This window comes from Candidatus Neomarinimicrobiota bacterium, assembly GCA_036476315.1.
In the GTDB taxonomy this organism is placed as follows: Bacteria; Fidelibacterota; Marinisomatia; order Marinisomatales; family S15-B10; genus JAZGBI01.
Genome location: JAZGBI010000002.1, coordinates 1 through 54,926, shown reverse-complemented (window position 1 = coordinate 54,926; position 54,926 = coordinate 1). Strand labels below are relative to the sequence as shown.

Annotated in this window: 48 protein-coding genes and 1 tRNA gene; 35 read left to right on the top strand and 14 right to left on the bottom strand. The window is 51.0% G+C overall.

Annotated features, from left to right (window positions below):
* Positions 1–196: 196 nt before the first annotated feature.
* The 4 genes from V3U24_00270 to V3U24_00255 form a co-directional block, all read right to left on the bottom strand.
* Positions 197–1,303, bottom strand: a complete 1,107-nt coding sequence (locus V3U24_00270; GenBank protein MEE9165886.1) for a CDP-glycerol glycerophosphotransferase family protein — start codon at positions 1,301–1,303, stop codon at positions 197–199.
* Between the two features lie 19 nt (positions 1,304–1,322).
* Positions 1,323–2,099: a CDP-glycerol glycerophosphotransferase family protein gene (locus V3U24_00265; protein MEE9165885.1), complete on the bottom strand. Its 777-nt coding sequence runs from the start codon at positions 2,097–2,099 to the stop codon at positions 1,323–1,325.
* A gap of 318 nt (positions 2,100–2,417) precedes the next feature.
* Entirely contained in the window at positions 2,418–3,167 is a 750-nt protein-coding gene (locus tag V3U24_00260; GenBank protein ID MEE9165884.1) for a sugar phosphate nucleotidyltransferase, read from the bottom strand.
* On the bottom strand, positions 3,160–4,488 hold the full coding sequence (locus V3U24_00255; GenBank protein MEE9165883.1) for an inositol-3-phosphate synthase: 1,329 nt from the start codon (positions 4,486–4,488) through the stop codon (positions 3,160–3,162). Before V3U24_00255 ends, V3U24_00260 begins: the two co-directional genes overlap by 8 nt.
* A gap of 219 nt (positions 4,489–4,707) precedes the next feature.
* On the opposite strand from V3U24_00255, the gene waaF reads away from it, so the two are divergent.
* A complete protein-coding gene (gene waaF, locus V3U24_00250) occupies positions 4,708–5,703 on the top strand; it encodes a lipopolysaccharide heptosyltransferase II (GenBank protein ID MEE9165882.1) in 996 nt (331 codons plus the stop codon).
* Positions 5,704–5,980: 277 nt separating this feature from the next.
* On the opposite strand, the gene V3U24_00245 is transcribed toward waaF, so the two are convergent.
* Together V3U24_00245 and V3U24_00240 are read right to left on the bottom strand one after the other, a co-directional pair.
* Positions 5,981–7,012 (bottom strand): porin, encoded by a 1,032-nt coding sequence (locus V3U24_00245; protein ID MEE9165881.1) that lies wholly within the window; start codon positions 7,010–7,012, stop codon positions 5,981–5,983.
* 61 nt (positions 7,013–7,073) lie between these two features.
* On the bottom strand, positions 7,074–7,544 hold the full coding sequence (locus V3U24_00240) for a universal stress protein (GenBank protein ID MEE9165880.1): 471 nt from the start codon (positions 7,542–7,544) through the stop codon (positions 7,074–7,076).
* Between the two features lie 924 nt (positions 7,545–8,468).
* On the opposite strand from V3U24_00240, the gene V3U24_00235 reads away from it, so the two are divergent.
* Positions 8,469–9,767: a citrate (Si)-synthase gene (locus tag V3U24_00235; protein MEE9165879.1), complete on the top strand. Its 1,299-nt coding sequence runs from the start codon at positions 8,469–8,471 to the stop codon at positions 9,765–9,767.
* Between the two features lie 62 nt (positions 9,768–9,829).
* Here V3U24_00235 and V3U24_00230 read toward each other — a convergent pair whose 3' ends face one another.
* From V3U24_00230 to V3U24_00220, 3 genes are all read right to left on the bottom strand, one after another.
* The gene (locus V3U24_00230; protein ID MEE9165878.1) at positions 9,830–10,435 is read right to left on the bottom strand and encodes a SagB/ThcOx family dehydrogenase; all 606 of its coding nucleotides are present in this window, start codon (positions 10,433–10,435) and stop codon (positions 9,830–9,832) included.
* 328 nt (positions 10,436–10,763) lie between these two features.
* Positions 10,764–11,081, bottom strand: coding sequence for a hydrogenase iron-sulfur subunit (locus tag V3U24_00225; GenBank protein MEE9165877.1), 318 nt, complete (start codon positions 11,079–11,081; stop codon positions 10,764–10,766).
* A 36-nt stretch (positions 11,082–11,117) separates the two neighbouring features.
* Positions 11,118–11,387, bottom strand: a complete 270-nt coding sequence (locus V3U24_00220) for a hypothetical protein (protein MEE9165876.1) — start codon at positions 11,385–11,387, stop codon at positions 11,118–11,120.
* A 471-nt stretch (positions 11,388–11,858) separates the two neighbouring features.
* Here V3U24_00220 and V3U24_00215 point away from each other — a divergent pair, with 471 nt between their 5' ends.
* Both V3U24_00215 and V3U24_00210 read left to right on the top strand, forming a co-directional pair.
* Entirely contained in the window at positions 11,859–13,064 is a 1,206-nt protein-coding gene (locus tag V3U24_00215; protein ID MEE9165875.1) for a pyrophosphate--fructose-6-phosphate 1-phosphotransferase, read from the top strand.
* 36 nt (positions 13,065–13,100) lie between these two features.
* The gene (locus V3U24_00210; GenBank protein ID MEE9165874.1) at positions 13,101–14,141 is read left to right on the top strand and encodes a class I fructose-bisphosphate aldolase; all 1,041 of its coding nucleotides are present in this window, start codon (positions 13,101–13,103) and stop codon (positions 14,139–14,141) included.
* On the opposite strand, the gene V3U24_00205 is transcribed toward V3U24_00210, so the two are convergent.
* Genes V3U24_00205 through V3U24_00195 form a run of 3 tightly spaced genes read right to left on the bottom strand, consistent with a single transcriptional unit; the run spans position 14,125 to position 17,033 of the window.
* Entirely contained in the window at positions 14,125–15,507 is a 1,383-nt protein-coding gene (locus tag V3U24_00205) for a sodium:solute symporter family protein (protein ID MEE9165873.1), read from the bottom strand. The genes V3U24_00210 and V3U24_00205 overlap by 17 nt on opposite strands.
* The gene (locus tag V3U24_00200) at positions 15,504–16,154 is read right to left on the bottom strand and encodes a thiamine diphosphokinase (GenBank protein MEE9165872.1); all 651 of its coding nucleotides are present in this window, start codon (positions 16,152–16,154) and stop codon (positions 15,504–15,506) included. Before V3U24_00200 ends, V3U24_00205 begins: the two co-directional genes overlap by 4 nt.
* A 60-nt stretch (positions 16,155–16,214) precedes the next feature.
* Complete coding sequence (locus tag V3U24_00195) at positions 16,215–17,033, bottom strand: hypothetical protein (GenBank protein MEE9165871.1); 819 nt, start codon at positions 17,031–17,033, stop codon at positions 16,215–16,217.
* A 432-nt stretch (positions 17,034–17,465) separates the two neighbouring features.
* Here V3U24_00195 and V3U24_00190 point away from each other — a divergent pair, with 432 nt between their 5' ends.
* From V3U24_00190 to V3U24_00175, 4 genes are read left to right on the top strand one after another with little or no spacing between them, the layout of a single operon-like run.
* A complete protein-coding gene (locus V3U24_00190; protein ID MEE9165870.1) occupies positions 17,466–19,772 on the top strand; it encodes an MMPL family transporter in 2,307 nt (768 codons plus the stop codon).
* The gene (locus V3U24_00185; GenBank protein ID MEE9165869.1) at positions 19,762–20,097 is read left to right on the top strand and encodes a hypothetical protein; all 336 of its coding nucleotides are present in this window, start codon (positions 19,762–19,764) and stop codon (positions 20,095–20,097) included. The genes V3U24_00190 and V3U24_00185 overlap by 11 nt, the downstream gene beginning before the upstream one ends.
* 27 nt (positions 20,098–20,124) lie before the next feature.
* On the top strand, positions 20,125–20,901 hold the full coding sequence (locus tag V3U24_00180) for an outer membrane lipoprotein-sorting protein (protein MEE9165868.1): 777 nt from the start codon (positions 20,125–20,127) through the stop codon (positions 20,899–20,901).
* 33 nt (positions 20,902–20,934) lie between these two features.
* Positions 20,935–22,176: a DUF1302 family protein gene (locus tag V3U24_00175; GenBank protein ID MEE9165867.1), complete on the top strand. Its 1,242-nt coding sequence runs from the start codon at positions 20,935–20,937 to the stop codon at positions 22,174–22,176.
* On the opposite strand, the gene V3U24_00170 is transcribed toward V3U24_00175, so the two are convergent.
* Together V3U24_00170 and V3U24_00165 are read right to left on the bottom strand one after the other, a co-directional pair.
* Complete coding sequence (locus V3U24_00170; GenBank protein MEE9165866.1) at positions 22,173–22,556, bottom strand: spore germination protein GerW family protein; 384 nt, start codon at positions 22,554–22,556, stop codon at positions 22,173–22,175. The genes V3U24_00175 and V3U24_00170 overlap by 4 nt on opposite strands.
* 197 nt (positions 22,557–22,753) lie before the next feature.
* A complete protein-coding gene (locus tag V3U24_00165) occupies positions 22,754–23,347 on the bottom strand; it encodes a DUF2953 domain-containing protein (GenBank protein MEE9165865.1) in 594 nt (197 codons plus the stop codon).
* A gap of 218 nt (positions 23,348–23,565) precedes the next feature.
* On the opposite strand from V3U24_00165, the gene V3U24_00160 reads away from it, so the two are divergent.
* From V3U24_00160 to V3U24_00030, 27 genes are all read left to right on the top strand, one after another.
* Entirely contained in the window at positions 23,566–24,525 is a 960-nt protein-coding gene (locus V3U24_00160) for a PhoH family protein (GenBank protein MEE9165864.1), read from the top strand.
* Positions 24,518–25,705, top strand: coding sequence for a thiolase family protein (locus V3U24_00155; GenBank protein ID MEE9165863.1), 1,188 nt, complete (start codon positions 24,518–24,520; stop codon positions 25,703–25,705). The genes V3U24_00160 and V3U24_00155 overlap by 8 nt, the downstream gene beginning before the upstream one ends.
* A 2-nt stretch (positions 25,706–25,707) precedes the next feature.
* A complete protein-coding gene (locus V3U24_00150) occupies positions 25,708–26,850 on the top strand; it encodes an acyl-CoA dehydrogenase (protein MEE9165862.1) in 1,143 nt (380 codons plus the stop codon).
* Positions 26,851–26,856: 6 nt separating this feature from the next.
* The gene (locus V3U24_00145; protein MEE9165861.1) at positions 26,857–27,897 is read left to right on the top strand and encodes a branched-chain amino acid aminotransferase; all 1,041 of its coding nucleotides are present in this window, start codon (positions 26,857–26,859) and stop codon (positions 27,895–27,897) included.
* A gap of 3 nt (positions 27,898–27,900) precedes the next feature.
* Positions 27,901–28,335, top strand: a complete 435-nt coding sequence (gene nusB / locus V3U24_00140) for a transcription antitermination factor NusB (protein ID MEE9165860.1) — start codon at positions 27,901–27,903, stop codon at positions 28,333–28,335.
* Position 28,336: 1 nt separating this feature from the next.
* Complete coding sequence (locus V3U24_00135) at positions 28,337–29,059, top strand: metallophosphoesterase family protein (GenBank protein ID MEE9165859.1); 723 nt, start codon at positions 28,337–28,339, stop codon at positions 29,057–29,059.
* Between the two features lies 1 nt (position 29,060).
* Entirely contained in the window at positions 29,061–32,072 is a 3,012-nt protein-coding gene (gene secA, locus V3U24_00130) for a preprotein translocase subunit SecA (protein ID MEE9165858.1), read from the top strand.
* Between the two features lie 39 nt (positions 32,073–32,111).
* A tRNA-Leu gene (locus V3U24_00125) sits at positions 32,112–32,195 on the top strand.
* A gap of 72 nt (positions 32,196–32,267) precedes the next feature.
* Positions 32,268–32,465 (top strand): hypothetical protein, encoded by a 198-nt coding sequence (locus V3U24_00120; GenBank protein ID MEE9165857.1) that lies wholly within the window; start codon positions 32,268–32,270, stop codon positions 32,463–32,465.
* 560 nt (positions 32,466–33,025) lie between these two features.
* Entirely contained in the window at positions 33,026–33,871 is an 846-nt protein-coding gene (locus V3U24_00115; GenBank protein ID MEE9165856.1) for a HEAT repeat domain-containing protein, read from the top strand.
* Between the two features lie 13 nt (positions 33,872–33,884).
* Positions 33,885–34,451: a ubiquinol-cytochrome c reductase iron-sulfur subunit gene (locus V3U24_00110; GenBank protein ID MEE9165855.1), complete on the top strand. Its 567-nt coding sequence runs from the start codon at positions 33,885–33,887 to the stop codon at positions 34,449–34,451.
* A gap of 28 nt (positions 34,452–34,479) precedes the next feature.
* Positions 34,480–35,283, top strand: coding sequence for a cytochrome b N-terminal domain-containing protein (locus V3U24_00105; protein MEE9165854.1), 804 nt, complete (start codon positions 34,480–34,482; stop codon positions 35,281–35,283).
* Positions 35,284–35,286: 3 nt separating this feature from the next.
* A complete protein-coding gene (locus V3U24_00100; GenBank protein ID MEE9165853.1) occupies positions 35,287–36,402 on the top strand; it encodes a cytochrome C in 1,116 nt (371 codons plus the stop codon).
* 180 nt (positions 36,403–36,582) lie between these two features.
* Positions 36,583–39,600 (top strand): c-type cytochrome, encoded by a 3,018-nt coding sequence (locus V3U24_00095; protein ID MEE9165852.1) that lies wholly within the window; start codon positions 36,583–36,585, stop codon positions 39,598–39,600.
* A gap of 33 nt (positions 39,601–39,633) precedes the next feature.
* Positions 39,634–40,359 carry a carboxypeptidase regulatory-like domain-containing protein gene (locus V3U24_00090; protein ID MEE9165851.1) on the top strand — a complete coding sequence of 242 codons (726 nt, stop codon included), beginning with the start codon at positions 39,634–39,636 and terminating at the stop codon, positions 40,357–40,359.
* A gap of 135 nt (positions 40,360–40,494) precedes the next feature.
* Complete coding sequence (locus V3U24_00085) at positions 40,495–40,944, top strand: Rrf2 family transcriptional regulator (GenBank protein MEE9165850.1); 450 nt, start codon at positions 40,495–40,497, stop codon at positions 40,942–40,944.
* Positions 40,945–40,968: 24 nt separating this feature from the next.
* On the top strand, positions 40,969–42,699 hold the full coding sequence (locus tag V3U24_00080) for a cbb3-type cytochrome c oxidase subunit I (GenBank protein ID MEE9165849.1): 1,731 nt from the start codon (positions 40,969–40,971) through the stop codon (positions 42,697–42,699).
* A 6-nt stretch (positions 42,700–42,705) separates the two neighbouring features.
* Positions 42,706–43,299, top strand: coding sequence for a cytochrome c oxidase subunit 3 (locus tag V3U24_00075; protein MEE9165848.1), 594 nt, complete (start codon positions 42,706–42,708; stop codon positions 43,297–43,299).
* Between the two features lie 9 nt (positions 43,300–43,308).
* Positions 43,309–43,623: a cytochrome C oxidase subunit IV family protein gene (locus V3U24_00070; GenBank protein ID MEE9165847.1), complete on the top strand. Its 315-nt coding sequence runs from the start codon at positions 43,309–43,311 to the stop codon at positions 43,621–43,623.
* Entirely contained in the window at positions 43,613–43,813 is a 201-nt protein-coding gene (locus tag V3U24_00065; GenBank protein MEE9165846.1) for a hypothetical protein, read from the top strand. Before V3U24_00070 ends, V3U24_00065 begins: the two co-directional genes overlap by 11 nt.
* A gap of 7 nt (positions 43,814–43,820) precedes the next feature.
* Entirely contained in the window at positions 43,821–44,099 is a 279-nt protein-coding gene (locus V3U24_00060) for a hypothetical protein (protein ID MEE9165845.1), read from the top strand.
* Positions 44,096–45,037, top strand: a complete 942-nt coding sequence (locus V3U24_00055) for a hypothetical protein (protein ID MEE9165844.1) — start codon at positions 44,096–44,098, stop codon at positions 45,035–45,037. The genes V3U24_00060 and V3U24_00055 overlap by 4 nt, the downstream gene beginning before the upstream one ends.
* Entirely contained in the window at positions 45,022–46,920 is a 1,899-nt protein-coding gene (gene cyoE, locus V3U24_00050) for a heme o synthase (GenBank protein ID MEE9165843.1), read from the top strand. The genes V3U24_00055 and cyoE overlap by 16 nt, the downstream gene beginning before the upstream one ends.
* 153 nt (positions 46,921–47,073) lie before the next feature.
* Positions 47,074–50,673, top strand: coding sequence for a pyruvate:ferredoxin (flavodoxin) oxidoreductase (nifJ, locus tag V3U24_00045; GenBank protein ID MEE9165842.1), 3,600 nt, complete (start codon positions 47,074–47,076; stop codon positions 50,671–50,673).
* A 175-nt stretch (positions 50,674–50,848) separates the two neighbouring features.
* Positions 50,849–51,364, top strand: a complete 516-nt coding sequence (locus tag V3U24_00040) for a DUF420 domain-containing protein (protein ID MEE9165841.1) — start codon at positions 50,849–50,851, stop codon at positions 51,362–51,364.
* A 466-nt stretch (positions 51,365–51,830) separates the two neighbouring features.
* Entirely contained in the window at positions 51,831–54,113 is a 2,283-nt protein-coding gene (locus tag V3U24_00035; protein ID MEE9165840.1) for a M14 family zinc carboxypeptidase, read from the top strand.
* A 1-nt stretch (position 54,114) separates the two neighbouring features.
* The coding region (locus tag V3U24_00030) for a hypothetical protein (protein ID MEE9165839.1) at positions 54,115–54,926 on the top strand (812 nt) is incomplete at its 3' end.

Here is a 54,926-nt window from a genome sequence, read left to right as displayed (position 1 = left end):
CCCACTGAGCTTTATTACTTTGGTCTATAACAACCACCTCGTAGTTATCGTAGTCCTGGCTCAAACACTTTTCGATGAGTTCAAGAATATACTCTAATCGATTGTATGACCGGATAATAACGGACACGAATGGACTAATGAGAGACTGGCTCATTTCACCAACCAACGGCCGTGATTCTGTGGGAAAGAGGGGTAGCTACGGTTCGTTGACATGTGTCCCTTCCGATAGTAGCCTTTCGATTGTTTCTTTGAGCCTCACTGATGCTCTGCCGTCCAATTTGTAGAAGTAATAGTCACGGTATCGGTTGGCTTTTTCCACCATCTCCTCGGTCGGATTCAATGCTCGTTTTACCGCGTGTTCTATCATATCAGGACTATTGATATGGACGAATGCTCCCCTGAGAAACTCCCGGTTGTCGGTAGCAAGAATATGTTCTCCGTTGGAGTGCTTCAATCTATCATGATCTAAATCGTAGATTATTCCAAATTTGCTCAGGCCCAAAAAGTCGAATACCGTACTTGAAGCCTCACTTATCAATGTATCTGCTGCTGCCATCAGCGGCAAGATATTGTGATCATGCATGGGCACAAGGACAGCATGAGAATATCTATCAATCCGTCGCTCGAAAACACGATGCTGCCTGTGAGAAACATATTTCCCCATCCAACTGTAATGATGAAGCTTGATAATCAGGTTGTGATCTGTAGTCTGAGCAAAAATATGGTCCTTTACGTCGTAAATACAGGTTGGCTTATAGGTTGGTGCAAACAGAATTGTCCTTTTTCCAGGATCAAGTCCATATTTCATAAGGATTTCTTCACGATTGAAAACGTCAGGATCGAAATAGGGGTCAAGCTTCGGTAATCCGATTTTGAAAACTTCACTTTCGCCCAACACTCCGGACTCGACAAGTTTTTCCACCCGATAATCACCTTCAACGAATATCATATATCTTGTACCACTATCCCGCCTCAGGTTGCGATAAAGAACATTCTTAATGCCAGTGCCGTGGTTGACAAAGCAGAGCAGAGTTTTTCCGAGTTTGCTTGCATCGCGGATTGTGTCGCCAACAATAACGATGTCAAATACCTCATTCTCATCTGCTAATCTCAGCTCACCAGTATTGAGATGATCTATGAAATTCTGTTTCTTCGACACAGTGAACAGTCCCCACTTCCTGGATGGTTCCTCCCCAAGTGACATAGCAATGTCATATTTCTCATCTGCAGAAAAAGCAGCAATGATGGGATCCATGGCTGCTTTGTGGTAAATGAATTCGATTTTGAAGAGTAGTCTAGTCAAATGATAGAGATATTTAAGCTTAAAGCAGAGTGTTCAAGAAATCCACAGCTCGTTGAGTTGACTTGCCATCATTATATTCAAAACAGTTGAAAAGTAACTTCCGCAATTCATTTGCATATTTATTTGTTTCAGTATTCTCTTTGACCAAGGGTTCGATTTGACCTTTACCATTCCAATGGTCCACCACTTGTCTCAGGTCCAATTCCGGTGGCATTGGAGTAAGCTCCTGTTCCACATCTATTACTATTATCGGCTTCTGCATTATTAAGAACTCATACATTATTGAAGATGTATCCGAGATTAGAAGATCAGCAATCGACAAGTTTTCCGTAGTACCCGTTAGACCCATATTATTAGAATCTATCATATATACATTCTTGTATTTATGGTGGGAGATGAATTCCTTGATTGGAGGAAGGTACCTCCAGTCATAATAGTGTGGGCGGATAATCAGGTTATAGTTTTTGTCAAACTCCTCAATAAACTGATAACTATGATCAAGCAGAGTACCGCCACCCCAGTCTTTCCAGGTGGGAGCGTACACAATAATCGGGCGGGCACGGTCGCGAATTCCAATTTGATCAAGGACTTCTCCCCTGTCTATCCTACCATTAATAAAATCATCAAAGTGCAAATTGCCAATCTTAACGAGTTGGTCTTCACTAATGTTTGGCGTGACTGATTCTCTGATCTTTTGGAGGTGTTTATTTCCGGAAATGAAATAATAATCGAAAGGATTTACCTCCCCCTTTCTGTAGGGCTTATCTCCGGTCCCATGCCCGACAAAAACAGTCACCAATTTCGCAGGATTTCTTTTCATACCATGCATTATGGTGGAAACTAACACTCCTTCAAGAGAACTATAGTCAAAATATTTTGTTATTATTGTTTTGGGTTGCAGTCGAAACAACCCGTATGATGGGTTCTTACTCTGGAATCGCCAAAAACTCCGCTTCAGATGAAACAGAGCTCGTGGTTTATGGACAACAAATTGTCCACCGATCTCTCGGTAAAGTAGTTTGATATGGGAATATTGGTATACATCACTTGCCAGATAGTAAAGCTTCAGCATGAGCCAACTGCCTTGCCCCTGCACTCTAAAGATCGAGTAATGTTACTGAGAGAGTCTATCCTTCTTCCAGGATTCCCTGGCAACCTGCAGTGCGGAAGTGGTGTCAATATCAATCCAGAAATCGCCTGTAATGTCACAACCTAAGAGCTTATTCATCTTGATTAGTTCTTCACAACCGTTGGATAAGGAACAGCGTCCTTTTTTATTTGCGATTTTAAGAGCAGTAAACATCTCCGGTGTTCCTTTAAAAAGTCCACAATCTACACTATCATAGCGTTTTAACTTCTTGTCCATTGCTTTAATTAAATAATGTTGACCTGTTTGTTCTGTTTTCAATTTCATTGCGTCATCGATATCGTATATCTGCCGAATTGCCCGGTCAATAGCCACTACCGCTCCGCCGTTGCTGAGCGGGAAAGACTTCAATTTAGACACCGTTTTCGCTTTGAAGAGATGATCGCTCATAACCAGAATGAACTCCCGGTTACCTACCGCTTGCGAGGCTGCCAGAACTGAAATACCGTTTGGCTCCTTCCATCCAGGATTTGTTATATAACAGACGGTAACATTGTGACTCTTTCCATTCCCCAATTCCTTTCTTAAAAGCGATCCTTTGTATCCAGTAACTATTATTATTTCTGTGATGTCTGCCTGCCGGAGCGATTGTATGATTAGATCAATTATCCGATTTTCAGAGTCGACGGGAAGCAACGTCTTAGGAACCTGATTATGTCGTGTTTCAATCCGACTTCCGCTACCGGCAGCAATTATTACCGCTGGAATATTACTCATCGTAATATTCTCTGCCCAAATGAGTAACTAATTCCTCACCGATCATCCAGCGTAAAGTGTTTTTCAGCTTCTTCAGCTGAATGAAGAGATCATGTTCCGGGTAGAGTTCCTCAGGTACCATTGGACTTTTAAAATAGAACGAAAGCCACTCCTGGATCCCTTCCAGCATTGCGCGTTTAGACAAATCCAGAAAAAGGGCTAAATCCAATACAATAGGGGCCGCCAGGATGCTGTCCCTGCAAAGAAAGTCGACTTTGATCTGCATGGGGTACCCGAGCCACCCGAAAATATCGATATTGTCCCACCCTTCTTTGTTGTCTCCTGATGGAGGGTAGTAGTTGATACGAACTTTATGATACAGATTATCATATAGATCAGGATAGAGTTGAGGTTGTAAAATATGATCCAGAACTCCCAATTTACTTATTTCCTTGGTTTTTGAGGATTCTGGATCATCCAGCACTTCTCCATCACGGTTGCCCAATATGTTTGTGGAAAACCAGCCTTTCACGCCAAGGAGACGAGCTTTGAGTCCCGGTGAAATAATGGTCTTCATCAGAGTTTGACCCGTCTTGAAATCCTTTCCTGCAACCGGGACATGATTCATTTTCGCTAATTCCAACATGGCAGGAAAGTCAATTGTCAGATTTGGAGCGCCGTTGGCAAACGGGATTCCCTTCTTGAGCGCCGCATACGCATAAATCATGCTGGGAGCAATGGCAGGATGATTTGTTCTCAATCCTTTTTCAAAGGATTCTAAGGACTTATGCACAGACTCCTCTTCAATGTAAATCTCTGTTGATCCACACCATATCATGACGAGACTATTCAATTTATGTATTGAGGTAAAACTATCAATATCATCCATGAGCATTTGAGCAAGGTCATATTTCGTGCGACCTTTTTTGATATGATTGCCACTGAGTTTTCTTACGTAGTTGGGATCAAAAACGGCTTTCATCGGAGTAATTTCGGACAAATAATCCTTCACCGAATCTCTGTCTTCTTTTGAAAGTACATTAGCTTTTGTCGCTGCCTCGTAAGCCGAGTCTTCATAAATATCCCATCCTCCGCAGACAATATCTTTGAGTTCTACCAGAGGCACGAAATCTCTTATCAGAGGAATTCTCTTTTCCGGCCGTTTCCCCAAACGAATTGTCCCCATTTGGGTCAAGCTGCCAATAGGTTTAGAGAATCCCTGTCTGACAAGCTCCACACCAGCGATGAATGTTGTTCCAACAGCACCTAAGCCCGGAATAAGTACACCTAGCTTATCATCCGGATCATTAATTTGAATTGCCACGCTTGCTAAACCTCCCATGTGTAAAGTTGATTCAGTATGGATATTGTCGCTTAGTTTAGAGAGTTGGTATATGGAAAACAAGCGTAATGACAGGGGAGGTAGTCGTGGTTCCAGGTCTCTTGGCATTGTCCTGCCCTGTTGTTACTTTGTAATTGCGTTAGGCTTATGATCCCCGTTCATTTCGGACGAATCGTGGGCTGAGGCCATGAAGTTGAAATTGAAGGAATAGGGGAAGTTGTGAGAATTGGCATCCATTCTCCCAATTGGGTGGGCGATGCGGTGATGTCCCTTCTATTCGTCAACCGATGTCGCCTGCAATTTCCACAAGATGAACTGGTTGTCGTTGCGAAGTCATGGGTTTCGGCCATTTTTCAGAATCACCCCTTTATTGGCGAAGTTGTGGTGCTGGAAAGTGACGCTGTATCTGGCGGAATCTCGACCACCAAAACGGGAAGGAGATTAAGAAGGTCGGGCTTGGATATGTTTTTCATTCTTCCTGATTCATGGCGAAGTGCCTATTTGGCTTGGCTTTCAGGTGCAGAGGAACGGATTGGTTTCCGGGGACAATACCGGTCTTTCCTCTTCTCCCAAGCGGTCTCCCATTCGATGAAATCAGTGCATCGCTCCGTTGAATACCTGAGCCTTCTATCGGATAAAAGTCACAGTCCAAAGGAGGATATTACTGGGATCCAGGTTTCGGATGAGGAGAAAGAATGGGCAAGAGCGGAATTGACACAACTCGGATTAACAAAACCCATCGCTGTCTTTCCGTCAAGCGTGGCACCATCGAGGCGTGTACCGATGGAAAAATGGGAGAAGATACTTGATCTGGCGATCGATGCCGGTCACTTACTTCTGTTCATAGGGGGCTCGGCAGACAAAGTGGTGGGCGATTCTCTTATAGAAAGGCTTGGAGGAAATGGAGCCAGGTCCGTGTGTGGGAATTATTCCCTGCGCCAGAGCATTGCTCTCATTTCGAAATGTGACGGTGCCATCAGTACCGATACGGGACTGGGACATATAGCGGCAAATCTTGGACTGAAAACTATTTCTCTTTTTGGCGCAGGCGATCCTTCCCGAACCGCACCTCTGGGATCGAGAACAATCGTCATTACTGAAAACGTCTACTGCAGTCCCTGCCGAAAGAATGTGTGTGAGAATTCTGAAGAACCTCTTATTTGCCTGAAATCTATCGATGCGTCAAAAGTATGGGAGTCCTATCTTTCGCTATGAGTTGAAAAGGAGATTCATGAAGTAGTTCTATGAAAGCCATCACACTTACGGCAGGGGTCGCCGGAAGACTCTATCCCTTAACGTTTGAAACTCCCAAATGTCTCCTGAAGGCAGGAGGGCGTCCTATTCTCCATTACACTACCAGTTAAACGCCGTTGAATCATTCAAGAAGGGAGCCAAGAAAGCGACGCTCGCGTACCCAAGTAGGGAATCAACGTCGTGCCCTTTGACCTGAAAAGAGTGCTGTAAAACAAAGGGCTGTCCTTTCCGGATAGATCTAGAAGGCAAATTGAACCTGGCCCAAGAAAGTATCGTCCTTGACACCGCCCAGGCCTGTCCAGGCGTCTTTGTTTCCACCTGTCACTACGTAGTTCAGCTGAATACGCGCGGTATGTCTCTCTAGCGGATTCAGGAACACATTCAGACCTACAAAAGTGTTGCTCAAGTTGCCGCCGCCAGGTTTGGTATTCCCTTGGTAGTACCTGATCACCGGTTCAAACATGGGCGTGACTTGGTACCCAACGTGAAAGAACCAGACCTGCTGATTGTCTTCATCAACACCCCCAATATTCTTCCCAGCGATGTATTCACTTTTTAATGTGATCTGTCCACTTTTGTAGGAGGCTGCGGCATCCCAGGCACTGTAATCCTCAGTTCCTGCGCCACCCGCGGCCTTACTCAAGCCGTAGGAAGTCTCAGCATGGATGGTTTTTCCTCTATCGTAGTGTCCCCGGAAGGCATAGCTGTACTCATCGCCCGCCGTGCCACCATCTACCGCCATGCTGCGGGTCGACGGGTTGAAGAATCCCAGATCGTAGCCAAAACCGGGGCCAATCTCTCGCCCGCTCACCATCGCACCGAGAGAACGTTCGAGAACAAGCGCCTTTTCCATACCACGCTTTGTGATATCCAGCTTGGTGCCGGAAGTGTTGAAGTCCATGCCCATGGGGGTTTTGTACATGCCAACTTTGAAAGATGTGACATGACCAAATGTATACCCAACTTCTGCATCTTTGATGATTTCTGGCATACCAGCAGTCACCTGAGAAATATCATTTCGGTTAAAGTCCACCTGCAGTTTACTGAACGTATTGCCATATCTGCCCCTGAAACCGAAACGGACCCGGTCCGCACCAAATCTTAAACCGTTATCGCTCTTATCTGCCATTTTCGCCAGTCCGTCACCCGCTTCCATGGTGATCTGAGAAAAGCCAAACCACGCGAGTGACAGCTTCTGTTGCTTGGTTTCCCCGAGTCCCTTGAGAGGCGCGAACAGCGAAATGAACATGAGTATTGTTGTGAACTTCATAAGTTATGAAACTCCCATACGCCAGTGAATCCCAGAAGAATATTCAAATGGGAAGGGCAAACTAGGGCATCTCAAACTTGTGTTCAGGGTGTCGAACGGTGAGCACGGGACACGGCGATTTCCGGACCACTTTTTCACTGGTGCTGCCGAACAGCACGTGGCTCAATCCTCCGAGACCGTGCGTGGCCATAACGATGAGGTCGATCTTCTTCTTTCTCACCGTGTCAATTATCTCGCGAAGGGGCGCCCCGTGCGCCAGAAGCGTATCCACCTTGATTCCTTCGGGAATCACTTCACTGACAAGTTTTTCCAGCGATTCACGGCAGTTTTTCTCGTGCTCGGATTGAAGGGTCGTCGGTGGAGCGACCCACGCGTAATCGGCCGGCGTAATAGTTGGTTGGATCACATGAATCACTACAAGTTCGGCTTTGAATTTTTCCGCAATGGCGACAGCGTGCGTGAATGCATATTTGGAATAGTCGGAGAAATCTGTGGTGACCAGGATTTTCCTGATGGTATATGTTTCAGCCATGAGACGAACCCCCTTCAAATTACCTGTTCGGAGAGGTCAATTCTTCGCGCAATTTATTATCTTCTCAACGTGCGTCAAAACAATGATTGGAAGAGCGAAACATGCGGAATCTTGTGGCGATCGTCCAGTCTGAATACTACCCCGTGAACTTGCGTCTCTTTCACCCCCATCGTGAGGATACTCCCCTTGTTAGATTATCTTGACCAGGGTTTTGTTTCGCGGTTTTCTTAGTCGTAAGAAAACCGCTGGAAAAGAAGCTCGGCTGAAAAATAGTTGCGCCGGGTCTGGTCGAGCCCGAGGGGATGAATTAAACTCCCCCGATTGTTATCGGGGTCAGACAGTAATTCATCCTATTCCCCGTGCACGCCCACTTCCTTCCGTGGCGCGACTATTTTTATGCCATTTTTTATGGGTGTCGCATGAGAAAAGAAAACGGCCTTAAAATAATTTGGTGAAAGGAAGGTTGAATTCGGCCAGAGATAAGAATCAATTGCTGTATGACGACCCCTGCAACATCGGGGGAGGAGTTCAATTGATTCCTCTGGACGAGGGCAGCCTTAACCAAATTATTTTTGAGCCGGAGTTCTTTTGGTACTTTTCTTGCGACCAAGAAAAGTACGGAAGAAACCACGATTTAGATAAGTCCGCCATGACACTGCGATGGAGTTTAATCCATGGAAGTCTACGGTGCAATATCGAGATCATACAATCATCAAAGGATTTGATATGCTTCCTGAGAACAGGACAAAAAGGTATTCTTAGTCTTTCAGTTCTTGACCTTTGGAGTTAAATTTAGGAGCACCATTTGGTGTCATTTTTCGCTTTCTTGATTCCTGGTATGGGAGGAGTTGTCAGTTATAGGCTGCGCAGTCTCATGATTCTCAAATCCAGATGTTCGTTCCACAAGGCATGAAGGAGGAAACGATGTCGATCTTACAGACTATACTCGAAGAGAAAGTCCCCCTATGGCGTAAAGAGAAGAAGGACATTCTTACAAAGTATGGAAAGGAGGTGATTTCTGAAGTCACCGTGTCGCAGGCCTATGGTGGTATGCGGGGAATTAAGGGTATGATATGTGATACCTCCGTGGTTGAGCCCGACAAAGGCTTGATCGTTCGTGGTCACCCGCTTCTTCAGATCAAGGAGATTTGGCCGGAGGAGGTGTTCCATCTTCTTGTGACAGGGGAGATGCCCGATGAGGAGGCGAAGAGGGATCTTCAGGAACAGCTGGCCGAAAGAAGCGATGTCCCCTCGTATGTCTGGGATGTTCTCAGGGCGATGCCGAAGGATTCCCATCCCATGTGCATGTTGGATACAGGGATTCTCGTGATGGAACGCCAGTCTGCCTTTCGCAAGGCCTATGATGAGGAAATGAAAAAAACCGAATACTGGGTAGCGATGCTGGAAGACGCTTTCAGACTTCTCGGCGCGTTACCCGGAATTGCCGCGGGAGTGTACCGCATCAGGTTTAGCAAGGGTGACATCATTCCTTATGACAAGAGCCTCGACTGGGGCGCGAATTTCGCACGGATGCTCGGAATCGACGATCCCACGGGGAACTTTGCAAAATTGATACGTCTTTATCTCACCCTCCATTGCGATCATGAAGGTGGGAATGTCAGCGCCAATACCTGTCACACGGTGGGCTCGGTTCTTTCGGATCCCTTCTACGCAGTTTCGGCGGGTCTCAATGGTCTGGCGGGTCCCCTCCATGGACTTGCAAATCAAGAGTGCCTGAAATGGATCCTGGAACTGATGGAAAAATTCAATGGCATACCCACGGAAGAACAGGTGAGTGAGATGGCCTTCCATACTTTGCGTGCCGGAAAAGTGATACCGGGGTACGGTCATGCCGTGTTGCGTGTCACCGATCCCCGGTTTACAGGACTCAACGACTTCGGCCACACGCATTTGCCCGATGATCCGGTGTTCCGAACGGTTGACACTGTGTTTAGAGTAGTACCCGGGGTGCTTGAGGAATACTCCAAAGAGCGCGTGGCTGCCGGTAAGTCCCCCATTGCCAATTTCTGGCCCAATGTTGACGCCGGATCCGGTGCGCTTCTTTATCATTACGGAGTAAAAGAGTTTGAATACTATACTGTATTCTTCAGTGTCTCCCGTGCCATGGGGATGCTCGCCCAGTTGATCGTAAACAGAGCTCTCGGTACCCCCATCACTCGACCCAAGTCCGTATCCGCCCAGTGGGTCAACGCAAACGTCTGAAGTACCACGTTCCGATTCTGACCTTTTGCCTTCTTACCGGGATATGTCGTCCGGTTACACGATCAGGAAACTGGCTTTCCCAGTGGCATCAGACAGAGGGGTTTCTCGTCATCGGGCATATTCACAATCTCTCTCACCCGCTCATCATCAAACGCCCCCACCACAACAGTTCCCAGATTGAGAGATACGGCCTGGAGTGAAACATTCTGAGCCACATGGCCCACTTCCATGTAGATGTATCTTTCCCCCCGCTTCCCGTACTTCCAGGTTGTCCTTTCGTAAACTGCTGAAATCACCATAACTGCCGGGCATTCCTGAAGGAAATCCTGGTTCAAGGCTGCGTTGCGGAGAGATGACCGCCTGTCTCCCTCGATCACTGTTTCCAGTTCGTGATGATCCGGACGGTATCGGTAAACACCCGCGGCGAGGTCATGAACATCTCCCGCGACAAAATAAATCTCAAGTGGGTAAAGCGCCCCCGCTGATGGCGATGTTCGATGCTCTTGGTCATGGGTCATCCCCTGAGCGGCCCAGAGAAGCTGTGACACTTCGGCAAGGGAAAGTGGATCGTCCTTGAAGTTCCTTACCGATTTTCTTCTTGTGAGGGTACTTTCGAGAGACTGCTGGCTGCTCGTAGACGGCGGGGGCAATCCCAGTGTGGGACTCAATACCGAGGCGTCTCCACAAAGACGCAAAACCAGTCCCGCAGATCATCCATCTCTCGTTCGCGGTCCTTTCTCAGATAATTCATGACCAAACATTCCTTACTGCTTCTTTCCCCGCGCTCCTTTGACAGGTTCCTTTATCCTGCGGACACGTCCGTTCTATGGGAACCTTTCTATCTTAAGGCCCTTTGAATTCGTACCCACATCGCTGGCATTCGAACTTGACTTCTTCCATGGTTTGGTTAATTAGTTACTTGATTCTTGGCACTTGATCCTTGATACTTGGATCTTGGTTCTTGTCTGTTTCTTCTGCTTTCTGCCAACTGGTAGTTCACGCCATGGCCTCTACAGGTGATTCTCTGCGTACCTTTTTCTTCAACTCTTCGGTTTCCTGCCTCGCCTTTGACTTGAGCCTTTCCTCTTTTAGGACTTTCATGGTATGGGTAACCTCCTCTTGTGTCACTCGGCTTCGCATCTCTTCCAGTTCCTTCATGGTCTTGGCCCACTTCTGACCCTCTGCTGCACTGATCCATTCCAGTTGAAGTCGCTCCGGCCTGATTTCCAGTCTTTCCATTTTGTCCACATCTAATGGTACACGCCAGAATCTCGTGTTGCTCCCATCATGTTGCGGTGATCTCTGTCCACCCAGTCTGTGGTTCAGAAAATCAGAGAATTGGTGTGGCTCCTACAGCTGGAAATCAGGGCCTTCCTCTTCCCTGACGAACTGGAAGAAATTGCAGGAGGAACACTCTTCTATCTTAGAAGCCTTCGTGCACTGAGGTTTCCTGTCCTGGAACGTTCCCGCCACGTACCAACAATATCGACCCGCTCGAAACCCGTTGTTTGTACCGTGAAAAGCGGTATACGTGAAGGCGGGACAATTCCCCAGTTTATCCACCTTTGTTCCTCCCATCTCCCGGCCGCACTTCACAAAGTCCCAACAGTTAATCTTCATGATGTGACCTCCCCGCCTGCTCCCTCCTTGTCGGAAGGGCGGGCAGATGTACGATGTGGTAACACAAAGAAACTAGTACTCCCTGATCTATTCAGGATAATATGGTGGTGGGGCAGTGACATTTGTCTATCCGGGTGAAATGGCGAAGGAAGGGACATACGGGAGCGTGCGACTTCGCTAGGCTGAACCGAAACGGGTGACATCGTCCTGTCCTGGCTTCCGGTAAGGAGCAATCCCTGGGGCGGCAGTGCGGTGGGCACTCGCCACCTCCAAGCCCATCTGTGCTCCCCTTCTGTTAAGAATTTAGAGTGCCTTGAAACCGGTGTCAACAGAACATTCAGATAATCGGGTTTTCTTATCATACATGCGGCAGAATGTCGGGAGTTGACATGGTCCAACATCTCCTGAAGATTTTCCAATTGAATCCTTGGTACCAACGGGTGCACAAGACTATATTTTTGCCATCAATTCATGACCAGAGGAGGGATAAGAATTGCGTTCTTGACGTCGGGCGGTCTGGCTCCCTGCCTATCCGCGTCCATAGGCGCCTTGATTCAACGGTACGTTGAGCTGGATCCCGACTGCGACATGATGGGTTATCTTCATGGATACCGGGGGCTGCTCCTGGGTCAGAGCATCACCATCTCGGAAGTGGTTCGGGAAAACGCAGATATTCTCAAAAAATACGGAGGGAGTCCCATCGGAAACAGTCGGGTTAATTTGACGAATGTGGAGGACTGCGTTGAGAGAGGGTTCGTGAAAGAAGGGGAGGATCCATTCCAGGTTGCGGCAGATCAACTCATGGATGACGGCGTTACGATTCTGCATACTATAGGGGGAGACGACACCAACACAGTGGCGGCTCAGCTTTCGGCCTTCCTGGCTGAGAATCAATATGACCTTACTGTCGTGGGACTCCCGAAAACAGTGGATAACGACATCCATCCCATAACTCAGTCCCTTGGGGCCCTGACGGCGGCGGAACAGGGCGCCATATTTTTTGAGAACATTGTGAATGAAAACACCAGCCGGACGAGGCAGCTCATCGTCCACGAAATCATGGGGCGCCAATCAGGATGGCTCACCGCGGCAACGGCCCGGGAGTATCGCTCGAGACTGGAAAGAAAGCCGTTCCTGCCGGAGCTCCTGTTGACGAAAGAACGGTGGGACATTGACGCAGTCTATATTCCTGAGTCGCCTCTGGATCTGGAAGCTGAGTCGGAACGACTCAGACAGATGATGGACAGAAAGGATGGTGTGAATATCTTTCTCAGCGAAGGGGCGGCAACCGAAACGATTGTGGAGGATCTTGAGGCTGAGGGGAAAGACGTGAAGAGAGATTCTTTCGGCCATGTGGCCCTCGACCACCTCAATCCGGGAGAATGGTTCTCAAAGAAGTTCGCAGAAAAAATTGGGGCGGAAAAGGTATTGGTGCAGAAAAGTGGATACTTTGCGAGATCTGCCATACCCAATGAAAAGGATCTCGATCTCATCGAAAAGACGGCAGGGATGGCGGCTCACTACGCCCTGAACGGTAAAGGTGGCGTCGTGGGACTGGACCAGGAGAATAATGATGAACTCAGCCTCATCGGTTTTTCAAGAATCGAGGGGGGAAAGCGCTTCGATTTCAAGGCCGCCTGGTTTCGTGATCTGCTCCGGGAGATCGGTCAGTCATAGTAGAAAATGAATAACGAAACTTGACACCGGTGAAAGATGAATCTGGATAACCTTAAGGAAACAGCTCGTGCCATGGTGGCGTCAGGAAAAGGGATCCTGGCTGCCGATGAGAGTTTTCCCACCATAAAGAAGCGCTTCGATCAAATCGGGGTGGAGTCGACGGAAGAGAGTCGACGGAACTATCGGAACATGCTATTCTCCGTCGAGGGCATCGAAGCGTACATCAGCGGTGTCATCATGTTCGACGAGACGGTTCGGCAGTCAACGGCTGACAGAGCAATCCCATTCCCGGAATATCTTTCCGGCAGAGGTATCATTCCGGGAATCAAGGTGGATAAAGGGGCCAAGCCTTTGGCGGGACACTCGGGTGAAACAATAACTGAGGGATTGGACGGTCTACGGGATCGATTGAACGACTACTACGAGGTAGGGGCAAGGTTCGCCAAATGGAGGGCCGTTATCTCCATCGGAGACGGAATCCCATCGCAATCGTGCATCCGAAATAATGCCCAGAGCCTGGCCCGTTATGCGGCCCTCTGCCAGGAAGCGGGCCTGGTCCCCATCGTTGAACCAGAAGTCCTTATGGACGGGAACCACGCGATTGAGAGAAGTTTTGATGTGACCGCAGATGTGTTGCATGCCGTTTTTGATGCCCTCTACGAAGAGCGGATTGCTTTAGAGGGAATGATCTTGAAACCCAATATGGTTCTATCGGGCTACGAATGTACCGTCCAGGCGTCTGCTGAAGAGGTGGCCAGGAAGACAGTGGAATGCTTTCTCGAGGTGGTGCCCGCTGCGGTACCGGGGATCTGCTTTCTGTCCGGGGGACAGAACGACGTCCTTGCCACGCGGCATCTCAATGCCATGAATGCGCTGGAAGGCCTCCCAAAGCCCTGGAAACTGAGCTTCTCATACGGTCGCGCTCTCCAACAGGAGGCCTTGAAAACCTGGGGTGGCAATCCGTCCAGAATTGTGGCCGCCCGAGAGGCCTTCCATCACCGGGCAAAATGTAACGGCGCAGCGACTCTTGGAGAGTACGGTGCGGAGATGGAGAGGCAATTTACCCCCGCCGGATAAGTTCCGATACGGCTGACCCGACGATGGAAACGGCCAGGCCGGGATAAAAGGGCTCTATTCCCAAGGGATAAGCCGGCGATTCTCCTCCTGAAATAACGCCTGCGAGAAACCACGCGAGGCTGATCCCAGCCGGCAGGCTCATCAACCACTTCATTCCGGGAACAGTTTTCCTGCGAAACGTTGTGAGGAAAGGAATGAGAAGTCCGGGCACCGCTATGCTCCCAATGGCATACCATAGCTTAACGACAGATGGTAGAAACCATGCGAGGAGGAGAGAAAGCGCTCCTGTTACTACCAGTCCTATTTTCGTCCACCGGACCGAGTCCTGTCCCCCGGGTCGGTTTCGCCACATGATGTCGCGCCCAAAGGTAATGGCGCTGATGAAGCCAAGGGAATCTACGGTGGACATGATGGTGGAGAGGATACCGGCGAAGAAGAGACCCATGAGCACCGGGGGAAGGATTTCCAGTCCCAGAGAAGGAATGGCCATCATGGGGTTTTGGAGTCCCGGCAATATGGCTCGAGCATACAGTCCGGTGGAAAGAGTCAGGAAGTCAAAAATGGCCCAGAAACCGATGGAAAGTAGAATTCCCCTCTTCGCCGTGGCGGGTGATTCTGCCGCCGCACATCGCTGATAGAACCCCGGATCCACAAAGGTCCACAGGGCGATGAAGAACCATACGAGGATGTAGAATGTGGAGTGGCTACCGGTCCAGGTCAAATGTAGCCGTGGCACGGATTCCTTGAGAAAAGAGAATCCTCCAAACTTCATGGCTGAAAGCGCTGCTACCACCCCGAAGCCGATAAACATGAGTACGAATTGAAACAGATCTGTCCGGATGACCGAACGGAAACCCCCGTGGTAGATATAGACAAGGCTGAAAAGCGTGGAAATCAAGAGTGCGGGAAGCAGGCCAATGCCGAACAGGAGCTGAAGTATAAGACTGACACTCAAAATGTATGGAGCGGGAGATGAGAGAATCATCACATAGACGGAACTGAGGATGCCAGGGATCCGTCCGTAGCGAGGATAGAAACGATCCGGTATTGTGGTCTGCCCTGTTGAACGGATCCGGGAGGCGAGGAAAAAGGCGAACATAAGTGCGAAAACGTAGTACGGTAAACCGAAGACAATCCAGCTGGAGAGTCCGTAGAGATAGGTGAACTCCCCCACCCCGAGAATGCCCCCATACCAGGTGGCTACGAGGGAAGCCGTGAAGGGGAGCAGACTGAGCTTTCTGCCAACGAGCAGATAATCCTTTTCTCCTTCCGGTCGCCGTTTTGACCGGAATATGCCAACCCCCATCAAGATGACAAAATAGAGGACAACGATGCTCAGGTCGGCCGGGTGGATTGCCCCGTTCACAACGGGTGAGCGATAAAAACGAACACCCCTCCGTCTTCAACATCAACGGAAAATGAACCGCTCAGGACCTCGTTACTGATACCGCGTCCACCCGTTCCCAACGGTTCATTTTCTAATGCAAACTTCAGACCTCTTGTGGTCAAGTTTGACGTATTGGGAATAGACAGGAGAGAAACTTTTTGTCCGGCCTCCGCGGAGAATTCTCTGTAAGCCTCTATGTAGTGGATAGTAAAAAAGTCAGTGACCGCCGCCACGTGCAATCCTGGAAAATACTCCTTCATGGCAAGAAAAGCGGCCAGCGCGTGATCCTCTCGATCGCCGCTGAGTCCCAGAAGCGTAATCTCCCTGATATCATTTTCCGCACACCAATTGAGTGCCTTTTCCAGATCAGTGGTGTTCTGACTTTCCAGCCGGATAGTGTTTACGCTCAACTGGGACGGGTTACCCAAAAACGAATCCATATCCCCTATGATGAGGGAAGGCTCGAAACCGTGTTCCATCGCTCTGTTTGCCGCACCATCCAGACAAACAACTGTTTTGGCCGATTTCAACTTTCCCAGCGGCACCGGATGCGTGGGGAAACTCCCGTCACCCAGAACGACAACAGGATAGGGAACGTTAGGCTCTCGATCTGCTTTTGATGACATGGGGACTGTTGAAAATACGAACGGGGATAACATTCTCAAAAAGGGAATGACGGGCGTGTGTCATGACGCTGCTAACCATTGACTGGTGAACCGTTTCTCATACCCTTTCTCGACTGAAAAATCGAAATCACTCATGTGCATGGATATCTGTGACCTGTAGTACATGGAATAGAAGTAATCGTTCATCGTCTTCGACACGGGAAGAATCATCTCTGACGGCTGCCACTTCAGGTAACGATTCTTTCCCTGTTCCAGAATCTTTTCTTCATGGCACGCCCAGGTAACCTGGGTCAGGTCCGTCGTTTTCAGAAGTCCTCTTTTAATCTTCTTGAGCATGGCCTCTCCATGGGGATCCACGAAAAGGAATTCCCGGGAATACATGATGGCGGAATGGAGGTAGTTCGGGACAATCAAGACTCCATCCGTCTTCAAACGCCTTGAGATCCAGTAGAGTATTTCGAATGTCTCCGATGACAGACCTAGCCCCGGAAACTCCTGTCCCGGGAGCTGAGGCCGGTCTTTTGTGAACTTGCCCAGAGGATTTTGAAGCAGGAGCCATTCAACGATGAGTATGTCATAAGGTTTCGTGGATTTACCAAGCCGGATCCCCTCGGGTAACGAGAAGAATGCACGCCTCACGACCACTTCGCATATGAGATGTTCCTCCCCTGTTTCCGTATGAAAGAATCTCAGGAGATGCTGGAAGGGCCTTGACGTGTCCACCTCCACGGAGATGTTGTACAATCCCCTCTGTCTTAGCTGCGCGAGGATTCCCAGCTTGTCCAGAGCTGACAGGATTCCCCTCCCACTATACTGTCCCAGGAAAAGGAAAGTACCGCGGCCGTGGGCGAGGTTAGTGAACAGGTCGACGTCGCCCAACTCTCCCGGCTCGTCCGGCTGAATCAGCTGAAGGACGGAGATCCGAGAAATGATATTTCTATATTTTCGCCTCTTTTTCAAATGAGGGCAAAAAGCGGTTTTTCCAAAATCATCTCGGAACTACCCTGTTACCCCGGCACGCGGAATTTAAGAAACTATGTATAAGATGTTCCCCTTGAAAGAAATTCCTGCTCGCGGGATTGTCAATCCTGTCAGGAAAAAGTCCGTCTATCCCAGCTGCAAATGATGGTGAAAGAGTACCGTCTGAGGGAGGAGCCGGGAACAAATCTTGTGGTAACTCTGGATGTTAGCATTCTAAATTGCATTTTGCACCTGGTTTCATAACACGAAATGAAGCTTCTCTAGTAGCCATCATCTCCCTCCTTTTTCAAACATTCACACAAGGTCTGTTCACCCGGCAAGGACGGAAACATGTCGAAGATCGTTGACTGGTGTCTGAAATATCCGAGGACGGTGACCGCTTCGGCAATTCTTATCACTGTCCTTTTTGGTTGGAAGATTCCATCCATCAGGATGAATCCTGACATAAAAGCCATGATTCCACAGGACTTTCCTCAGGTGGTAGCTCTAAACCAATTGGACAGTCTCTTTGGGGGAAGCGAAATTCTTGTGGTGGCGGTTGAATCCGATTCCGTTCTGGTCCCGGGTACGCTGGCAAAATTCGAGAGTATGCACAGGGAGCTGGAAGACATTCTGACCGTGGACCGGGTACTCTCGCTCTATTCCGCGAAAGAGGTCGTAAGCTCCACCGGTGGATTTGAGGTGACCGATATCCTTCAGGAGATTCCTCAAAGTGCTGAGGAGATCAGCGCTCTGAAAACCAGAATCAAGTCCAACGACCTGGTCTTCGGCAATCTGGTTTCAGAAGACTTCAGGAGTCTCTCGTTCCTTCTGATGCTATCGGCCAGCCTTGAACTGGATGACCAGAGGCTGAAAGAGGAAATCACAGAGCTGATTTCTGAGTATCGAGGTCCCGAGAACGTCTACGTGGCGGGTTTGCCTTTCACGCGGGCAGCCATTGTGGAGGGGATGCAGCATGACCTGAGGAAGTTTTTGCCCTACGGAATATTCCTCATGATCGTGCTCCTGGCGTTAAGTTTTCGGAGCTGGATGGGTGTTTTTCTCCCTTTGATGGTCGTGGCCATGTCAATAATCTGGACTTTCGGACTGATGGCACTCTTGAAGGTTGAGTTCGTTTTCATCAATGTCCTGATTCCTGTCATGCTCATAGCCGTTGCCAACGACTACGGCATACACATGATCGCCCACTACTTTGAAAACTTCAAGAGGAAGGTGTTTGTCAGGAGAGAGCCAAACATTCGGGAGACGACACTGAGTCTTCACCGCCCCATATTTCTTGCGGGCATCACAACGATCATAGGTTTTCTCAGCCTGCTGGGGCACATTCTTCCTCCGGCCAAAAAGGTGGGACTTCTGGCGGCATTTGGAATCCTGGTGGCCTTTGTACTCAGCTTAACCTTTGTTCCAGCGGGACTGCGCCTTTTGCGAATTCCTCCCTGGATTGCCGAAGGGGGCCAGGACGAGAAATTGAACAGTTGGCTCGCTGCATGGGGCCGGTTCTTCGTCCGGCGCCGGCGTCCCGTTCTTGCGGTGAGTCTGGTGATGATGGTCCTTTCCGCCGTGAAGATCCCTACGTTAACTATCGATACGGATCCCATACACTACTACCGGGAGGGAGCCGAGATTCGTGTGAATAACGAAAGAATCAGCGAACTGTTCGGCGGCTCAACCCAGCTTTCCCTTGTGGTGAATGGAGATATCAAGGATCCGGAAGTTCTCAAGAGGATGAAGGATATCTCTGACTTCCTGGAAAGCAGACCTTTTGTCAGTCAGTCCGTGTCAATCGTCGACCAGATTGAGAAAATGAACGAAGCGTGGAATGAGGGTGATCCCATCTTCCGAACTATTCCAGAGGAGCGGGCAGTGGTGGCAGCCTACTTGGAACTTTTTTCCATGCAGGCGGGAGATGAGGAGATTGAGCGGCTGGTCGATATATGGGGTGACTCAGAGCATCCCGAAGGGTTCCGGCACGCCCAGGTAATCGCCACGATCAATAGAATCAGCTCAGCCGAGGTTCTCAACCTGATTCGTGAAGTGGATGCCTACGTCGGTGACAAATACACCCGTGAAGAGGTCTCCCAGGTGACCGGTGCAGCTTCCCTCATGGGAGTCCTGACAGATCTCATCGCCCGTGGCCAGATCCGGAGTCTGGTTCTTTCCATTGTAATGGTCTTCCTTGTGACGGCTCTCGTGTTCAGATCCATTCAGGCAGGGATTTACAATATCATTCCCCTCGGAGGAGCTGTGGTCGTTGTCTTCGGCCTTATGTCATTGTTGAAGATTGAGTTGAACGTTGCTACCAGCATGCTGACAGGGATTCTCATAGGCGTTGGAATCGACTACACCATCCATTTTCTCTGGCACTATCGAGCTAATATCCGGCGTGGAAAGTCGGCTGAAGATGCCGTCATAGCCACGTTGACAACCTCCGGCAAGGGCATCATCTTTAACGCATTTTCAGTCATGGTTGGATTTGTCGTTCTGCTTATTTCAGGATTCCTGCCTATATATTTTTTTGGTTTCGTCATCATATTCTCTATCGGGATCTGTCTGTTCGGTGCCCTGGCGATCCTCCCTGCTCTTGTTGTAGGATTGAGACCCAAATTCCTGTTTCAGGGACCAAAGGATGATGCGTAGGTCTGTCAAGGGCAATCTCGATATCCTTCTGTCGCGGATCCTCATCACCGCTGTCATCCTGATTGTGGCCAGCTGGATCTGGGAGGGGGTCGCGCATCTATGGGAATGGTACTCAACAACCTCTGAAACCAATAGTGCATGGTCCAGTGTCTGGGATCTTTGCAAAAGAAACTTGAGCTTCTTCGTCGTTGCCTATGGAATCGTGTGTCTCCACGTATCGGGACTCGCCGAACTCAAGTACGAGAAGAATTTCTTGAAAGCATTCTTACTGGCTCTTTTCTTAACGCCTCCTGTCATGATGGGGATCTACGGACATCGTCGATAGGGAGAAACCTGATCTTGGAGGAGTGACATGAAGGTCGCGATTCTCTACATTCTTCTTGCATCTTACCTGCCGGGTCAGATGACGGGCCGTGAGATCATGGAAAAGGTCGATATCCACCCTGAGCCTGAGGATATGGTCTCCACCACAACAATGACGCTCATCAAAACAGTCGGTGAGCGCGAAAAAAGGCGCATGCGGGAAGTCACTCGCTATCAGAAGTTCTATCCGGAGGGGGAATTCTCTTCAAAATCCCTCGTCCGTTTTCTCAAACCCCCGGACGTGGAGGGTACCGGATTTCTCCTGTGGGAATACCGTGAGCCCGGAAAGGATGACGACCAATGGCTTTACCTGCCGGCCCTGAAAAAGGTTAAGAGAATAGTTGCCAGGCAGAAGTCCGAGAGTTTCATGGGAACCGACTTCACGTATGAAGATCTGGCCCGACGGGAAATCGATGAGGACACCTATGAACTCATCGGGGAAGAAGTGGCTTTTGACAGGGATTGCTACAAGGTGGAGGCGATACCCAGAGAAAAAGGTTCGAACTATTCGAAAACGATTGTCCTGGTGAGCAAGGACCAGTGGCTTGTGCGGAAAGTGGAGTACTACGACAGAAAAGGGAGATTGCTCAAAATCCTGGAGATTCCCGAAATTCGAAAGGACGGCGCTTACTGGACGACTCGAAACCTGGTTATGGAAAACGTTCAAAAATCCCACAGGACTGTACTCGATGTATCTGATGTGACTTATGATTCGGGGATAGATGACCATTTTTTCACGGAGCGGTTCCTGAAGAGAAGCAGGTAGAAAGAAATTGGGAAAATAGTACTGAAAACATTCTTGACTCTTCTGGCAGTTCCTCTCACGCTTCTGTACGGGGAGATCGACTTTGCCGGTTATTACCAGAACTGGACAGCCCTTCGTCTTCGTCAAGATCCTGATTTTATGCTCCTGAGAAATCGCTTGAGGCTGGATACTCAAATCCGTCAGGAGTCTCTCAGGGGATTCGTCTCACTGGACCTGAGAAATGATATGGAAAGCGGAGAAACTGACTTCGAGATCACGCTGAGGGAAGCGTATATAGACCTCTATTTTGAACGGACGGATCTGAGGATAGGAAAGCAGCAGGTGGTGTGGGGAAAGGCCGACGGTCTGTTCATCAACGATATTGTATGTCCCCTGGACATGCGATGGTTTCTTTTGCAGGATTTTGACAACATCCGCACGGGTCTTACCATGATCAGAGCGGATGTCTATCTTGGCGACTGGACGTTCGAAGGTCTCTGGATTCCCGAATTCGAGCCGTGGAAGTTTGCCGCTCAGGGGAGTGACTGGGAGTTTGGATTCGCACTTCCGGACACAATATTTTTCGGCCCTGAGGTGGTTAACATCTTCCATCTGGCGGAGCCTCAGCCTCCCGAATCGTCCCTGGAAAACTCTGAGGTCGGTGTAAAAGTTTCCACATTTATGTGGGGCGCAGACCTCGCTTTTCTCGTTCTGGATGGGTTTAACGATCATCCCGCGGCGGAATTAGACAGTATCGTGGTTTCCAATGGGAGCAGAATCGATTCCTACCTCACCCCTCGATACCGTCGTTCGAGAATGTACGGTCTCAACTTTTCACGAACTGCGGGACCCGCGTTAGTAAGAGGTGAAATGGGATACTACACCGACAGACGCTTCCCCAGCCCTGCGGACATTTCGTTTTCCTCCGTCAGTGACTATTTCCAGGGAATGGTGGGACTGGATTTCACGGGACCGTTCAAGGTCGCCATTTCGGTTCAAGGGATTCGTCAGCAGATTCTTGACCATACTCCGGACATGATCGAAGACGAGATCCATGACCTGGCAACTGTGGTGGTGAGAGGTTCTTTCTGGCGGGAAACGGCCACGGCCTTTCTACTGGGGATTTTTGATCCCGCAGAAAAGGGGGGACTGGCGAGAATCTTGTTTGACTACAGCTGGGTGGACGGCCTCTCGTTGAGTGTCGGTACCGATCTGTTATGGGGCGACGAGACTTCCATATTCGGTCAATTTGACCCCAATGACAACCTTTTCTTCAAAGTGAGGTATTATTTTTAGTCCGAGGACGACTCCTCAGACCTGGACTCTCCCTTTTTCTCCACAAAGTCCTTCACCTTCTCCGCCACCTTTGGGGCCATATCGATGAGTCTTCCCACAACACTCTCTTCGTGCCTGATGGAATAGAGTCTTGCCCCTTCTTCTCCTACAACGAAGAACGCCATCGGTTCAATACTCCACCCTCCGCCAACCCCTTCGCCGGAGCCTCCCTTCGATTTTTCTTCGCTGCCTCCCCCTCCCGCTCCGAAACCGAAGCTGACCTTCGAGACGGGGATGACAATAAACTCACCCGCACTAATGGGATCCCCCACGACAGTGCGGGTTTGCATGACCTTCTCTATTTCTCCCATAACGTTCTTGATAAGCTCTGCGACTGCCATGAGACCTCCTTTCGGTCTATAAATTCCTTTACTATAGGAACCAGAGAGATCACAGAGTGTATGAACTTAACATTAGACACTGTAAGAATGCTGTTTTGTTGGAAATCTGTATGTTTGTATTCCTATCGTGTGCAATGTTTGTAACTTTGTATTAATTATGATTCTCTGTGTTCTCTGTGGCTATTCAATTATCCAAATTAATGGCTTCGCGTGAGGAATAGTGAGCCCACTCTCCAGGCGAGAACTGCGGGTCTCGTCCGGAAGGTGGTGTAACAGTCAAAACTGAGTTTCTTCCGGGTGAAATCGGGTGTCACCTCAACTGTTCCTACGGATTGCGGGATCAGGCCCCTGATTGCCATGACGATGGCGAATGCCTGCCCCGTGGCAAAGGGATTACCGAGACCGAATTCCCCTTTCACCTGGAATGATTCCCATTTCACGGATTTCCAGATTTGCCCTGTTAACTTTCTTAAATGGAGAGATCCTATCTTGTTCCAGCTCTCCTTGAGGGAACTCTTTCCTATTGCCTTTCTTCTCTTGTCCCGTTTCCCGGTTCCCAGTCTTATTCTCACAAACGGCTTCTGGACCGGTCCCCAGATGAGGTAGCGGAGTCCCTTGCGATAGTCGAGCGAAACCCCCATTTTTCTGCCCCCGAGGCAAACGGTGGCGGAGTAGTCCAGCGAGTCGTTGCGCTGAGTGACTTTCCCTTCAAACTTGAAGCTCCAGGAGAGGAGTGACAGTCCCACGAGAAGGGCAAGAAAGGCCAGAACTAGAACAATTGCGTTCACCATTGACGACGAGAAAATATACGCAATCTGGGTCTAAAGTGAGAGAGATTGTTCCCGTCTCTTGCTCCCCAAATGACCTTGTTTGTCAGACCCCAGTTTTTTAGTTTTCGGCGTGCTTTTCGAAATGGAATTGGCGATAGATTCAAGCGCGACTATTCGACTTGATCTGTGGTAGAGAGCAGTTTTCTGAAGAGCCTTTTTAAGGCTTTTTTCATTGACAGATGAAAAAAACGATTGAACTCCATGGAATCGACGCCGTTGCAATCGCCGGTGTGGCCGACGCCAATCTCAAAATCCTCGAAGAATCTTTCCCTTGCAGTATCTTCCTCCGGGGAACGACTGTCCAGCTTGAGGGCGAACAATCCCACGTTTCCCAGATGGAGGAAGTCCTCCATGAAATGATGAAGACGTACGCAAGAAAGAATGATCTCGCTGAAGGTGATGTGCGGTCGCTCGTGGCACTCATCTCCAGGGGTGATCACATTCGCGAGGAGGAGCCGGAACCCGTTGTTCTCTACACCCAACATGGTACCATCTCTCCCCGTACGAAGGGTCAAAGAGAGTACTACGACCAGGTAAGCATCAATGATATAGCCTTTGCCATCGGTCCTGCGGGAACGGGCAAGACTTACCTGGCGGTCGCTTTCGCGGTAGCCGCTCACAAGAATCGCGAGGTGAAACGCATCATCCTGTCGAGGCCGGCGGTGGAGGCGGGGGAGAGGCTCGGATTCCTTCCCGGGGACCTCCGTGAGAAGATTGATCCATACCTGGCGCCGCTGTACGATGCGTTGAACGACATGCTTCCGGCAGAGACGTTAAAATCCCTTATGTCAAAAAGAGTCATAGAGGTCATCCCACTCGCTTACATGCGAGGCCGCACGTTGGACAACGCTTTCGTAATTCTCGATGAAGCCCAGAACTGCTCTGCCATGCAGATGAAAATGTTCTTGACGCGCCTGGGCCCAAACTGCAGGGCAATCATAACCGGGGACGTAACCCAGATCGATCTTCCTCCCACGGAGGAATCGGGTCTCCTTCAGGCCGAGCGTATCCTGAAGGGGATTGACGGAATCGCGTTCGTCTACACCAGTGCGGAGGACGTGGTTCGTCATAAGCTGGTGAAGGATATTATCCGGGCGTACCATAAGGTTAGAGACGTGGAAGAGGATCGAGATGGATGAGTTCAGGGAGGTCGTAATTGCGGGAGCAACGCGAACACCCGTAGGCGCCTTTCAGGGTTCCCTGAGTTCCATCCCTGCACCGCGTCTTGGGGCACAGGTCATCCGGGAGGCTTTGGCCAGGGCTAGGGTACCCGGAGACGCGGTGGATGAGGTGATCATGGGAAATGTTCTAACGGCAGGTCTTGGGCAGGCTCCCGCACGCCAAGCCGCCATCTATTCCGGACTTTCCCACAAGGTGGAATGTCTCACCATCAACAAAATGTGCGGCTCAGGGTTAAAGGCGGTTATGCTCGCCGTTCAGGCCATTCAGACGGCCGATTCGGATGTCATTGTGGCGGGCGGAATGGAGAATATGACAAGGGCACCCTATCTGTTGCCCGGGGCACGATCCGGCTTCCGTCTTGGGCACGGAGAAGTTCAGGACAGTGCAATCCTCGACGGTTTATGGGATGTGTACAACGACAAGCATATGGGAAGCTGTGCCGAAAGCTGCGCGAGGAAATACCACTTTACAAGAAAGGAACAGGACGCCTATGCCCGGGAGTCTTACGAACGGGCTCTAAAGGCGCAGAAAGACGGCTCCTTTGAGCGTGAAATAACCGGCGTGGAAATCAGGGACGGAAAGGGAAAGGTGAATATCGTCTCTGAAGACGACGAACCCAACCGGTCAGATTTTGGGAAAATGGAAAGGCTGAAGCCCGCCTTCGAGGAAGGGGGAACGGTCACTGCGGCGAATGCCTCGAAAATTAATGACGGTGCTGCGGCAATGGTCGTGCTCGCCAGAGAGAAAGCGGAGGAGCTGGGCATAGCTCTCATGGGGAGGATCGTAGCCCAGGCGTCCGTTGCCCAGGAACCGGAATGGTTCACCACCGCCCCCGTCGGTGCCATCCGGAAGGTACTGAAAAAGGCGGGGCTGGACCTGTCAGACATCGATTTGTTTGAGATCAATGAGGCTTTCGCTCTGGTGGCCATGGCCGCTTTGGAAGAACTCAATTTGGAGGCCGACAGGGTGAACATCCACGGCGGGGCGGTGGCCCTGGGGCATCCCATAGGTGCCAGCGGGGCGAGGATACTTGTTACTCTCCTCCACGCCATGGAATCGAGGGACGTACACCGTGGTGTGGCGGCGATCTGTATCGGCGGTGGGGAGGCTTCCGCCGTAATTGTTGAAAGGTCATAGCGTTGGAATTTGACTACACCGAAGAGCAGCTACTCGTTCGAAAAACTGCAAGGGAATTCGCCGAGAAGCATCTGGCGGCCGGGGCTATTGAGAGGGACGAGAAAATGGTGTTTCCCGGGGAGCAGGTGAAAATGCTCGGCGAAATGGGATTTATGGGAATCATGGTGCCGGAAAGGTGGGGCGGCTCCGGGATGGATAGCGTGGCCTATTCCATTGCTGTAGAAGAAATATCTCGAATCGACGCTTCGACGGGCGTTATCATGTCCGTCAATAATTCACTTGTCTGCCAGCTGCTGGACGATTGGGCCACGGACGAGCAAAAAAGCCGGTATCTGGAGAAACTGGCATCGGGGATTCAACTGGGAGCTTTTGCCCTCAGCGAGCCTCAGGCAGGCTCAGATGCATCCAACCTGCTCACATTGGCCGAGCGAGACGGAAATGAATACATACTGAACGGAACCAAGAACTGGGTAACGAACGGAATTGATTGTGATGTGGCTATCATCCTTGCCGTCACGGAAAAGGGGAGAGGACACAAAGGTATTTCCGCGTTCATAGTGGAGAAATCCTTCGACGGATTCAAAATGGGGAAGAAGGAGGACAAGCTTGGCATCAGGGCTTCCAGCACATGCGAGCTCTATTTCGATCAATGCAGAGTTCCGGCTCGAAACAGAATTGGCGAAGAGGGAGAGGGATTCAGGATTGCCATGCGAGCCCTTGATAGCGGTCGTATCGGCATTGCCTCGCAAGCCGTGGGAATTTCCCAGGCATCCCTGGAGGAGTCCATCAGATATTCCAAGGAGAGAAAACAGTTCGGCCAGGCAATCGCCGCGTTTGGGGCGATTCGTCAAAAGATTGCCAGAATGGCCACTGAGACCGAGGCGGCCCGGCTGCTCACGCACCGGGCGGCCGTACTCAAGGATCAGGGGAAACCGTTCACAACGGCTGCTGCCATGGCGAAATGGCACGCATCCAAAACCGCTATGGAATCATCCACGGAGTGCGTTCAGATTTTCGGGGGCTATGGATACATGCAGGAATACGGCATTGAAAGGCTCATGCGGGACGCCAAGATTACGCAGATATATGAAGGTACTTCGGAAATTCAGGAACTCGTGATTGCGAGATCACTTATAGAGGAGTAAAAGAACATGACCGTGGAATCAGAAGTAATGACAGAGATTGATTGGGAAAACCTTACGTTTTCCATCACACCCACTCATTCCATGTATCTCGCCCGGTGCAACGAAGGAGAGTCCTGGAAACCGGGGAAACTCGTCCCCTTTGGCGACATAAGCCTTTCACCCGCAGCGGGCGTTTTGAATTACGGTCAGGGCATATTTGAAGGAACAAAAGCATTTCGGACGGTCAAAGGGAGAATCGCACTTTTCCGTCCCGACAGGAATGCGAAGAGATTTCGGGAGTCAGCGGAACGGCTCTGCATTCCTCCGGTACCGGAAGACATGTTTCTGAATGCAGTCGTGGAAACGGTACGGGACAATGAGGAGTTCGTTCCTCCTCCAGATAAGGGGAGTCTGTATGTTCGTCCCTGCATCTGGGGAACCGGTCCCGTTCTTGGTGTAAAACCTGCCCCCTCCTATACATTCCTCATCTACGTCTCACCAGTGGGTCCCTATTTCAAGGGCGGAATGAAATGCCTTCATCTGAAGGTGACGAGACTTTTTCACCGGGCTGCACCCAGGGGTACGGGCAATGCAAAAGCGATAGGCAATTACGCCGCATCCCTCTATCCCTTGAAGCTGGCAAAGGAACGGGGTTTCGATGAAGTCATCTACTTGAACGCCGGTGATGAAAATCTCGTTGAAGAGGTGGGATCCGCCAATCTCTTCGCTCTGAAGGATGGGACTCTAAGAACGCCCCGGCTGGGGGGTTCTATCCTGCCTGGTGTCACCCGGGCTTCCGTTATCGAGCTTGCGCGTGATATGCTCAGTCTCAAGGTGGAAGAAACGGACGTGACTGTTTCGGATGTGCTGGAGGCCGATGAAGTCTTCTGCACGGGGACAGCTGCTGTGATCACTCCCATCGGAGAAATTACCACCGATGATGCTTATCGTGTCATTGATGAGGAGATCGGTGAAGTGACACAGGAACTCTACGACATTCTGACTGGAATCCAGCGAGAGAGAAGGGAAGATCCGTACGATTGGGTCTATCCCATTACCGAGTTCTAGTACATGACCGTCGTCAGCAAGCGCAGACTGGGGCGTGAGCTGGTTCTGCAGGCCCTTTACGCCTACGAGTTTACAAGGGAATCACCAGATCAGATTCTTGCGGATCTGGAAGGATTCCGAGATCTCGACCCCAAAATGCAAGAGTTCGTCCTCAGACTCCTGAACAAAACCGTTGAATACCAGGAATGGGGCAAGAATGAAATTGTTCGGAGACTGGAGAACTGGGACTACGATCGGGTCGCCCTCATCGATCGACTGATTCTTCAGATGATGATCGTGGAGATGGTCTTTCTGGATGATATTCCTCCGAAGGTTTCCATCACCGAGGGCGTTGAAATTGCCAAGAAGTACAGCACCGCGGAAAGCGGGGCCTTCATCAACGGAATTCTCGATTCCGTTTTCCATGCCCTGGACAGCCTTTCTCAGCCAGTAAGGTAGTATGCGTCTGGCCGTCATCTCAGACATTCACGCAAACAAGGAGGCGCTGGATGAGGTCATGGAATCCATCAAGCACAGATCCATCAACAGCATTTTCTGTCTCGGCGATCTTGTCAATTACGGTACTGATTTTGAATACTGCATCGATTTCGTGGAGAACCGCGCGGAGACATGTGTCATGGGGAATCATGATTCCACGGTCATTGGTCGCGATCCTCTCTGGCACATGAATCGAGAAGCCCGGAGGTCTGCTCGATGGACCATGGCCCGGCTGACCCATGAGCAGAGATCATATCTTGAGAGTTTACCCATGGATCATTCGCATAATGACATCCTCTTTACCCACGGCTCGCCGGAGTCCCCGGACCGGTGGCATTACATTACAAACTGGTTTGATGCGGCGAGGCAATTTGATAATTTTCAGGAGAGGATCTGCATGGTCGGTCATTCACATATTCCGGGCATCTACAACAACCGGGAAGAAGGGAATTTCTACAGTGAGCGGATCCATTCGCTGGATCCGGAATCGAGGTACATTGTCAATGTGGGCAGCGTTGGCCAACCGAGAGACCGGGATCCCAGAGCATCTTATGTCGTTATTGATGAGGGGGAGGGGACTGTCGAGTTTGTGAGAGTGGAATACGATGTGGAAAAGGCATCGAAAAAAATCGCTTCAGAGGGTATGTCGAATTTCAATGCCCGGAGAATTCTAGAGGGGATCTAGAATGACGTCTGCTGTTGTCAAACGCCTGTTCGGAACCAAATCCGATCGGGAGATCAGACACTTTCTGCCTCAGGTGGAGGAGATTAATTCAATCTACGTCACCCTCGAAGGTAAGTCCCAGGACGAACTCAGGGCCCGGACAGAGGAGTTCCGGGAAATGATCAGTCGGAGAAGGGAGGAGGCGGAAAGCGAAGCGGATGCGAACGGACTTACTGATGAGAAAAAAGAAGATTATCTGTTTGAGGCACAGAACAATGTTCTGGATGAGATTCTTCCTGAGGCCTTTGCCATGGTGAAGGAGACCTGTCGCCGCCTGATGGGACAGACCTGGAACATGGTAGGCCAGCCCACAACCTGGGAGATGATTCCCTATGACGTTCAGCTCGTAGGGGCGATTGTGTTACACCGGGGCAAGGTGGCGGAAATGAAGACGGGGGAGGGGAAAACGCTGGTTGCCACGATGCCCATCTATCTCAACGCCCTCACAAGTCAGGGTGTACATATTGTTACGGTCAACGATTATCTGGCTCAGAGAGATTCAGAATGGATGGGTAAGATTTTTCAGAACCTGGGGCTCACGGTTGGTGCTATCCTCAACCGGACGGACAACGATGAGCGCCGGGAAATATACGGCCGGGATATTACTTACGGTACGAACAACGAATTCGGATTCGATTATTTGCGTGATAACATGTCCCTGTCAAAAGAAGAGCAGGTACAGCGAGGTCACGCCTTTGCCATCATCGATGAGGTGGACAGCATTCTCATCGATGAAGCCCGAACGCCTTTGATTATTTCTGGCGCTGTTGATCAACCTTCCGATTCAAAGTATCGCGAACTGAGACCGGTGGTGGAAAAACTGGTTCGCCGCCAGACAAGTCTTGTGAACGAGCTCGTGGGGGAGTCGGAAAACCTGATGGTAAGCGAAAAAGAATACGACGCCGGTCACAAGCTTCTCCAGGCCATGCGCGGAGCTCCCAAGAATCCCCGGTTGCAGAAAATCCTCCAGGAGCATGGGACCAAGAAGCTTGCCTTGAGCGTCGAGTCCGATTTCATGCGCGACAAGAAGCTCCACGAAGTTGATGAAGATCTCTACTTCAGTATCGACGAAAAAAGTCACGTGATTGACCTCACGGAAAAGGGGCGGCAGGCCATTGCTCCCGACAACCCCGAAATGTTTGTCATCCCTGACCTGGGGGAGGTGCTTCACGAGATTGAAAGTGATGCCGCGCTCTCTTTGGAGGAGAAGCAGAAGAAAGCCGAGAATGCCCGGCTTCTGCAAAGCAGTCGAAGCGAGCAAATCCACAACATATCCCAGTTATTGCGAGCCTATTCTCTATACGAGAGGGACGTCGACTACGTGGTTCAGGATGGCAAGGTCCTCATTGTCGATGAATTCACCGGACGCGTCCTGCCGGGACGGAGATACAGCGAGGGACTCCACCAGGCGCTGGAGGCCAAGGAGAATGTGGAGATCGAGCGGGAGACCCAAACGCTGGCGACCATCACGCTGCAAAATTATTTCCGTCTGTATAAGAAACTGGCCGGCATGACGGGAACTGCAGAAACGGAGGCTGAGGAACTCCATTCCATTTACGGATTGGATGTCACTGTCGTTCCAACCCATGAGCAGGTGATCCGGAAGGATCACGATGACGTCGTCTACAGGTCAAAAAGGGAAAAATATAACGCTGTGCTGAATGAGATTGTGGACTGTCACAGCCGGGGACAACCGGCGCTCGTGGGAACCATCAGCGTTGAGGTATCGGAAACATTGTCCCGAATGCTCAAGCGGAGGAAAATCCCTCATAATGTGCTCAACGCGAAGCACCACCAGCGAGAGGCGGAAATCGTGGCGAGAGCGGGACAACTGGGCGCAGTCACTATCGCAACGAACATGGCGGGACGCGGAACGGACATCAAGCTGGGTGAAGGGGTGATAGAGGAGGGAGGATTGCACATCATCGGAACGGAGCGCCATGAATCCCGTCGAATCGATCTGCAGCTTCGCGGCCGGTGTGGAAGACAGGGGGATCCCGGCTCCTCAAGGTTCTACCTTTGTCTCGAGGACGACTTGATGCGTCTTTTCGGCAGTGAACGTATCGCCGGCGTCATGGACCGGCTGGGCGTTGAGGAGGGGGAGGTCATCACCCATGCCATGGTGACCCGGTCGATCGAACGGGCCCAGAAAAAGGTGGAAGCCCGGAATTTCTCTATCCGGAAACGGCTCCTGGAATACGATGACGTTATGAACCTTCAAAGGGAAGTGGTCTATGGCCGCCGAACTGAGGCGTTGCAGAATGAGGATATACGGGATGAGATAGACACAGTAGTGGACGATTACATCTCTGATCTCATCGACCAGTATTGTAATTCCAGTTCAGAGCCCGGTGAATGGAACTGGGACTCTATCGAGGGGGAAGTGTCATCCACTCTTACAGCGGAGGCAGACGAGTCATTTCGAAAAAGCGCATCGGCCGATGAGATGGGAAAAGCCATAAAGGAAAGATCACGGGAAATCTACTCCGCCCGAGAGAGTCTGGTTCCTCCGGAAATCATGCGGGCATTTGAACGCTATGTCGTACTCCGGACCATTGACGAAAAGTGGAGAGACCACCTCTATTCCATGGATCAACTTCGGGAGGGAATCAGCCTTCGTGCCTATGGGCAGAAAGACCCTCTTCTTGAGTACAAATCCGAGGGTTTTGGTCTCTTCATGGAATTCTTGCGTGAGCTGAATCGAGAAACGGTTGGGCGTCTTTTCCGCACACAACTTCAGGGGATGGAATCTGCCCCGTCGCTTCGTGGCAGGCGCCCCGGTAAACCCGTACGGGCTCAACATGCAGAAGCCGCCGGGATGGGATTTGCCGTTCCTTCAGACGGGGAACGGCGGCAACCGGCCGCGGCTCAGCGGGGGAGGCCACAACCTGTCCAGGTGGAAAAGAAAATCGGTCGAAATGAACCTTGTCCCTGTGGCAGTGGAAAAAAATACAAAAAGTGCCACGGGGTCTGATCATCCTTCTCGCAAGTCTCGCAAATCCTTTGACTGAATGCCGGGGTGGCGGAATAGGTAGACGCGCCAGATTTAGGATCTGGTCTCCTTTGAGAGGTGAGGGTTCGAGTCCCTTCCCCGGTACACGCGAGTCGTAGAGACGGCCACCCAGCGAATTACGTAAGAATGTGTGGCTTTGATATGGTCGGGTTTTTCATGGAATTCAAATTACCGGGTGAACACCCAGCACTTTTTCTCTGTCCTTTTCTTTATGCCAAGGGCATCCCTGCGGGAGAAGACCTGCCCGCCCCACACCGTGGGTGGCAGGCGGGAAAAGACGAAGATCTCAAGATCCTGTGGAGAATTGTTGTTGAAGAGATATTCCTCCTGGTTCTCGGCTCGTTCAAGGGATGAATTTGACTCGCCCGATTGTTATCGGGGTCAAACCCCGCACGGTCGCAAGCTCCGTACGGGGCAGGCTGAAATTGATCTTTTGCTTGAGCTCACCTCTCCGCAGGATCCTTCGGAAAACCGTACAAAGCTGACTATCTCCAATGCGACAAGAAAGAAACCAAGGCCTCCTACTTGGTGCCGATTCATCGGCACCATCAGTGGCCTTAAAACAACTTGGGCAAGAAAGGGAGATGCCAAGACCGTGGAATAGAATCAATTACTGTTTGATCCCGATGAATATCGGGAGAGTTTAATTGATTCCCATGGACGCAGGCAGCCCCGCCCAAATTGTTTTTGAGCCAGGGGGCCTTTTGGTACTTTTCTGCCCGAGAAAAGTACGAAAGAAAACACACTGCAGATAATCACACGATGAGAGATGAGGAGACCTGACGAGCGAAGGACGGAAATTCCTGACGTGATTTTACATGCCTCGATCATCGAGATTACCATTTGCCCTGAATGAAAACCGAATTTAAATTTGCGGGGCCATTTGATGCTGGGGGTGGAATTTTCACCGGTAGATGACTGAAACTTCGGAAAAGAAATCTGCACTACGCGTAGTCGTTCACTCGTTTTTTGTGGTTCCATTCCTTATCGCGGCGTTCGCCGTCCTCGTATTTTTTATGTGGCGTCTCCTCACGAATGAACCCCGGAGCGTGGAGGATTATCTGGCGGACGTGAAGGTGGGCAGCGCCACAAAACGATGGCAGTCCGCCTACGATCTGTCAAGAATACTAGCGGATCCGGCTCGTATTCCCGACGATGGCCGTTTCGTGTCACAGATGTTGTCTGCTTTTGACTATTCTCTTCGGGATCCCGACTGGAGAGTAAGGCAATATCTTATCAGGGCCATGGGTCAGTCAGGTTTGGAAGCCTTTTCACCTGCGATTCGAGGGTTACTCAACGACGAAAATGAGACGATTGTGGCGGATGCAGTCTATTCTCTAGGATTGATCGGCAGTGATGACAACCTGGAACCGCTGAAATCGCTGGCGGATCATAACTCCTCACTGGTCCGGAACCGGGTCGCTATTGCGTTGGGAAACCTTGGGAGCGGTGAGGCCGTCGGGACACTTTGCATCATGCTGCGCGATATGGAACCGAACGTTTACTGGAATGCCGCCGTCTCCCTGGCCAAACTCGGGGATGGCTCAGGACGGGAAGTTCTGTTGAATCTTCTCGACCGCACATACCTTGCGAAATTTGAAGGCCTGGACGGGTATGAGCACAGAGAGGCGATGCTGGTCGCCATCAGGGCCGCCGAACTTCTGGATGATTCGCTGCTCAATGCCGCAATCAGGAGGCTGAGTGAGGATGATCAGGACATGAGGGTACGCAATGCGGCAATACAGGCACTCCGGTCATAACGGTGTATTGTGAATGGTGACTCAGAGGCTACAAGAGAAGACAAAAGAGACATCTGAGCCCAGAGCCTCTATCGGAAAGGAAACGTTCGGAGAGACCGTAACGAGGCGTTCCTTTTTCTCCTGGCTCACTGTGGCATGGTTGGCCTTCACCGCTGCCACGGGTGCGTTTCTCACCATGATCGTCCGATTCATGTTTCCCAACGTTCTATTTGAATTACCTCAAACATTTAAGATAGGTTATCCCGATGAATATCAGGTGGGTAAAGTGGATCTGCGGTGGAAAAAGAGATTCGGCATCTGGATTGTGAGGACGCCCGAACAGATATACGTCCTTTCCACCGTTTGTACCCATTTAGGATGCACCCCCAACTGGCTTCAGAACGAACAGAAATTCAAATGCCCCTGTCACGGTAGTGGGTTTGGAAAATCCGGAATCAACTTTGAAGGTCCTGCGCCTCGTCCGTTGGAACGATTTCGAATCGTCTTGGCGGAAGATGGACAATTGCTTGTTGATAAGACGAGGAAATTTCAATACGAGAAAGGCCAGTGGTCAGATCCCGATTCGTATCTGGTCGTTTGATCAACTCCATCTTCTATAGAAACAAAGCATGAATAACGACTCCGGCAGAAAGAAAAGATCGAATGTTTTTGAGAAGATCGGTCAATCGGCCCTCTGGAAATCTATTTTCAGGTCTGGGATACCCGTCACGCGCCGACAAAGGATGATGTCCGTGTTGAACAGTGTTTTTCTTCATCTTCATCCTGTACGCCTCCCACGACACGCGGTAAAACTCAAGTTTACCTGGTGCATGGGTGGATTGTCTTTTTTCCTGTTCCTTGTGCTCACCATCTCCGGAATCTTGCTTATGTTCTATTATCGTCCCACCGTGGAATATGCCTATACGGACATTATGGATCTCGGTGAACAGGTCCCCCTGGGAATCATGCGGGAAATCCACAGGTGGGGCGGCCATGCCATGGTGATTACCGTCTGGCTGCACATGTTCAGGGTGTTCATGACAGGTTCATACAAACCTCCGCGTGAGTTCAACTGGGTCGTGGGAGTTGTTCTCCTTTTCTTAACACTATTCCTCAGCTTTACCGGATATCTTCTTCCATGGGACCAGCTGGCCATTTGGGCGGTTACGGTGGGATCGAATATGGCCCGCGCATCGCCATTTCTCGGACATGAGGGTCCAGGGGCATCCCTCTTGAGCCTCGGTGATATCAACTTCATACACAGTGGAAGCGATGCCCGATTCGCGCTGCTGGGTGGGAGGTTTGTGGGGGAGTCCGCCCTCCTCAGGTTCTATGTCCTTCACTGCATTGGACTTCCGTTTATTATCATGATCTTCATGGCCGTCCACTTCTGGCGAATACGAAAAGACGGCGGGATATCCGGTCCCACCTAGCAGATGGAAACATTCCAGCATATCGTCAATATCCTTACTCGACCCACCGTTCTATTGACCGCGGTGATAATGTCGTTCCTTTTCTTTTTCCCTCCAACCGATTGGTTCGAGAAATGGAACCGGCGGCTCCGCCTCCATCTTCTCTGGACAGGAAAAGGATTTGTGGCTGTTATGGTCCTGCTGGTGGGATTTTTTTTCGTGGGCGTCGCCAATGAAAACTTTCGTTTCATCGTCTTCAAGCCGGATAATGTTCCCATTGTGGGGCTTATCTTCCTTGTCTTTATTTTTCTCTGGGTCAGTATGAGCCAGGCAGCCAGAAACGACCGACTTCTTGAAGCAGGGGAAAAACCGGAAGAATTCAACGATCCGGAAGATAAGGTTCTCGTCTGGCCGGATCTGGTCTACATTGAGTTTATCGCCCTCATCCTTATGATGTCGCTGCTACTTATCTGGTCGATCGGGATTCAGGCACCCCTGGAAGAGGCGGCTGACCCGTCCAGTTCGCCCAACCCGTCAAAAGCGCCGTGGTATTTTCTGGGACTCCAGGAAATGCTCGTCTACTTTGATCCGTGGCTGGCGGGAATCGTCTTCCCATCTCTTATTATTGTCGGACTAATGGCAATTCCTTACATCGACACCAACAAGGAGGTGACCGGGTACTACAGCTACCGACAGAGGCGTCTCGCTATCCCCATTTTCATGTTTGGCTGGTTGATCCTGTGGGTCCTTCTCATTCTGATCGGGACATTTTTGAGAGGGCCCAATTGGAACTTCTTTGGACCTTTTGAGTATTGGGACCCTCACAAACTGGTATCTCTCACAAATATCAACCTGTCGGACATCTTCTGGATCAAGCTGTTTAACACGGGTCTTCCCCGGAATATTCTCCTGAGGGAATTTTTCGGCTTCGCTACCGTGTTGGGCTACTTCCTTATTCTGCCCCCACTTTTCGCGAAGACCATATTTAAGAAGCTCCATCAGGACCTGGGTAACTTCAAGTTCGGCATATTCATATTTCTGCTGCTGTGCATGCTGGCCCTGCCCCTTAAGATGTATCTACGGTGGATATTCAACTTGAAGTACATCATTTCCATTCCTGAGTTTTTCTTTAATATCTAGACGAGGAGTTTTGCCACTAAGACACAAAGTCACTAAGATTCTTGGAAAACAAAGAACTCAGCCTTGGTAGATAAAAGGACTTACTCGGAGATATTCTTTTCATCAATTCTCATAACCACAAGATCATGAATATTTTGCGCCTTAGTGTCTTTGTGGCTGAGAATTCATCAGCTTAGGTCTATGGAAAAGCGCGAACGGCACGAACGATATTACAACATCTTCAAACTCAACAGGCTTTTTGGCATCTCAAGTCTCGTTTTTCTCCTTCTTCTGGTCTGGACGTTCGCTGATGATTATTCCCGGGGTTGGAGGTCTTACCAGCGGAAGTTCCGTCAGTTGGAAATCTCCAGGACGTCCGGCCTGTTGGAAGAAGAGATTGAAAAACTTTCAACCTCCGATGAATACGGCGAAATTGAGAAGAAGTTGCGTGCCGGGGAGGAATCCCTCAAAGATAAGGAGAAAGAACTCGGTGCCCTGGGAAAACAGATCAGGACGCTTGAGAATGACGATTACAAGGCTCAACAGGAATACAATTTCGTCAAGGCGGACTACGACGTCACGAAGTATCTCTACGAGGAAGCCGTAGCTGAGGACCATGCAGATTCTGAAGTTCTGGGGGAGGAACTTGCACGGCTCGAACAGGATCTCACCAGGCATCGACTCCAGGTGGAAGAGGTGGGAAGATACATCAGCCAGAAGAGGGACAGCCTTCGGTCTCACGAACAGCACGTGAAAGAATTGAAGGATAAGCATGCCCAGATTTCCCGTCGCAAGGTTGTCTTAACCCGGAAGCTCAGAAATGTTGACCCTTCGGCCATGTCCATGGGTAACCGTATCGCGAACTGGATTCGCGATCTGCCGGTCCTCGATTTTCTTTCTCCCTATTACAAGGTTGATCAGGTGGTACTGAAGGATATTACGGAGGATATCAATTTCACCCAGGTCCCCAGAGTTGATAGATGCACCAGCTGTCATCTGGGTATCGCCCAGCCGGGATATGAGGATGCTCCGCAGCCGTACACCACCCATTCCGATCTGGAACTTTACGTTTCCAATGAATCTCCCCATCCCTTTGAATCATTTGGCTGTACCAGTTGCCACGCCGGTCGAGGCAGGGGCACCGATTTTGTCAGTTCTGTACACTCTCCAAATTCATCCGCTGATGAAGAACGGTGGAAGGATACGTATGGCTGGCACAGGGCCGCCCACTGGGACGAACCGATGTTTCCCGTCAAGTATGCGGAAGCGGGGTGCTTCAAATGCCACTCAGAAGAGATTTTCCTGAAGGGGGCGGATAAGCTGAACCTGGGGACAAATCTCATTGAGCGTGCCGGATGTTTCGGATGTCATACCATTGAGCGGTATAAGGATAAGAGGCGAATAGGCCCCGATCTGAATAAGATTGGCTCCAAAGTATCACGCGACTGGGCCTATCTCTGGATAAGAGATCCCAAGTCGTTCCGTCACAACACATGGATGCCAAGATTATTTGGATTGTCCAACAACAGCGATCCGGAAGACATAAGGAGGGCAGATCAGGGAATCCACGCCATTGTCCACTTTCTCCTCCAGAACAGTTCCGAGTTTCCTCTGGAACCTATGCGTAGGCAGGGTGATCCCCAAAGGGGAAGAGATCTTGTGAATTCCGTGGGCTGTCTGGGCTGCCACCGGATGGAGTCCGAACCCAGCGGCGAAGAGACAAGCCTTCAGACGCTGCGCCGGGACCACGGGCCGAACCTTATCGGTCTTGGATCGAAGTCCAGCCCACTATGGGTATTTAACTGGCTCAAGGAGCCCGAGCGGTACTTTCCGGAAACCAAAATGCCAAACCTTCGCCTCACGGACAGGGAAGCTTCCGATATCACTGCCTTTCTCATGACCACGAGTAACGGTGAATTCCTGGAACAGGAGATTCCACCCCTGGAAGAGGGAGAAATCGACGGGATAGTCCTGAATTTTCTCGGCATGATGTATTCCGATCATGATTCGCGCCAGAAACTTTCTGCTATGACTCTGGAAGAAAAACTGGACTACTCAGGGGAAAAACTTATTCGTCATTACGGTTGTTTTGGTTGCCATAACATTCCAGGCTTTGAAGAGGAGAAACCCATCGGTACGGAATTGACCGAAGAGGGGAGCAAGTCCGTCGAGGAATTGGATTTCGGTTTTATCGATCTCGAGCATTCGAAAACGGCGTGGTTCAGAAACAAGATAAAATATCCCCGAAGTTTCGACAGGCACAAGATAAAGGGTCCCTACGAAAAACTGAGAATGCCCAATTTTGAATTCCGGGACGAAGAGGCGGACGCCATTGTGACGGCATTGTTGGGGTTCGTAAGAACGTCTTATGGAGTGAAACCGAAAAGATCGGAGAACCCTGATGTTCACATGGGTCAGTGGCTTGTACGCGAATACAACTGTCAGGGTTGTCACATCATTGAGGGGGATGGGGCAGCCATCAGGCCAACCGTCACCCAGTGGCTGATGGAGGCCAACGGTATTGGCGAGGCACAGGCGAGCACGGTCACTCCCGATTTCAGCCCTCCGGACCTCCACACTCAGGGTTCAAAGACGCAGCCAAAGTGGTTATTCAATTTCCTGAAAAGTCCCGGGGTCATCATACGGCCAAACCTGCGAGTCAGAATGCCCGCCTTTCGTCTCACCGACAGTGAATGGAACTCCATCATCAAGTATTTTCAGTTTCTTGAAGAAAAAGTAAATGCCTATGAGTCTCCCCATCTTGTCGACGTCGGTTCATCGAAATATGGCGCAGGAACGAAACTGGAGAAGATGGGTGAGTGCAACAAATGTCATTTTTATGGAAAAACGTTTCCCAGTCAGGACGCTTCCACCTGGGCTGCAAATCTCGTAATGGTGAAGGACCGGCTTCGTCCCGAATGGGTATCCCGCTGGCTCTCCGATCCCCAGAGAATTCTGCCTGGAACCAAGATGCCGACGCCGTATATTCCAACGGAGGAGGATATTCAAATTCCTGAGGCCGAAGAGATTTTCGGGAAGGATATTGTGGACTTGGCCGGTGACCGGACGGCTATGGTGAACGGACTCAGGGATTATCTTTACACCCTATCTGGCAAGAGTGACATTACTGCGGAAATCATGGACTATTTCGACGCGAATGGATATGAGTTCTTTGAACCGGAGGTTGAAGAGGAAGACATCTGGGAGGACTGGGAATAGTGGGAGGAAGATTTCTAATGAGAGGAGGGAGTGATGGTAACGAGTCGGCTGAGTGAGAAGTTATCGATAGTCTTAGCCCTAATGTTGGCGGTCAGTCATCTTTACAGTGGTGGGAAGATCACGGGTGCGGTCACGTACGAAGGATCGGTACCACGGATGAAAGCCATCAGGATGGGGGCCGATCCTATTTGTCAGGCGAAGCATGAATCTCCCATTCGTTCAGAGTGGCTTCTTGTGGGAGAGAAGGGCGAAGTGGGGAACGTATTCGTCTACATAAAGGAAGGCCTGGGAGATAAGTCGTTTCCCGTACCTGAAAATCCCGTTGTTCTGGACCAGAAAGGGTGCATTTACAGTCCCCATATTTTCGGCATTCAGGCGTCCCAGCCTCTTGAGGTTCTAAATAGCGACGGCACCCTTCACAACGTTCACGCCGTTGCGAAAGCAAACCGGAGTTTTAACGAGGCGATGCCCGCCGTCCGCAAAAAGATAACGAAAACGTTCGATCAGCCCGAAATCATGGTGAGGATCAAGTGCGATGTCCACCCGTGGATGGGCTCGTACGCAGGTGTGCTGAACCACCCCTATTTTGCCGTTACCGGTGAGGATGGCGTTTTTGAGATAAAGAACCTCCCCCCCGGTAAATACACCGTTGAGGCCTGGCACGAGAGATTGAGAACTCGGACGGCCACGGTGACGGTGAAGGACGAAGAAACGGCAACTGTCGATTTCAAGTTTACCCGCCCCGGCAAGAAAAAGTAGCCGCGGGATTCTTCAGTCGGATCAATCAGAATTCTCCCAATCAGGAATAATGTGTACTGAAATAGTACACTATTTCCTTGACTCCGATCTGCTGAACCTGTAATATACACTCCGGGTCTCAGGACCTCAACGACCATGGGGATTAGTAAGGCAGCAGATTACGCCATCCTTGCCGTGGGATATCTCGCGACCAGTGCGAAAAGTTCAGGTGTCGACATAAGGAGCAAGTCCGAGTTGGTGGAATCACTCAGCCTCCCGCGGGAGTTTCTATCGCAGATTCTGCAGAAGCTTGTCCGGGCGAACATCTTGAGCTCAACCAGGGGGGCAAGAGGGGGCTATTCACTGAGGAGGCCCGCATCGGAGACTACCTTTCTTGATGTTATCGAAGCGATTGATGGAAGATCGAAGATGGTAGAATGTCTTGCTGAGGACTACGACGATTGTGGTCGTCTACCTGTGTGTCATTCTATCGTTTCGAAGATGGCTTATCTCCAGGGGGAGATCGAATCGCTTCTGGCCAGTGTAACCTTTCAAGATATTTCCGTATCTGAGGCGCTGAATCCAGCAGGAGTCCCCAGAGAATAGGTCATTTTATCGGGTGAGAGTGACGTGACTGATCAAGCGAATCAACGACAGAAATTCTGGCGACGATACATCTTTTCAGTAGACCACAAGGTCATCGGCCTGCAATATGCCGTCACAGCTCTGGTTTTCCTCCTTTTTGGCTTTATCCTGATGCTCATCATGAGGTGGCAGCTCGCATACCCGGGTGAAGTGGTGCCTGTCGTTGGGTCACTGCTCTCCGAAAGCGGAATTCTGACACCGGATCTATATAACTCTTTTGGTGCCATGCACGGGACCATTATGATTTTCCTGGGGGTGGTCCCTCTTGCTGTGGGCGGATTTGGTAACTATGTTCTCCCTCTCCAGATTGGCGCTCCCGACATGGCTTTTCCCAGGATCAACATGGCCAGCTACTGGGCGTATTTTCTTGGCGGCGTGACCATGCTTGCAAGTTTTTTCTTGCCCACAGGTGCCGCCTCATCGGGTTGGACGTCCTATCCCCCCCTCTCAGTAATCGCCAATACGGGTGAGACGGTATGGCTGGTGGGAATGGCACTCCTCATCACCTCCTCACTCCTGGGTTCCATTAATTTCATTACCACGGTAATTCAGCTCCGAACTCGAGGACTCACGTGGATGCGGCTGCCGTTCTTTGTCTGGGCCCAGTTCGTGACGGCGTTTCTCCTGCTTCTAGCCTTTCCCCCGCTGGAGGCAGCAGCATTCCTCCAGCTCATGGACAGGCTGGCCGGAACAAGCTTCTTTTTGCCCTCCGGATTGTACGTCGGTGGCGAGGTACTGGAGGCGAGCGGAGGAGGCAGTCCCCTTCTGTGGCAGCATCTCTTCTGGTTTCTGGCTCATCCTGAAGTGTATGTTTTGATTCTACCCGCCCTGGGTATCGTGGGGGAGATCATAGCAAACAACGCCCGTAGACCGTTGTGGGGTTACCGTTCCATGGTTTATTCAGTCATCTTTCTCGGCTTCATGTCCTTTATTGTCTGGGCACACCATATGTTCCTCACGGGGATGGGGACCACCATGGCAGCGTTTTTCCAGACCACTACAATGATCATTTCAATTCCGTCGGTGATTATCCTTTCCGCCCTCTTCATTTCGCTGTGGGGTGGATCCATAAGGTTCACAACGCCCATGCTCTTCGCCCTCGGTTTTCTTCCCATGTTTGGCATTGGTGGTCTCACCGGACTGCCGCTGGGACTTGCATCCTCAGACATCCATCTCCACGATACCTACTACGTCATTGGGCACTTCCACTACGTCGTGGCACCAGGAACCATCTTCGCACTTTTCGCAGGTATCTACTATTGGTTTCCCAAAGTAACTGGAAGAAAAATGAATGAACGACTGGGAAGGATCCACTTCTGGAGTTCAATCATCTTTATGAATGGGGTATTCATGCCCATGTTTGTTCAGGGCCTGGCTGGCGTGTCGAGAAGGCTCTACGACGGCGGACTTGCATACCTGCACGCACAGCCCGTCCTCCATTGGAACAAATTCATGACCGTCTCAGCAATCCTTCTCTCTCTTTCCCAAATCCCCTTTATTGTTAATCTGATATTGAGCATCAGGAAGGGGAAGGAAGTGTCATCCAATCCCTGGGAGGCGACCACCCTGGAATGGGCAGCGGCACCTTCACCTCCTGTGGCACACGGCAATTTTACTCAAGTGCCTGAGGTTTATCGGTCTGCCTATGAATACAACGTTCCCGTCGGGGGAGCGGTGAAGGAGTTTTTCCCCCAAAATGAACCGGGAGAATCGTAAAGGAACATGGAAATCCCCTACACGGTAGAGGCGCGCGACGATACGGGACTGACCAATCCAAAGTTGGGAATCTGGCTGTTCCTTGCGTCGGAACTTATGTTGTTCGGGGCGATGTTTTCGGCCTACATCCTCCTTCGGACCGGTGCGTCTTCGTGGCCGGCTCAGTCGGAAGAGGTGAGCGTGCTCATAGGGACAGCTAACACCATGGTGCTCATAGCTTCCAGCGTGACCATGGTGATGGCATGGGCATCGTTGAGGATGAACAACTTTGAAAATTTTCGCGTTTACCTGACGTCGACAGTTTTTCTGGCACTGATCTTCCTGATAGTGAAAATATTCTGGGAATATATACCCAAGATTCATCATGCCCATATTCCGTCCACGAACATCTATTTCGCTCTCTACTACACCATGACGGGACTGCACGGACTTCACGTTTTGGGCGGAGTTTTGGTGAATGCATACTTCTTGTTCCGGGGGAAAAAAATGTGGAAGAATGAACCGGACAGGTTTACAAACCGGATTGAGATTGCGGGCCTTTACTGGCATTTTGTGGATCTGGTGTGGATATTCCTGTTCCCCACCCTGTATCTGCTGTAGGGAGAAACCATGATGGCAGAAAATGGTGAGGAAGTAAGGAAACATGCCCGGGTCTACTTTACCGTTTTTGGGGGTCTGGCTTTGCTGACCGTTCTGACGGTGGCTGTGGCGTCTCTCGAGCTCGCCGTTGGACTTGCTCTTGGTGTGGCTCTTTCCATCGCGGTTCTGAAAGGGTCGCTGGTTGCCAGCTTCTTCATGCATTTGGCGTCTGAGAGGCGACTAATCATCCTGATTCTCATGTTAACGGTAGTGTTTTTCTTCGCATTGATATTCCTCCCTCTTTCGGATTCACTGACCAACGTGGGGGCAAAAGATGTCCCTTAAGGTCTTCCACATTTTTTTCATCACGGTCTCAATCCTGTTTTCCTTTGGATTCGGAATATGGGGTCTGCACGCCTATTTGCAGCAGACAAGCGGTGTGGAATATTTGTGGTTGGGGATAGTGTCCCTTCTGTCAGGTGCCATTCTCGTTGTCTATGGAATAAAAGTTTTTCAGAAACTCTTGAAGTTGTGAAATCGAGATGAGACAGACGAGGCCTCTGCGGGCTTTTTCTTTGCTGGTGGGAGTGACGTGTCTATTGATCCCTCACGTAACCCTTGCCTGCGCTGTCTGCTTTGGCGATCCGGGTGATCCCATTTCAAAGGGAATCAACCTTGCCATCATAACCCTGTTGAGCGTGACAGGCGTTGTTCTTGGAGGATTCGGAGCATTCTTCGTCTATCTCGCAGGCAGGACCCGGCACACCTCCAGAAAACAGAGCGGGCCTCCTGTTTCAGGTGGAAAGATAAAATCATCGTGATTGAATTCCTGAAGAAGTTGGGACTCCCGGAGGCGTATTCCCTTCAGGCAGAGGGTGTTGACATTGTCATTGGATGGGTACATGTTCTTATGTTCGCTCTCTTTGTGGGGTGGGGGACCTTTTTCATTTTCACACTCTTTCGATTCCGCCGCTCAAGGAACCCCGAGGCAAACTATGCTGGAGTGAAGGGTCATCTTTCCACTTATGTTGAAGTTGGGGTGGTCCTTTTTGAGGCTCTGCTGCTGATTGCTCTTTCCTTCCCTGTCTGGGCGAGCAGAGTTGAAGGGATCCCCGACGAAAGTGAGGCCGAGGTGGTGCGGGTGGTGGCGCAGCAGTTCAGGTGGAACATTCGTTATCCCGGCCCGGATAATGTCTTCGGCCGCACGGCTCCCGATCTTATCGACGATCAGGCATTGAATTTTATCGGACTGGACTGGAGTGATGACGCTGCCAATGACGACATTATTCCGACTCAAGGCCATCTCCATCTTCCTGTCAACAAGCCCTGCCTGATTTATCTTTCCACCAGGGACGTCATCCACAGCCTCTCTATTCCCGTTATGCGCGTAAAGCAGGATGCCATCCCCGGAATGCGAACGCCGGTCTGGTTTACGCCTACTCAAACCGGCTCCTGGGAGGTAGCATGTGCTCAACTGTGCGGTAACAGTCACTATGAAATGAAAGGATTCGTCCACGTTCATACTCCCGGCGGTTATGAAGCCTATATGGCAGCCCTGGGGCTGGTTAAAGAGATTGATGACTATGACCTCTCTTTCGAAGCTGAGGCGACACTGGCCAAAGCTATCGAGGCTCTCAAGGCCGGAAACGCCGGGGAGGCCGAGAGTCTGGCGATTGAGGGGAAATCACAGGCGGGATTCGCCCTGAAAGAAAAGGAAGAGTTGGGGGAAGAGGAGGGGGAAGAATGGGAAGAGTGGTAACTGGGCCCCACCGTCTCACGCTTCGAGGGTTCTCCAAGTTCGCAAGTTTCTCGACTCTGATTCTACTATTCGCGGGAGGTCTCGTCACCAGCACGGGATCCGGCCTGGCGGTACCAGACTGGCCAAACACGTATGGTCACTTCATGTTCACATTTCCTCCGTCCAAAATGGTCGGGGGCATCCTCTACGAACATGCCCACCGGCTCATCGCTTCGATCGTGGGGCTGCTTATCCTCATTCTCGCCGTCTGGTTGTGGAGGTCTGAACCGAGACCATGGGTGAAAAAGCTGGGGGTCGTCGCCCTTCTAACGGTGATCGCCCAGGGAATCCTGGGAGGCGTTACGGTACTTTTCTTGCTTCCCACTGCCGTATCCGTCGCCCACGGAGTGCTGGCGCAGACGTTTTTTTGCCTCACCATCGCCATCGCATATTTCATGTCCCGGGAATGGCAAACCGGGACCGAATCCTCGGACACTCCTTACAGAAAAAGGCTCCTCAGGTGGTCGGCGATCTCCGCCACACTCATTTTCGTTCAGTTGATTCTTGGTGCCGTCATGCGTCATACTGGTTCAGGACTCGCAATCCTCGATTTTCCCCTGGCTGGCGGCAGGGTCATTCCACCATTCAACGGAGATTTCCTGAACTCCGTCAATGCCGCGCGGTTTGAGCTCGGTCTCGATCCCGTCACCCTGTACCAGGTTGTTCTCCATTTTGTCCACCGCGTCGGCGCGGTGATGGTTATGTCCGGGATCGCGGGAACCTCTTTCCTGGTTTTTCGTCATGAGCGGACGAACAGAAACGTTTTGCTTCTCACACTCTGTTTTGACAGCCTCTTGATAGTCCAGCTTCTCCTTGCGGGATTCGTCATCTGGACGGCAAAATCGCCTCTGGTGACCACCTTTCATGTTTGGGTGGGAGCGCTGATGCTGGGCACCTCCGTTCTTATGAGTCTGAAGAGCTACCGCCTGGTGCACGGCTCTCAACCCCTTCGGGTGCGCGGAGTCCTCTCCCGCATATCAAGCCTATGGGAATTAACCAAGCCCAGAATTACGGGCCTCGTCCTCGTGGCCACATTTCTCGGCTTCTATCTGGCCGCTGGGGAAAGCGGTCAATCGGTCCTGGAGAATCGATGGCTGTTACTGCATCTGTTGTTCGGGTCGGCCCTGGCATCGGGAGGAGTGGGCGTACTCAATGAATTCCTGGAATGGAAATATGATTCCCTGATGCATCGCACTCGATCCAGGCCTATCCCTTCAGGGAACGTGACTCCCGCAACTGCCTTACTGTTCGGTGTCATCATTTCATTGGTGGGAACGGTACATCTGGCAGTTTTCGTAAATCTGGCAACTGCGGGTCTGGCCTTCGCGACGCTGCTTCTGTATCTGTTCGTCTACACACCCCTAAAGAGAAAAACGGTATGGAATACCTTGATTGGTGCAATTCCCGGCGCCCTTCCTCCCATAGGGGGATGGCTTGCCGTGGGGGAACAGGTCAGCCCGGCGGCATGGATCCTCTTCGGAATACTTCTTCTGTGGCAGATCCCTCATTTTTTCTCCATCGCTCGGATATATCGAAAGGACTACCGACGGGCTGGATTCAAGATGCTGCCTGTCGTTGATGAAAGGGGTACGGTGACATTCCTGTACGTCGTCGCGTGTTGTGCCGCCCTGACTCTCTGGAGTCTCATGTTATCCCTGGCCGGCCCGGCCGGGAAAACCTATTTCTACGGTGCGGCCATTCTGGGGATCGCTTTTCTCCTGGTGGGAGTCGATGCGGCTCTCCGCAGGAAAAACAGCACCGTGAAAAGACTCCTCCTGGCTTCCGTTCTTTATCTCCCCGCCCTCCTTGCCATTCTGTTCATGGATAGAACACTGTTTGGCTAGGACTTAGGTACCCTTATAGAAGAGGACAAATCTGTCGTTTCTCCTTTGTTGTCCTCTCCAGCCTGCCGTAATTTTTGGCTGACCATGTTCTCAATTCTGTCTGCACAATTGTCTTCATGTATAGGTTTATGACGTAACCGGAGGATGCGAAAAATGAATCCACCTGTTTTTGAGACCATTGACGCGAACGAGGCGGTTGCATACGTTGCGTATCGGACGAACGAAGTTATCTCCATCTATCCCATCACCCCCTCCTCGCCGATGGGGGAGTGGGCAGATGCCTGGTCGTCATCGGAAATTCCGAATCTGTGGGGTACTGTTCCGTTGGTGGTGGAGATGCAGAGCGAAGGTGGAGCCGCGGGTGCCATCCATGGAGCGCTGCAAACGGGGGCTCTGTCTACCACATTCACGGCCTCGCAGGGACTTCTGTTGATGATCCCTAACATGTATAAGATAGCCGGTGAACTCACCCCCACCGTTTTTCATGTGGCCTCCCGCTCGGTCGCTACTCACGCGCTCTCCATTTTCGGGGATCACAGCGACGTCATGGCAACCCGGGCCACAGGTTTCGGCATGGTATCTTCCGCTTCTGTTCAGGAGGCTATGAATTTTTCTTTAATTGCCCAGGCCGCTGCATTGAAATCGAGAGTTCCCTTTCTGCATTTTTTTGACGGATTCCGGTCATCGCATGAAGTGTCAAAGGTGGAGATGATTTCCGATGACGCCATGCGTGAACTGATTGACGATAACATGGTGGCAGAGCATAGACGCAGGGCCCTGTCCCCGGATCAACCCGTCCTGCGGGGGACTGCACAGAATCCCGACGTTTTCTTTCAGGCAAGAGAGACTGTCAATCCCATCTACGATGCGTGCGCTGATGTAGTCGAGAAGATTATGGACGAATTCGCCAAACAGTCGGGTCGACAGTATCATCCATTCGAGTTTCACGGCCATCCCGAAGCGGAACGGTTGATCGTTCTTATGGGATCGGGGGGCGACGCCGTTCATGAAACGGTCGACTATCTCTCTGAGCGGGGAGAAAAAGTGGGTATGGTAAAGGTTCGTCTGTATCGACCGTTCGATGGGCGGCGGTTCGTCGAGTCACTCCCTATGACGACACGCGCCGTCGCGGTTCTCGATCGAACAAAGGAACCGGGGAGTGCCGGTGAGCCCCTATACCTCGATTGCATGGCTGCTCTGCAGGAAGGAATTGCACGGAAATCGCCTCGAATCATCGGCGGAAGATACGGACTCTCTTCCAAGGAGTTTACGCCTGCAATGATCAAAGGAATCTTTGACCACCTTGGGGGGAGAGAGCTGAAAAGTTCGTTCACCGTTGGGATCAATGACGACGTTTCCGGAACGAGTCTGCCCTACGATCCGGATTTCTCGTCTGAATCTTCAGAAGTCATGACCGCCCTTTTCTACGGTCTCGGATCGGACGGCACCGTGGGAGCAAACCGCAATTCCATCAAGATTATCGGAGAACAGACGGATAAGTGTGTGCAGGGCTACTTCGTCTACGATTCAAAAAAGGCCGGAGCGGTAACTGTTTCCCACCTGAGATTCGGACCGGAGCCCATTCGATCCTCCTACCTGATACGCAGGGCGAGTTTTGTGGGGTGTCACCAGTGGGTGTTTCTGGAAAAGTATGACATTCTGAAACACAGTGTCCCGGGCGGGATTTTTCTACTCAATTCTCCGTACACACCTGGCGAAGTATGGGACCATCTCCCGGGGTCGGTTCAGAAACAAATCATCGAGAAGGACCTCAAGTTCTATGTCATCGATGCCAATAAGGTTGCCGGTGAATGTGGACTGGGCCGCCTTATCAACACGGTGATGCAGACCTGTTTTTTTGCTATCTCCGGCATCCTTCCAAAAGAGAAGGCCATTCAATCAATCCGCGATTCAATCGCAACCACTTACGGGAAGAAAGGTGAAGAGATCGTCCAGATGAATCTGAACGCCGTCGACAAGGCACTCTCGACCCTGTTCCTGGTTAGCGTTCCTGAAAAGGCAGAGAGTTCTATTGAGGTTTCTCCCTCTGTATCGAAGGAGGCTCCCGGGTTTGTTCGGAATGTGCTTGGAGAAATCATCGCGGGCCGTGGTGACGATTTGCCCGTGAGCGCATTTCCGGTGGACGGAACGTTTCCCACGGGAACAGCGAAGTGGGAAAAGCGGAATCTTGCGCTGGAAATACCGGTCTGGGATACTGATATCTGTATTCAGTGCGGCAAATGCGCCATGGTCTGTCCACATAGTGTTATCCGCATTAAGGTATACGGCCCTGAGCACATGAAAGGTGCCCCTGAAGCGTTCAAGTCCACGGATGCCCGTGACAGGGTGTGGAAGGGACTCAAGTATACGATCCAGGTGGCTCCCGAGGATTGCACAGGATGCGCCATCTGCGTGGATGTCTGTCCCGCGAGGAACAAGGCAGAGACAGAACTCAAGGCGATCAACATGAGGCCTCAAACGCCTCTTCGTGAACAGGAAAGAGAGAACTGGGATTTCTTCCTTGACATTCCGGAGTTGGATCGCAGGCAGATCAAGGTCACGTCTGTCCGTCAGCAGCAGGTTCAGCAGCCGCTGTTTGAGTTTTCGGGGGCATGCGAGGGGTGCGGAGAAACTCCCTATATCAAGTTGGCAGCGCAGCTGTTCGGAGACAGAATGATTGTGGCGAATGCAACCGGTTGTTCTTCCATATATGGTGGAAATCTTCCCACCACACCGTGGGCAAAGAATCCGGACGGTCGCGGTCCGGCCTGGTCCAATTCACTTTTTGAGGATAACGCCGAGTTTGGCCTCGGGTTTCGCATTTCCATCGACAAGCAGAAGGAGATGGCGGAAGAGCTGCTCAGGAAAATGACCGGCGATCTGGGAGCAAGTCTTGCGGATGCCATTCTGACTTCGGAACAGAAGAGTGAGGCAGATATCCATGAGCAGCGAGAGAGAGTGAAAACTCTCAAGAGCAAACTCGAAAAGATGAAGACGGCGGAAGCGAAGCGGTTGCTGTCCATCGCCGATATGCTGGTGAAAAAGAGTGTCTGGATAATGGGCGGAGATGGTTGGGCGTACGATATCGGTTTTGGCGGGCTCGACCATGTTCTTTCCCTGGGCCGCGATGTCAACATACTCGTTTTGGACACGGAAGTGTATTCCAACACAGGTGGACAGATGTCCAAGGCGACGCCCCGCGCCGCAGTGGCGAAATTCGCAGCAGGGGGTAAGCCTATGCCAAAGAAAGATCTTGGGGAGATCGCTGCGACGTATGGGAACGTATACGTGGCAAGTGTCGCCATGGGTGCCCGCGATGAACATACGCTCCGGGCATTCCTGGAGGCTGAAGCCTATGAAGGACCATCCTTGATAATCGCCTACTCACATTGCATAGCCCACGGAATTAACATGATTACCGCTATGAGCAACCACAAGGCGGCGGTCGATTCCGGTCAGTGGCTCCTCTACCGCTACAACCCCGACAGAGCCAGGGAGGGTGAGAATCCCCTGATTCTTGACTCCCGGTCACCGAGAATTCCTGTGGAGGAATATCTTTACATGGAAAACCGGTTTCGCATGCTAACCAGGAGCGATCCGGACGCGGCAAAACGCCTCCTGATACAAGCTCAGCAAGACGTGGAGAAACGCTGGCAGTCCTACGAGTTCCTTGCTTCGCGGGACTATGATAGATCGCCCGGGGGAGATGGGAGCCTTGGGTCCACAGATGAAAAAGTTGAGAGGGAGGAATAGTGTCTTGGATCTTGAGACGAGGATCTGGACAATATCAAACGAATGGAAGATGCAGGGGCATCGGCAGGGGCATCGGCCGGTGTGTTCCGTAGTCCTTACGTTCTTCCCCGAACCGGAGGAATTTGAAAGGGCTCAATACATAAAGGCCTTGGAGACCTACCCCTGAGTCTGGTCAGTGAGGGATCGCTTCTGGGTCAGGATCATCTTTATTGTTTCGGGAGTGATCCTGGCCGTGGTAGCGTTTTTGATTCTCGGTGCTCGCCCTGGGGGACCTGACGGTCATCCAGGCGTATCCTACCTCCCCCACGTAAACGCTGCGCTGAATGGAATCACTAGCAGCCTGCTTCTCATAGCCTACGTTTTCATCAAGCGGAAGAAGGTTCGCCATCACCGGAATTTCATGCAGGCTGCCTTCGGAACTTCGGCACTGTTTCTGGCTTCGTATATGGTCTATCACTGGTTCAGAAGTGGGCCGACGTCGTATGGCGGACAGTGGCCTCTCCTTTACTACTCTGTACTGGTGACTCACATCATTCTGGCCGCGGTCATCCTGCCCCTCGCCCTCGTTACGCTCTACAGAGGGTGGACGCTGCAAGTGGCAAAACATCGATCCATCGCCAGGATTACTCTGCCTCTCTGGTTGTATGTATCCCTGTCAGGCATTGTCGTATACCTGATGCTCTATTCATGAGACAAGACTCGTCCAGCACCTCGAAAGCATGTAGGAAATAGGGCTCTTATTCCAGCTGGTTTTCTCATCACCTTTTCTTGTTCATTTCTTGAATACCTGTCAGCCCTTCTCCCACCAGGCAGTGATCGGGTGGCAGGCGGGGACGCAGGTAATGCAACGCGAAAAACGGCCCAAAAATAGTTGTGCCGTTGATTCCCACGGGCGCAGGCAGCCTCGCTCAAATTGTTTTCCGGCCGAGCTTCTCCACAGGATCTTGAGATTTTCCAACGTCCCGATTCAATCGGGAAAAAGCGCGAAACAAAGTCACGGTCGAGACAATTCCGCCACGAGAATGTGGGGGTGTGCAAGGAAACCAAGTTCCTCTGGCACTTACCAGATTGGCCAATTGCCACAAGATCTCATCTGCATACATTTACTTCTTCCCTCATTTGAAATCTCAAAGCCGTGCAGTAATTTGATTATACCCATGAAAGTGACTGCCTCCATTCTGGCTGTCTTTATTTGCTTCGCCATGACCGGTGCATCCGGACAGGAGATTTATCAGCAGGTAAGGGTCTACTATTCGGATATGTCGGATCTTCAACTAATACATGAGGCGGGCATACCGCTGGACCATGTTCGAGTGAAAAAGGGTGTGTTTGTCGATGTTGTTGCCACCCGCACACAGGTCGCGAAATTGCGGGAACTGGGGATGCGGCTCGAAATCCTTGAGGAAAACCTTACCAGGTTCTACAAAAAGCGCTTCCAGCCAACCCAAAAGTTCCATGGCGGATTTGAGCTGGGGTCCATGGGCGGAAACTATACCTACGATGAAATGACCGCGGAACTCGATTCACTCCACGTGATGTATCCCACCCTCGTGTCGGAAAAAACAAGTATTGGATTGTCCCTGGAGGGTCGTGACATCTGGGCCGTGAAACTGTCCGATAACGTGACTGAGAACGAAAACGTCGGGGGTGATTTGGAGCCTCTGGCTCTGTACACGGGTGTCACGCGCGCCCGTGAGCCGCTGGGTATGATGAACCTCATCTATTTCATGTACCATCTGTGCGAAAACTATGGAAGGGATGATCTGGCTACCTTTGTGCTGGAAAACCGAGAGCTCTGGTTTGTTCCCGTCCTCAATCCGGACGGGTATGTCTACAATGAAAGAATAGCTCCTCAAGGAGGGGGCATGCATCGCAAGAACCGGCGGGAAACGAACTGTGCAGAAGAGACCAGTCGCGGTGTGGATCTGAATCGAAATTACAGCTACGATTGGGGTCTGAACAACCTGGGCTCCAGCCCCGATCCCTGCTCTAACGTCTTCAGGGGCGATAGTGCATTTTCTGAACCCGAGACGGCCGTTATCCGGGAATTCATGGAGAGCAAGGATTTCAAAAACGTTCTCCATTACCACGCTTATTCCAATCTTCTCCTCCATTCTTACGGCACTGGTGAGTATCCTCCTGAACCGGACCTGACCATGCTTCGGGCCTATGGGGCAGAGATGACCAAATTCAATCATTATCGTGTGGGGACGGGCCTTGAGACTCTGGCATATCCGGTCAACGGGGATGCCGTTGACTTTTCCTACGGTGGTCTGGGACTTATTGCCTATACGCCCGAAGTGGGAACATCCGATGACTTTTTCTGGCCATCCACAGACAGAATCGTTCCTCTTTGCGAGGAAAACGTGTGGCCTAATCTCTATTTCGCCCGCATTGCCGGTACCCTCCTGAAGATTGAACACGTGCAGATCAGCCCTGAACAGGTTGATCCTGGCGATCCCGTCACCTTCTCCGTCAGCCTGATGAATGCCGGATTGAGATCTTCTTTCGGTAATGTCAACGCAGCGTTCTCTCCCCTGTCTGCGACCATCGATTTCGATCCTGTGAGCGCCGATCTGGGCGTACTCGATAAGTGGGAGAGTATTGACTTTCCCGTAAGTCTTACAGGGACCGTGGATCCCTCTGCGGTTGCGGGCTGTCCTGCAGGTCTGCTCGTCACCATGGAGGACGGGGAATATGAATCGTACGTTGACACTATTTCAGTTCTTGTTGGGTCACCCTCGTTACTGGCCGTCGATGATGCCGAATCCGGAATGGAAAACTGGGAAACAGCCAGATGGGGTCTCTCTTCTGACTCTCATGAGGGAGTCTATTCCCTCACCGACAGTCCTGGGAGAGACTACGGGCGGAATGCCAGGAATGATCTCACGCTGGCTGAGCCCCTGGATCTCACCGGCGCTTCTCATTCGGTCCTGAGATTCTGGGCGAAATGGGATATCGAGGCAGTGTGGGATTTTGTTCAGGTACGGGCATCAACGGATGGACTCGATTGGATACCTCTCTGGGGGGAACACATGGTAGGCGGCAGCGGCAGCGGTGTTCAGCCGAGAGGCGAACCGGGCTACGATGGAACGCAACTTGAATGGGTTCCTGAGACGGTGGATCTTTCCCATTTCGACGGAGAACCCGAAGTATTCGTCGGATTTGTTCTGAGAAGTGACCAATATGTACAAGGAGACGGTTTCTACCTGGACGATCTCGAAGTGGTTAGCTATCCCGCCTTTGAGATTGCCGGAGGAGATGTGACGAGAGACTGCGTCATCGATGTCGCGGACGTTTCGGCCGCCGTGGACATGATTCTTGAGCCAGATCTATCGTCGGCACTGGAGCGACAACTGGCGGACGTGAACAGTGACAGGTCAGTGGACATCTTTGATATTGTCCTGCTTGTGGACACAATCTTGGGCAACGCCAACTAAAGTGCGCCTTTTCCTCATCGGCTTCCTTGCCGGTTTCTCCCTTCTCCTGTCCCTGGGAGGTGCTCACGGGACGCCTCAGAAGAGTGATCCTGTTCTTCACCCCTCCGTCGTGTCTCTTGGTCTTCGCGATAGCGGTTTCATTCATGCCTGGGTCTTTTTCAAAGACAAAGGACTGAAAAAAGATGAGTTTCCGGAAGCTGTTTCCAGAGCCGAAAGAAGGCTCACCCAACGGTCCCGGGAGCGCCGTTCGAAGGCGATCCAGGGCAGTATAGTTACGGTGAGGGATTTTCCCGTATTTCAGCCTTACATCTCCCAGGTGGTCTCTTCGGGAGCTGTTCTTCGTAACAAGAGCAGGTGGTTAAACGCCATCTCTGTCTCTGCCACGGCAGATGAACTCACGGCCATTTCGAGGTTATCTTTCGTGAGCAGGATCGATCCTGTTCTTCTTTACAGAAAAAAAGTCGAGCTCGTCGAGCAGTTTCCGGTTCGACAGAAAGTCCGGAGCGCAACAAAAGACAGCCTCGACTACGGTCTCAGCGGCGGTCAGATCCGGCAGATGAATTGTCACCTGGCCCATGAAGCCGGTTACCGGGGACAGGGGGTTATTGTGCTCATGCTGGACACGGGATACTTTCTGGACCATGAATCCATCCGGGCAGACAGTGTTCTTGCCCAGTGGGATTTCATTGATCAGGACAGCATCACGCAGAACGAAACGTCTCACGACGATTCGGTAGGTCAGCACAATCACGGTACTTACACTCTTTCGGCTCTCGGCGGATTCACCCCGGGCGAGGTTATTGGACCCGCCTA

Excerpts from the sequence above, each read along its gene's own strand:
- V3U24_00260 (MEE9165884.1), bottom strand. The coding sequence starts at position 3,167 with ATGAGTAATATTCCAGCGGTAATAATTGCTGCCGGTAGCGGAAGTCGG.
- V3U24_00255 (MEE9165883.1), bottom strand. The coding sequence starts at position 4,488 with ATGGGAGGTTTAGCAAGCGTGGCAATTCAAATTAATGATCCGGATGAT.
- V3U24_00245 (MEE9165881.1), bottom strand. The coding sequence starts at position 7,012 with ATGAAGTTCACAACAATACTCATGTTCATTTCGCTGTTCGCGCCTCTC.
- V3U24_00240 (MEE9165880.1), bottom strand. The coding sequence starts at position 7,544 with ATGGCTGAAACATATACCATCAGGAAAATCCTGGTCACCACAGATTTC.
- V3U24_00235 (MEE9165879.1), top strand. The coding sequence starts at position 8,469 with ATGTCGATCTTACAGACTATACTCGAAGAGAAAGTCCCCCTATGGCGT.
- V3U24_00220 (MEE9165876.1), bottom strand. The coding sequence starts at position 11,387 with ATGAAGATTAACTGTTGGGACTTTGTGAAGTGCGGCCGGGAGATGGGA.
- V3U24_00215 (MEE9165875.1), top strand. The coding sequence starts at position 11,859 with ATGACCAGAGGAGGGATAAGAATTGCGTTCTTGACGTCGGGCGGTCTG.
- V3U24_00210 (MEE9165874.1), top strand. The coding sequence starts at position 13,101 with ATGAATCTGGATAACCTTAAGGAAACAGCTCGTGCCATGGTGGCGTCA.
- V3U24_00200 (MEE9165872.1), bottom strand. The coding sequence starts at position 16,154 with ATGTCATCAAAAGCAGATCGAGAGCCTAACGTTCCCTATCCTGTTGTC.
- V3U24_00190 (MEE9165870.1), top strand. The coding sequence starts at position 17,466 with ATGTCGAAGATCGTTGACTGGTGTCTGAAATATCCGAGGACGGTGACC.
- V3U24_00185 (MEE9165869.1), top strand. The coding sequence starts at position 19,762 with ATGATGCGTAGGTCTGTCAAGGGCAATCTCGATATCCTTCTGTCGCGG.
- V3U24_00180 (MEE9165868.1), top strand. The coding sequence starts at position 20,125 with ATGAAGGTCGCGATTCTCTACATTCTTCTTGCATCTTACCTGCCGGGT.
- V3U24_00170 (MEE9165866.1), bottom strand. The coding sequence starts at position 22,556 with ATGGCAGTCGCAGAGCTTATCAAGAACGTTATGGGAGAAATAGAGAAG.
- V3U24_00165 (MEE9165865.1), bottom strand. The coding sequence starts at position 23,347 with ATGGTGAACGCAATTGTTCTAGTTCTGGCCTTTCTTGCCCTTCTCGTG.
- V3U24_00160 (MEE9165864.1), top strand. The coding sequence starts at position 23,566 with ATGAAAAAAACGATTGAACTCCATGGAATCGACGCCGTTGCAATCGCC.
- V3U24_00155 (MEE9165863.1), top strand. The coding sequence starts at position 24,518 with ATGGATGAGTTCAGGGAGGTCGTAATTGCGGGAGCAACGCGAACACCC.
- V3U24_00145 (MEE9165861.1), top strand. The coding sequence starts at position 26,857 with ATGACCGTGGAATCAGAAGTAATGACAGAGATTGATTGGGAAAACCTT.
- nusB (MEE9165860.1), top strand. The coding sequence starts at position 27,901 with ATGACCGTCGTCAGCAAGCGCAGACTGGGGCGTGAGCTGGTTCTGCAG.
- V3U24_00135 (MEE9165859.1), top strand. The coding sequence starts at position 28,337 with ATGCGTCTGGCCGTCATCTCAGACATTCACGCAAACAAGGAGGCGCTG.
- secA (MEE9165858.1), top strand. The coding sequence starts at position 29,061 with ATGACGTCTGCTGTTGTCAAACGCCTGTTCGGAACCAAATCCGATCGG.
- V3U24_00120 (MEE9165857.1), top strand. The coding sequence starts at position 32,268 with ATGGAATTCAAATTACCGGGTGAACACCCAGCACTTTTTCTCTGTCCT.
- V3U24_00115 (MEE9165856.1), top strand. The coding sequence starts at position 33,026 with ATGACTGAAACTTCGGAAAAGAAATCTGCACTACGCGTAGTCGTTCAC.
- V3U24_00110 (MEE9165855.1), top strand. The coding sequence starts at position 33,885 with ATGGTGACTCAGAGGCTACAAGAGAAGACAAAAGAGACATCTGAGCCC.
- V3U24_00105 (MEE9165854.1), top strand. The coding sequence starts at position 34,480 with ATGAATAACGACTCCGGCAGAAAGAAAAGATCGAATGTTTTTGAGAAG.
- V3U24_00100 (MEE9165853.1), top strand. The coding sequence starts at position 35,287 with ATGGAAACATTCCAGCATATCGTCAATATCCTTACTCGACCCACCGTT.
- V3U24_00095 (MEE9165852.1), top strand. The coding sequence starts at position 36,583 with ATGGAAAAGCGCGAACGGCACGAACGATATTACAACATCTTCAAACTC.
- V3U24_00090 (MEE9165851.1), top strand. The coding sequence starts at position 39,634 with ATGGTAACGAGTCGGCTGAGTGAGAAGTTATCGATAGTCTTAGCCCTA.
- V3U24_00085 (MEE9165850.1), top strand. The coding sequence starts at position 40,495 with ATGGGGATTAGTAAGGCAGCAGATTACGCCATCCTTGCCGTGGGATAT.
- V3U24_00075 (MEE9165848.1), top strand. The coding sequence starts at position 42,706 with ATGGAAATCCCCTACACGGTAGAGGCGCGCGACGATACGGGACTGACC.
- V3U24_00070 (MEE9165847.1), top strand. The coding sequence starts at position 43,309 with ATGATGGCAGAAAATGGTGAGGAAGTAAGGAAACATGCCCGGGTCTAC.
- V3U24_00065 (MEE9165846.1), top strand. The coding sequence starts at position 43,613 with ATGTCCCTTAAGGTCTTCCACATTTTTTTCATCACGGTCTCAATCCTG.
- V3U24_00060 (MEE9165845.1), top strand. The coding sequence starts at position 43,821 with ATGAGACAGACGAGGCCTCTGCGGGCTTTTTCTTTGCTGGTGGGAGTG.
- cyoE (MEE9165843.1), top strand. The coding sequence starts at position 45,022 with ATGGGAAGAGTGGTAACTGGGCCCCACCGTCTCACGCTTCGAGGGTTC.
- nifJ (MEE9165842.1), top strand. The coding sequence starts at position 47,074 with ATGAATCCACCTGTTTTTGAGACCATTGACGCGAACGAGGCGGTTGCA.
- V3U24_00035 (MEE9165840.1), top strand. The coding sequence starts at position 51,831 with ATGAAAGTGACTGCCTCCATTCTGGCTGTCTTTATTTGCTTCGCCATG.